A 55,745-nucleotide genomic window follows, 5' to 3' on the forward strand; every position below is an offset into this window, starting at 1 on the left:
ACCACGGGAGCGCCGACGGCCCCCGCGGTCCGGGGGCGCTGTGGGGGCGGGATTTCCCTGGTAGCGGCCCGTACCGGGGCGCTGTAGCGTGGAGACGAAGGGCGTGCGGGTGACAAGCCCCGCCGTCCCCGCAGATCGCGGATCTGCCGGGGACCGTGCGCGCGGGAGGCCGGGCGGCGCCCCGATACCCGATACCCGCTGCCCCGTGGGATCGTCCGACAGCGGTTCTGTCGCGTTCAGTCATTCGGGCAGGTGAAAACCATGGGCAAAGAATCCTTCTCGATCGAAATAGGCGGTGTCCCGGTGGACCTGCCGACGGAGGAGCGGAGCAGATGGACCGTCAGGGAAATCCTCGGCCTCGCGTCGGAGAACCAGGACTTCGTCATGAAATGTCCTGGCCCCAGCTGCTTCATCGCCCTGCCCAAGGGGGCTGGGATCACCATTCCGTCCGACGACCCGCTGGACATCACACTGAGCGCGCCGGCAAAGGACGGGTAGCGCCGGGGAATCCACGGGCTTCAGCCGGATCACCGCCGTGCGGTCGCGTGGCCGCGCGTGACGCGGTGGGCTCCGGGAGCGGACGGGTGGTCCGACGGACGGCCACGGTGCGGTCCGGTCCGGTGCCTGCGCCGAGAGTTTGACGCTTCCGCTGTGAAAGTCGACAGAAGGTGGTGGCCCTGGCTGGTCGGAACGACCGGCGTGGTGGCCTTCTCCGCGCTGGTCGCCGTCCTGGTCCGGGCCGGCGGCGAGACCGCGGTGGCGGCGCTGAGCATCCTGGTCTCGGCGACGGTCGGCGTGCTCGGCTGGTCCCGCCACCGGGCGCGTCCCGCGGCGCCGGCCAGTGAGGCCGAGCTGGACCAGGCCGCCGAGGCGCTCGCCGCCATGGTGCGCCGTCAGTGGACCGAGGAGGCGGCGGCCCGGGGGCTCCTCGACCCCCATCCGCTCGCCGTCCGCTGGCGCAGCGACCAGACGGCGTCGGGCGATCACGTACGTCTGGTGGGACGCATGCTGTCCGGCCGCAGCGACGACGCCCGCGGGTTCGCCGCCGCCTTCCGCGCCCTTCCCCGCCGCCGGCTGGTCGTACTCGGGGAGCCGGGCGCGGGCAAGACCGCCCTGGCCGTCCTGCTGGTGCGGGAACTCGTGCGGGACGCCTCTCCCGGCGAGCCGGTGCCCGTACTCCTGGACCTGGCACCGTGGAACCCGCAGAAGGAGTCCCTGGGCGACTGGATGGGGCGCCGTATCCGCGAGGACTACCCGGCGCTGCGCAACCACGAGATCTACGGCCGGGACGCCGCCCGCAAACTGGTCGCCGCGGGCCGCGTCCTGCCCGTCCTGGACGGCTTCGACGAACTGTCGCCGGAGCTCCGGCCGTACGCCCTGGCAGCCGTCAACCGCGCGATCGCCGTCCACGAGCCGCTGATCCTCGCCTCCCGTACGGCCGAGTACCGGGCGGCGGTCGAGGTGGGCGACGTCGTCACGGCGGCCGCCTCGGTGGTCGCCCTGCCCGCGCGGGCCGACGACGTGGCGGCGTACCTGGGCAGTGTGGTCGCTCCGCAGCGGGCCTCCGTCTGGCGGCCGGTGACCGACGAGATCACCCGGAACCCCGACGGGCCCCTCGCCCGGGCCCTCTCACTGCCCCTGAACGTCTGGCTGGCCCGGACCGTGTACTCCGCGCCGGACTCCGACCCCGCCGAACTGCTCGGCCACGCCGACGCGGAGAGCGTCAGTCACCACCTGCTGGACAGTCTCGTCCCCGCGGTCTTCGCCGACGAGCCCACCACCGTGGACCCGGCGGGCCCCGACGTACGCCGCACCGCGGCCAACCGCTGGCACGCCGGCGACGCGAAGATGTCACTGGGCTTCCTCGCCAGGCACCTCCGTCGGCAGGGCACGGACGACATCGCCTGGTGGGAGCTGCACCGGGCCCTGCCCCCGAAACCGGTCGGCCCCCTGTCCGGCCCGGTCGTGGGCGCGGCCGTCGGGTTGGGCGCGGGCTGCATGGCGGGGGACTACTTCCACTGGGCGCTGCCGCCGCTCAGCCGGTTCCTGTGCTTCCTGGTCGTCACGCTCGCCACGACCGCGGCCGCCACCACGGCGCTCCGACTCGCCTTCGTCGACCGGGACACCGGCCGCGCGGACCGGCGCGGGAGGGGGTCCTCGCCGAGGTGGTCCGCCGCGTCGGGGTCTGGTGCGCCGTGCTCCTCCCGCTCGCTCCGGCGGTCGGGGCCGTGATCGAACACTGGGCCCGGACAGCGGGATCGATCGACTTCCACTACGAGGTCGGCGTGGCCGCCCACACCTGGCTGAGGGCGGCCCTGTGGTGGCTTGCGGCGATGGCGGTGCTGACCGTCGGAATACTCGGCTGCGCGCTGATCCGGCGGCAGGTCCCGCCGCGTCCGGGCCGGCGGGAACGCCCCGTCCGGCCGGGGAAGATCATCGCCTTCACGGTGCTGTTCTGGGTGGGAGCCGAGACGGCCGGCCAGCTGTGCATGCTCTCCACCCGGCAGGAGACCGGCCGGCCGCTGATGGACCTCGCGCTGCTCGACCCGGGGGCGGACCTGAGCTTCGCCAATCAGCGGGCGGTCTTCCGCGCCGCCCTGTTCCTGCTGATCGTCGGGATCATGGCCTTCCTCGGGTTGGGCGGCAGCACCGACCGCCCGAGCCGGCTGAGCTTCCGGGCCCCCCTTTCGAGTCTGCTGCGGCTGCTGCCCGCGTGCGTCGGCGGGGGGCTGGTGAGCGGCGTGGCCCTGGTCGTGTTCCTGGGCCTGGTGGTGGCGCCCTGGGCGCCCTACGTCACGCTGTGGGAGCGCCTCACGGCCTCCGGGCTCCTGGGGGCGTTCTTCGGCGTCCTGTTCGGCCTGGGCTTGGCGGTGCTGCGCTGGGCGCGGCTGCCGACCGACCTCGAACAGGAGACGCCCCGGTCGACTCTGCGCGGCGAGCGCGTGGTGGCCTACGCCGTCCTGGTGTTCGCCGTGGTTCCGCCCCTGGTCAAATGGACGCTCACCGTGTGGTGGGACCTGGCGGACAGCCGGCACGTGGCGCTGCAGGTGTTCGCGGCGTGGCTGGAGACCCTGGAGGCGAACCTGGCCGTGGGGCTCGCCGCCGGGCTGCTGGCCCTGTCGAACAGCGCCTACTTCCGATACCGGGAGGCCGGCCTGAGGCTTTCCAAGGTCAGCCACCTGCCCCGTCGCCCCCTGCCCTTCCTCGAAGACGCCCGACTGCTGCACGTCCTGCGCCAGGTGGGGCCCGTCTTCCAGTTCGTCCACGCCGACCTCAGGAAACGGATCGCCACCGTCGACGGCCGCGGCGACGGCGCGGGGCTCGAGACCACACCGCCCTGATCACGGGAGTCCGCGGACCCGGGCCGGCACCGCGTCACGGCCCGTCGGCCGCCGGGCGGGGCGCCCGCGGTGCCGGTCGCCCGGAGGGCGCCGGCCGGGCGGTGGCCGGGAGGCTCTCCGGCACGCCGGCCCCCCGGGGCCTCGGAGCCGTGCGGTGCCCCCGGGAGACCGGTGTCCGCTGCGACTCCCCGCCGCGTCCCGCAGGGCCGAGGAGCGGGACGGGCCTCCGCCTTCCCCCGGCGGCCGATCCCCGCTACCGCAGGAGCGGTGCCCGGGGGCGGGAAGGCGTGCGGCGGGCGCCCTCCCCGGTGGAGGCGCCGTGTACGCCGACCGGGCGACGGGGGGCGGAAACGCCGTGCGGTGGTGCGCCGGGACTGGGAGCCTCACCGACTGTCCAGCCGCGCCGCGCCACGGCGGCGCGGGCGACCGGAGAGGAGCACCATACGTGACAGGCACCCCCGCGCGGATCGGCGAGCGGCGCGTCGCGGCCGTCCTGGCCATGGGAGGCGGCCTGATGCTCGGGCCTGCGGCGGCTGCGTGCGCCGCCCCCTCCGGCGGGCCCGGGTCTCCGGCCCTCGCGGCGGCGCCGTCGGGCCGCCCCGGCCCGACGGCGGCAGCCGTACCGCGGAGCGGCGGCGCAACCGCCGCCAGGTCTCGGCGGGGCACGGCCCCTGGGGCCGGTCCTTGAGGAAGTTCCGGTAGGGCACCCGGCGCGGCCGCGAAGCGGTCTCCACCCAGTGGCCCTTGCCGGAGACGGTGTCCCACTCCCCGTTGGGCATGAAGACGTAGCCGGGGCGGCCGTCCTTGTTCTGCGAGGTGATCTGCAGGACGTCGGCGTACCCCGGGCGGCGGTTCAGCACGACGCAGTAGTGGCGCGCCTCCTCGTCGCTGTCCCGGAAGGGCACCGTCGCGAGCCACACCTCCCCCGGCAACGGCCTGCCCCGCTCCCACCGGCGCGCCACCCCGCGGAAGGCCAGGGCGGTGACGCCGGCGGCGAGGCCCTGCAGGGTCCCCGTCAAGGTCGGGTCGTCGGTGCCGACCAGGTCGCGGACCCGCAGCGTCACCACCGCGCACAGCGTCAGCAGCAGTACGGTGCCGGCGGCGAGGGCGGGCGCGCGGCCCGGGCGGCGACGCCCGGCCGACCAGGTCACGGCGAGCGCCGTCACCGCGGAGACCGCCACCAGGACGGCCCACTCCCACGGGGCGGGGTACTGCGGCGGAGACTGAGCCGCCATCAGGTCGGAGACGGTCAGCGGCGCCGCCAGCAGGTTCCCGAGGAACCCGACGGCCAGTACGAGGAACAGGCATCCCCCCACGGTCGCTCCCCTTCGAGTCGGTGGTCACGTCGAGCTCCACGGCCCGCCGGACGGCGGCGGGCGTCGACGGTCCCGGTCCCCCGTCGGCGGCGGGAGCGGGGCGGGGAGGAAGGGGGCGCGGAGCCCCGGCGGGCGGCGGCGTCACCCCCCGCCGTCGTGCCCCGGCCGGTGGTGCGGGGGGGCCGCGGCGGGTGCCGTCAGGCGCTCCCGCGCGGTCGCCCGCGTCCGCCGCCGACACGTCATTCCGCCGCCTCCTGCTCCCGAGTCCCGTGGGGGGACTCTGCCAGAGGCGCGGGCACGGGTACAGCGGTGGAACCGTTTGCGCGGGCGGTGGTTCGGGCGTACGGGGGGCGGGGGCCGGCCTCCCGCGCGGGGCGGTGCCCCTCCCCTCGGCGGCGCGGGGAGGGGCACCGCCCGTCACAGGACGCGGTCGCGGCCCGACGGCTGCCGGGGCAGGTGGGCGGTCCCCGCGAAAGGGGTGACCTGCCCGCCGTGGCGGGCGGCCGGCCGGAGGACGCGGCGGCTGTGCGCGGGTCTGCGGGGCGGCCTGGTCAGCGTGACGAGGCGGACCAGCTGGTGGAAGCAGGCCACGGACGCCGCCGTCGGCAGGGCGGCCGCGGCGGCGTCGACGAAGGTGCGGGGCGCCTGGGCCACGCAGAGCAGCATCGCGGTGAGGGAGAACAGCAGGACGACGACCCAGGAGTGGGTGGCGCGGCGCTGGTGCACGGCGGCCCGCAGGATGGACAGGGACGCCACGAGCCACGGCCCGTACACGAGCAGGGGCCACCAGTCGGCGGCGTGGGCGGGGGTGCGGGGCTCGGCGACGTGGCGCAGCGGGCCGTAGGTGATGGCACCGCCGAAGACGCTCACCACGGGCACGAGTACGGCGGTCACCGCGGCGATCGAGCAGCTGGCCGCGGACACCCAGCCGATGGCGATCCGGCGGGTCCTGCGGTGGCCGGGCCCGGCGGCGCGGGGGACGGGCTCCAGGTCGGCGGGGATCTGCGTCAGACGCGCGAGGGGGGCGTGGTCGGGCGGACGGCCCTCGTCCTCCGGGCGCCGGGCCGGCGGGAGGGTGTTCCGTTCGGCCGCGATGGCGTCCTGGAGCAGGGAGGCCAGCTCCTCCGCCGGGTCCCAGGAGGGGTCCAGCAGGTCGCCGTGCCCGGCGTGTCCGCCGTATCCGGGGAGGTCCGCCTGCGGGAAGGGCGGGACCTCGGGCGGATGCGCCCACGCCTGGGTACCGGTCCGGTCGTGGAAGCCGTAAGGGGTGCCGAAGCCCTCCCCCGCCCCGAAATCACGCATGACCGTGCAGCCCCGCCCGTTTCCCGGTGCCCGCGGCCGCACCGTCCGGTGACAGGTCGGCCTTGGTCCAGGAGCGCGAGAAGTCGCGCTCGATGCGGTCCATCGCGGTGACGAACTCCTCCAGGACGGGAGCGGACCAGGTGAGGGAGACGGCTTCGTCCGTGCTCCAGAGCTTCCCGTGGACGCCGCGGGGAAGGGCCGAGGCGGGGATGAAGACGAAGTCGCCCATGACCACGGGCGTGTGCGCCCAGGCGGGGACTCTGGCGCGACCGGATGTGTGACTGTCGGTGAGCGTTGCTGCCATATCCCCCCTAACGCAACCTCCATCCCCTGGATGCGCGGCATCCGGGTGAGGGCGGCACCCCCTTCGTGTGAACCACGGGCGTCTTATCAGCTCTGCACTCCGGGGGCACACGTCCCGACTCGGACAACCCCCGGCAAATCACCTCGACCGGTTGGCGACCGTGCCCTCGCCGGGTCGCCGCCCCGCCGGGCGGACCTCGGGGGGCTCCTCCGGTTCGCCGCCGTCCGGGGACGTGCGGGCCGCCGCCGGTCCGCCCGGCGGCCCCCGGCGGCCCCTCCCCGGCCCCGGCCCGGACGTCCCGGCGGCCCCTTCCCCGCGCCGCCCGCGGGCGCGGCGAGACGGGAAGCCGGGGCGATCTTTGTTTTGTACCGGCGCCCGGTGGTACCCGCGAGCCCGACACACAATCCGGCGGGCCCCGGTTCCACGGGGGTCCGCAGCTGAAGGAGGAGTGGCTTATGACTGATGCCGGTCGGGTTCGGCAATCGGGCGAGGTCGCGAAGGAACAGGCCTCGGTCACGGCCTCTCAGGCCGGTCAGGCGGGCCGTGAGGTGGTCGGGAGCGCCGCCGAGCAGGCGAAGACGGTCGCCGGTGAGGCCCGCCAGCAGGCGGAGAGCGCCGTCCGCGACCTCCGCCGCCGCGTCCGGGACGAGGGCCGGGGCCAGACGGAGCGGCTCGCCGGCACCGTACGCCAGTGGGCGGACGACCTCGAGGGCATGGCGCAGAGCGCGTCGGGCGACTCCCCCGCACGCAGCGCCGTCGTGCAGGTCGCGAACCGCGGCCGCCGTGCCGCGGACTACCTGGAGCAGCACGGTGTGGACGGTCTGATGGGCGACCTCCAGGGCTTCGCGCGCCGGCGGCCGGGCGCCTTCCTCGGCGGGGCGGTGCTGGCGGGCCTGGTGGCCGGCCGCCTCATGAAGGCCGGCAAGGCCGCGCACTCCGGCGAGAGCGAAGCGCGGCAGGTGCCGGACACCGCGGAACCGGCCCCGCCCGTGGGCGAACCGGTACGCACGGAAATGCAGGAATACCCCCGGGTGGTGTGAGATGGCGACGATTTCCCCTCGTGCGCGGAGCGGCGCGCATCCCCTCTCCTCCGAGGAGCTGCGGCCCGCGCAGGACCGCTCGGCCGGTGAGCTGCTGGCCGCGGTGACCGCGGACGTGCAGCACCTGCTCCGGCAGGAGGTCCGGCTGGCGAAGGCCGAGATCCAGGAGGAGGCCGCGAAGGCGGGGAAGGCCGCCGGGATGTTCGGCGGCGCCGGCTTCGCCGGCTACATGGTGGCCCTGTTCCTGTCGCTGGCGGCCGTGTTCGGGCTGGCCAACGTGATGGACGCCGGCTGGGCCGCACTCATCGTCACCGCCGTGTGGGCGGTGATCGCGGCCGTGCTCTTCGCGCTCGGCCGGTCCCGTATGCGGGAGGTGTCGCCGAAGCCGGAGCGAACGATCGAAACGCTGAAGGAGGACGCACAGTGGGCACGTCACCCGACCAAGTGAGGGCCGACATCGAAGCGACCCGGGACAGGCTGTCGCAGAACGTCGACCGGCTGGCCGACCGGACCAGCCCCAAGCGGATGGTCCGCAGGCGCGCGGACCGGGCGCGCTCGGCGGCATCGGGCCTGCGGGCCCGGGTCATGGGCGTCGCCTCGGACACCGGCAGCGCGGCGGCCGACCGGACGCGCCACATGGCGCGTTCCGCCCAGGGCGGCGCCGAGCACATGGGCGAGGCCGTCAAGCAGGCCCCGGAACAGGCCATGCGGCAGGCACAGGGCAACCCGCTGGCAGCCGGGGTGATCGCGTTCGGCGCCGGGATGCTCGTCGGTTCCCTGCTGCCGGAGACCAAGTCCGAGCAGCAGGCGGTGAACCGGATCTCCGACCGGGCCGGCGAGATGATGGAGCCGGTCAAGGCGGCGGCGGCGGAGTCGGCGCAGCGGCTGAAGGACGAGGCCGCGGAGACCGCCCGGCAGGCCGCCGCGCAGGTCAAGGAGACCGCCGCGGAAGCCGCCCGCACCACCGGCGAGCAGGCGCGTGACCAGGCCTCGCACCTCAAGGAGCAGGTGCGCGAGTCCGGGCAGCAGGTCGCCGACGAGGTCCGCGGCACGGGGTCGGGCACGCCCGGCACGCCCGGCACGCCCGGCGCCCCGGGGATGCCCGGCACCCCGGGCACCGCGTAGGGCCCGCCGCCGCGTGCCGGGCGGGTGCCGCCGGGCCGGCCCGGCCTTCGGACCGGCCCGGCGGCACCGCGTCGCGGCGTGCCGCCGGGGCCCGTACCGCCCCGGTTCCCACGGGTCGCACACCCGTGGGAACCGGGGCGGTCGGCCGTCCGCACGGTGTTCCGTCGGCCGTCGTCCCGGGGCCGGTGCGGGGTCGCGGCGCCGGCCTCCCGGCCGGTTGCGCGGAAGGCCGTGCAGCCCATACGACTTGTCGTATGGCACTGAGTTGGAAACTGGTCGTCGACAGCACACACGCCCCCGGCCTCGCGGACTTCTGGGCCGCGGCCCTGGGGTACGAGGTGGAGGACCCCGGTCCCCTCATCGGGCACCTGCTGGCCGCGGGCCGCATCGGCGAGGAGGCGGTCGCCGAGCACCGCGGCCGCAGGATCTTCCGCGGCTACGCCGCGATCCGCCATCCCGAGGACCCGTTCGACGAGACCAGCGGCGTCGGCCGCGGCCGGCGGATCCTCTTCCAGGAGGTGCCCGAGCGCAAGGCGGGCAAGAACCGCCTGCACCTCGACGTCCACAGCGAACCCGGCGGCCTCGACGGCCTGGTGTCCCGGCTGGAGGGGCTGGGGGCGGTCCGGGTCCGGGAGGTGGACGAGGGGCCGGCCGGGCACTGGTGGGTCATGCGGGACCCCGAGGGCAACGAGTTCTGCGTGGCGTAGCATCCCGCCCCGGGGCGGCCCCGGGGCGGGATGCTACGCCCCCGCTCCCCGGCCACCGGTTCGAGACGGCCGGGGGCGGGGGCGGCGCGGGTGCCGGGTCTGCGCAGGGCGCGGCCCCGGCGCGTGTACCACTCGGCCGCGAGTACGGCGGCGAGGGCGAGTTCGACCAGGTCGCCGCCGTAGTACATGAGCTGGGCACCGGTGTGCAGGTCGGAGGCGGCGAAGTCGGTGCCGGGCGGGGGTGCGGCGTAGAGCGTCTTGGCGAGCACGGCGTGGACGGCGCCGGCGGCGAGCAGGGTGGCGCCCCGCACGGCCAGGCCCCACCGGTGGCGTACGGGGTCGACCCGGCAGACCGAGAAGGCGAAGAGCAGCCCCGCGGCCAGCAGGTGGAACTGCACGGCGGCGTCCAGCAGCGGCCGGTGGTGGGCGGCGGCCAGGAGCGGCGAGCGGTGCAGCAGCCACAGGCCGCCCATGTCCAGCGCCGCCGCCACGGGCGGGAAGACCAGCCACGAGGCGGGTCGGCAGTGCGCCACGGCCAGCAGGCCGCGCCGCACGCGTCCGGGCGGCAGGGAGCGCAGGACCAGGGTCAGGGGCCGTCCGAGGACCACGAGGACGGGGGCGGCCATGGCCGTGACGACGTGGTGCGCCATGTGCGCGGTGAAGGGGCCGCCCGGGAGCGGTGCCGTCATCGCGTGGGCGATGGCCGTGCAGCCGACGACGAAGGACGCGTCGCGCCGCTGGGGCCAGGCGTCGCCGCGTCCGCGCAGGCGGAGGGCGGCCAGGAGGTACGCGGCGGCCGCCGCCAGCGCGGCCGCCGCGACGATCTGGCCGAAGCCCCCGGTCGTGTGGCCCGCGGCGTTCGGGAGGACACCGGCGTCCGGGGTCACCCGTCCGCCCGCCGGTCGTCCGTACGGCGGCGGGCCCGCAGGGCCAGGGCGGTTCCCAGGAGGAGCAGCAGGACCCCGGCGGTGTTCCAGGCCCAGTCGTAGGGGGTGAGGTCCACTCCGTAGCGGATCTGGTGCAGGCGCAGCAGCTTGTGGTCGACGACGCCGTCGAAGACCTGGAAGGCCCCGAGACCGAGGAGGAACCCGGCTCCGGCGTGGGCCGGGGACAGGGCGCGCAGCCGGCGCAGGTCCGCGTAGAGGACCGCGCCGACGGCCAGGGCGCAGATCTCGGCGGTGTGCAGGAGCCCGTCGGACAGGAGGCCGACACCGGGTGTGGAGCGGTCGTAGAAGTGGTGCCAGTGGAGGATCTGGTGGAAGACGATCTCGTCGAGCGCGGCCATCAGGGCGGCGCCGATCAGTGCGAAGACCCCCAGGGAGCGCCGTGGCCGGGGGGCGGTGCGGGGCGGGGCGGCTCCGTTCGCCATGGTGTGGTCCTCTTCTCCTCTCTCCGCGGCTGCGTGTCTCTTCGCGCCTCTCCCCCGGTGGTGGCACCGGAGGGGCCGGGGCGCGTCCCGCCTCCGCGACACGCGCCGGCCTCCTTCCCGGTCAGCCGCCCATGGCCGAGCGCACGGCGTCCCTGGTGCGGTCCATCAGCGCGGCGACCGGCCCCAGCAGCACGTTGGCCGTGCCGGACTCGACGCCCGGGTGGGGGCGGGTCGGGGCCATCGCCTCGGCCGCCTTGACGCCGCGGGCCATCATCGCGAGCCTGCCGGCGTCGCCGCTGCGCCGGATGTGGGCGAACTCGTAGCGCTCCTCGGCGCGGGCGTGCTCCTGGACCGCCGTCCGCAGCTCCAGCAGCCTCGCCGCGAAGTCCGGGGAGTCCGGGTCCATGTCCTCCAGGGAGGCCAGGACCTCCTTGGCCCCGCGCTCCTCGGCGAGCCGTTCCTCCACGACCCCGTCGCCGCCGGGCACGTTGCGGCGCGCGAAGGGGTGTACGACCTCCTCCTCCGCCGTCTCGTGCACGGCCAGGAGGCGCACCAGGCGGTGGAAGGCGTCCCGCCGCTCGTCGCCCGTGGCGTTCTCCACCTCGTCGAAGAGGTTGCGGATGTCGCCGTGCTGCCGCATCAGCAGCGACACGACGTCGTCGTTCCCGGCGTTGTCGTCCCCGGCCTGCGGGGTGGGCGCGGTCTTCTCCATCACCGGTCCTCACTTCTCCCGCAGCGCCGGGTCGGGGTGCTCGCCCTCGGTCTCCAGCCGGTACTCCCGGCCGAACATCTCCCGGTGGTCGGCCATGACCCGGTCGCTGGGCGGTTCCTCGCCTCCGTGGAGCCGCGCCTGCATCGCCTCGAACCGCTCGTGGGCCTCGCGCACGTACCCGGCGCCCAGGGTGGTGAGGTCGATCTGCGTGGCCAGCAGGTCGCGCACGTACGCCTTGTTCGGCTCGAAGGTGAGCACGTTCGGCAGCTCGGGGGCCAGCACCTCCGCCGGTTCCCGGCCGTCGTGGCGGCGCATCAGGTCGCAGGCGGCGTGCAGGTGCTCCAGCTCCATGTTGAGGTGGAGCTCCCAGACCGCCTTGACCTTGGGGTCGCTCTCCTGCTCCATGAAGGAGTGGTAGAGGTAGCACTCGTTGTACTCGTGGTTGACGAGCCGCTCCCACCAGGTCTCCCCCGGGTCGACGAGGGACTCGTAGTGGGTGACGTGCTCCTCCTCGACGAGGCCGATCTCCTGGTAGAGCTGCCGGGCGATCGGCTCCATGTAGGTGGGGCCGGTGTTCATGTAGAAGTTCATCGTCTGCTGCTCCGCCGACATGATCGTCAGCGCGTGCAGCTTCGACAGCGGGTTCGTCTCGTTCTTGGCGTACGGGTCGCGGACGTTGTCGACCGGGTCGCGGTGGTGGAACCGGGTGGGGCGGCCGGGCATGACCTCGGTCAGCCCGTCGACGATCGTCTCCGCCTTGCGGTGCTCGATCATCTCGTAGAGGTTCGCGTACCGGTACAGGTGGTCGAAGTCCTCCAGTACGCCGAACTGGTACGCCTGCTTCAGGTACGGGTCCGGTTCCATCCTCGCCACCCAGGCGGTCAGGTCGACCGCGACCTGCTCGTAGGCGATCGTCGTCTCCAGTACCGACGACACGCCCGGGAGGAGCCAGTTGACCGCCTTCTGCTGCTGCGCCTCGACGTAGCGGACCTGTGCGAGCTGCCGCTTGATCTCGGGGTCCACCGTGTTGCGCGCCATCTGGTGGCTGAAGAGGATCGCCTCGACCTCGATGCCGTTCATGGTGATGATCCGGCATCGGGTGTACGGGTCGCAGTGGTCCGGGTCGATCGGAGCCACGTCGAGCTCCCGCCAGCTGCGGACCTGGCGGTCCAGCGGGATGCCGCGCTGCTCCAGGGGGTTGAACGTCATGGGCGCTTCCTTCGCGGGTGCGGGATCACGGCAGGGGCCGGGTACCCGGGATGCGCGACCTGTGAGGGAGAACGGCGCGATCCGCATGGGTATGGCCGATTTCTTTCCATCCCTACCGTGGCGGGTCCCGATCCACCAGCGCGGTGGTCCGGGTGGCCCACCCGGCGCCGCGGCCCCGCCCGCCCGGCGGCCGTCCGCCCCGGTGGGCGGCGGGCCGAGGGTTCGCGCGGGCGCGTGAGGGCACCCGTGCCAGGGCCACTGACGCGCGAGGAGCGGGGAAACGGGATGTCGGAGCTGATCACACGTATCGCCGGGCGGCTGCGCCACGCCTACGCCCGCGAGGAGGACCCCACTTCGGTGGGTGGGCACGCCGCGGCGCTCGCCGCATTCGCCGGCTACACGGCGGCGTGGTCGGCGGCCGTGCGGGCGCGGGGGCTCCCGCTGCCCGCACGGCCGGAGCCGTGGGACCTGGCGCTGACGTCGGTGGCGACCTTCCGGTTGAGCCGGCTGGTGAGCAAGGGCGCGGTGACGCGCCCGCTGCGGGCGCCCTTCACGGACTACCGGGGACCGCAGGCCCCCGCCGAGGTGCACGAGGAGCCCCGCGGCGGCGCCTCGCACACGGTGGGGGAACTGGTGTCGTGCCCCTTCTGCCTGAGCGTCTGGACCGTCACCACCCTGACCGCCGCCGGGCTGCTGTGGCCGCGGGCCACGCGTACGGTCACGGGCGCGCTCACCGCCCTCGCCGGGGCGGACGTCCTCCAGCTGGCCTACAGCGCGCTGACCGAGAAGGTCACCGGCGGTGAGTGAGAGGGGCGGGTCGCGGCCCCACGGGCTGCGGCTTCCGGCATGAGCCGTCGCCCCCGGCGCTCGCCGCCCCGGCCGCGGCCCACGGGCTTCGCCCGGCGGTGGGGGCCGGCCCGGCGGGCCCCCGGTTCTGCGTCCCCGCCCGGTCCTGGCGCGGCGCCCCGGCCCCGTCCCGGCGCCGGGACACTGCCCGGGCGGTGTCCCGGCGCCGGAAGGCCGCGCCGGGACGCCGCCGGACCCGTCCGGGGGGCCGCCTCACCCCCTGCGGTGCCGTCCGCTCCCGGCGCCGTCCCGCGCGGCGGCCCGGTACAGCAGGAGCGAGACGATCGACAGGAGGATCAGGACGCTCCCCGCGGCCACGTCGAACACATGGGCGCCGTCGGCGAAGACCACGGTGTTGCGCAGCCCCAGCAGCCACGGCGAGGCGACCAGCCAGGCGCCGGCGACCAGCACCGTCAGATCCGCCCACCTGCCCAGGTGCCACTTGAAGCGGGCCATCGCCACGAGCAGCACGACCAGGCCGACGGCCAGCTCGTTGCGGTGGGCGTCCTTGGCGGTGTCGGGCTCCCCGGTGATCCAGGGGGCGACGAACAGCGCGACGGCCGTGAGCACCAGCAACAGGCTGAGGATCTGGTCCCGCAGCCCTTCCCTCAGTACCCGTCGTTCCTCGGGCGCCATGGACCCGTTCGTTCCCGGCATCGTTCTGGCGGCCATGTCCTCCGCTCCTCTCCTCGCTTCGGCGCGCGGCCTCACGCCGCTTCGCCGGTGTCGTCGCCGGCCCCGGCGAGGTGCCGGAGGCGTACCTCCAGGCGCTCGCCGACGACGCGGCTGTCGAAGGACGGCTGGGGCGCCGTCGCGGGCCCGCGCACGTTCCAGCCGTCGGCCAGCCGGAACACGCTGCCGTGCCAGGGGCAGCGCACGCACCCGTCCGCGATCTCCCCCTCCGACAGCGGCCCGGCCATGTGGCTGCACCGGTCGGCCAGCACGTGGAAGGCGCCGCCCTCCTCGCGGACCACCATGACCGCCACCTCGCCGACGCGGCGCCGCACCGCGTGCCCCACCGGGAACTCCCCGACGTCCCCCACCGCGTGCCAGCCCGGCTCGACCAGGTGCGGGACGTGCTCGGCGTGGTTGGCGCCGGACGCCTGGCGGTAGGCGAGGTGGCCGCCGAGCGCACCGCCGGCGAAGACCGCGGTCAGCCCCGCGAACCCCAGCGCCTTGCCCCGCCGGACGCACCCGCGGCGCCTGGCGGTGTACGAGGCCGTGTACAGGGCGACGGCGGTGACGTTGGCCGCCGCGTGCACCAGTCCCACCCGCTGCTGCTCCCTCGGCAGCTCGGCCCAGTCGACCCAGCCGGCCAGCGCCGCCGGCCCCGCCGCGGCCAGTCCCGTGGCGACGAGGGTCCGCGCTCCGCGGCGCCGGCCGGGCAGCACGTCGAGCAGTGCCGCCGACAGCCACGTGCCGATGGGCACCTGCACCAGCAGCGGGTGCACGGGGTGCCCGAGCCAGCGCCCGTGCAGCGCGTCCCTGCCGGCTCCCAGGGGGAGCGCCCGGACCGCCGCCCGGACCCCGCCGATCAGCCGGTCCGCCCCGGACCACCGCTCCAGCCGGTCCACGCCCCGCAGGACGCGGCCGGGTCCCTCGGTCGACGGGAGAAGCCGCCGCGCGGCCCGTGCCGCGCGATAACGCATCAGTGATCGCTCCATGCCGCAGCGAGTAGCCCACCGCGGGGCGGGGAAACGCCGGGCGCGCGGCTCATCGGCCGCGCGCCCGGGAGGCCTCGCGGGGGAGCGGGCCGACGTCGGAGTGGCGCCCGGGGCGGAGGGCGGCGTGGCGCTGTCCGGGGCCGGGGCCGTCGGCGGACGCCAGCACGTCGGCGACGATCCCCGTCGCGAAGGCGTAGACGGCCTTGTGCACCAGGTCGACCACCAGCTCCTTGCGGGGCCAGGTCTGCGGCGGGGCGCCGACGCCGGTGGCGTTCTCCAGGATCTGGTCGTTGGTGAGGCGGACCACGGCGAACTTCGCCGAGGACACCGGGCCGCGCAGGCCCGCCTGGGCCATCACCGAGCGCAGGACGCCCAGCGCCGCGGCCTGGCCGAAGTGCATGGCCCAGTTCACGGGCAGCGGCTGCTTGCCGGGCCGCTCGGCCATGCCGGTGAGGCGTTCCAGTACGCGGGCGGGGACGTGGGAGTCGGGCCGGCCCGTGAGGCCCTGCTCGATCTTCTCGCCCAGCGTCATCACGACGCCGCCCACCGCCCCGGCCACCAGCCCTTGCCATAGAGCGCGTTTCATCATGGGGCGCCGGGTACCCGGCGCGGCGCGGTTCACCCGCCCGCGCCGTCCGGCCGCTCCGGGGCCGGACGCCGGGGCGCGTGGCCGCGCCGGGTGCCGCCCGCGCTCGCCCCGGCGTGCCGGGGGCACCGCTGCGGCGTTGCGCCCGGGGCCGGGTGAGGGTGTCTCAGACGGCGGTCCGGGGGCGCGCCGGGTCGAGGTGGTGCACGGCGGTGTCCTCCGCGTGCGGGGCGAGCAGGCGCCTCAGCTCGTCCGCGGCGGTGTCGAGGAGACGGCCGTCGCGGGCGGCGTGCAGGGTTTCGAGGAGGAAGACGACGCGGGTGGAGTCCTCGGTGACGCGGGTGCGGTGGGCGTCGCGGTGGTTCCAGTGGCGGGTCAGGACGCCGGCGCCGTCCGCGTAGACGATCTCGCCGGGCCCGGGCCTCTCGACGGTGCCGGGTTCGCCGAGCGGGGTGAAGGGCTCGGTGCCGTCCGCGTGGCGGATGGCGACGTCGCCCTCGACCCGGTCCAGGTCGAAGGCGCCGGCGGACAGGCCGTGGCGGACGGAGACGGCGTTGTAGGAGTCGACGGCCGGGTTGACGCGCGGCAGCGCCCCCTTCTTCGCGAGGCGGCGGCCGAGAGCGTCGACGCTGGGGCGGACGCGGCGGGGGTTGGTGCCGAAGGAGCGGTAGGCGGTGTGCCACGCCTCGATGCGGGGGTCGGCCTCGTCGGCGGGGTGCCAGGTGCCGTCGGCGAGCCGCCGCTCCAGCTCCTCCACGGCGGCGGTGGTGCGGGGCCAGGCTTCGCGGCCGCGCAGACCGGTGGCGGTGACCAGGGCGACGAGGGTGCCGGGAAAGGCGTCCGCGACGGTGGGGGCGAGGAGGAATTCGGTCATGTGCGGGGGCTTCCGTTTCCTGCGGGAGTGCGTCCGGGCGGGGCGGGGTCAGGGCTTCCAGGGGCCGACGCGGTCCAGGCGGCGGCGCTGCCGGAGCGCGGCGGGGGCGTCGAGGCCCCGGCCCCGGGCGGTGAGGCGGTCGGCGACGGCGGCGCGGTGCTCGACGGGCTTGTGGTCGTCGTACGTGAACTTGGCCCGCACCTCGGCGACCTCCAGGCGCAGGCCGCGGATGCCGGGCAGCATCCGGCCGTAGGGGGCCGGTCGGCGACCGTGGGGGCGTGGTCGCCGTCGGGCTGAAAGTGGGCGAGCTGGCGGCGCAGCGGCTCGGCCTTGGCCTCGGGGTCGTCGACGATGTGCGCGCGGCAGGTGAACTGGACGGCCGCGTAGTAGCTCGTGGGGACGCCGTCGGCCGGCGGGGTGCCGGGCGCCGCGCGCCAGGGGCCGGGGACGAAGGCGTAATCGCCGAGGACCGTGAAGAGGACGTTCGGGTCGTTCTCGAGCGCCTCCCAGACCGGGTTGGGGCGGGCGAGGTGGACCAGGAGCCGGTCGCCGTCGGGGGTGAAGTGCGTGGGGACGGCGACGGGCGGGCGGCCGGGCAGGCCGTTGGCGCTGAGGGTCCCGAAGTCGTGGCCCTCGGCGATCCAGGTCCGCCACTCGGCTTCGTCCAGGCCGGCGTCCCAGGGCTGGATGAACATGCGGTTCTCCTTGCGGAAGGTGTGCGGTGGGGCGGTGGGGCCGCTCAGGCCAGGGCGAGGAGGCCGACGGCGACGGCGGCGGCGCCCAGGCCGGCGAGCTGGCCGCGGTGGATCCGTTCGGCGAGCAGGACCCGGGCGAGCAGGACGGTGCCGGCCGGGTAGAGGGCGGTGATCACGGCGACGACGGCGAGGTCGCCGCCGCGGGCGGCGAGCAGGAACAGCAGGTTCGCCACCGAGTCCAGCGCCCCCGCGGCGGCGGACATCGCGTACGCGGGCCGCTCGGGACCCAGCCTGCGGTACATCGTCCCCGCCGCGGCGAGGGTGACGGCCGAGGAGACCGCCCGGCCCACGATCAGCGGGGCCACCCCGCTGTCGGACGGCGCCTGGTGGAGGAAGACCAGCTGGAGGGCGATGGCGGTGCCCGCACCGAAGGCCAGCAGCAGCGCCGTACGCGACGGACGCGCCGCCCCGGCCCCGTGCCCGGCGCTGACCAGCACCACCGCGGCCAGCGCGAGCGGCAGCCCCGCCAGTGCGGCCGCGGTCAGGCGCTCGCCCTGCAGCAGGCCCGCCCCCGCCGGCAACATGGCGGACACCAGCGCGGTCACCGGCGACAGCACGTTCATCGGGCCGATCGCCAGGGTGCGGTAGAGCAGGGCGAACGCGGCGGCCGAGGCGACTCCGGAGGCGGCGCCCCAGACGAGGGCGCCGGTGCCGAAGGAGGCGCCGAGGAGCGGCCACAGCACCAGCTCGACCACGAGGGAGGCCGGGGCCGCGATCATCACGGTGCGCAGCACATGGGCCCTGCGGGCGCCCAGGCCCCCCAGGAAGTCGGCGCACCCGTAGGCGAGCGAGCTGCCCAGGGCCAGCAGCAGAGCGATCACGGCACATCCCTTAGCATTCAGTGGAACGACCGAACCGTACAACAAAACGACCGGACGCCGTCAACCGCACGACCCGGCGGTGCATCCGGGCGGTCCTGCCGTGAGGATGGTGATCAGGTGGCCGAGACAGCCGCAGCCCTGCGGACGGTCGCGCACAACGTCCGGGCGGCCCGCGTCCGCGCGGGCCTCTCCCTGGAGGAGCTCAGCCGTCGCGCCCAGGTCAGCAAGGGCGCCCTGGTGGGGCTGGAGAAGGCCCAGGGCAACCCCAACCTGGCCACCCTGGTCCGGCTGGCCGACACCCTCGGCGTCCCGGTGTCCGCCCTGATGCAGGGGCCGCCCGAGGGCCGCGTGCGCGTCGTGGCCGCCGACGCCGTGGCGCCCCTGTGGTCCGGGGAGCGGGGCGGCGAGGCCCGGCTCGTGCTGACGACCTCGGGACCGGCTCCCGTCGAGGTCTGGCGCTGGCGGCTGGAGCCGGGCGAGGAGTACCCCAGCCACCCCCACCAGGCCGGGGTGGTGGAGACCGTCAGCGTCGTCTCCGGCCGGATGGTCCTGGTCGTCGACGGCGCCGAGCACCCCGTCGAAGCCGGCCAGACCGCCACCTTCGACGGCGACGCCCCCCACACCTACCGCGGCGCGGGCGACGGGACCTGCCGTCTGATCATGACGGTCCACCTGCCGCCGGGCCCCGCCTCCGCGGGCTGACCGGCGCCGCGCACGCGGGGTGCGGTGCCGGTCAGCCCGCCGGAACGCCGTGGGGCCGGCCGCACCGGCGGACCGGGCACCGCCGCCGGTCCGCGCCCCGCCCCGCGAGCTGTTCCCGCCGGCCCGCGGAGGCCACGGCGCTCCGCGCGACGGCCCGTGCGGGGTCACCGGAGAGGGCCGGCGGGCGGCCCGGCGGACCATCCGCGCGGCACCGCCCCGGAGGGGCAGGGGAATAGCGACGGCCCCGGGCTCCGTTGTGCGGGGCACCGACGGACCCCGGAGAGGCGGACGGCATGAGCACGATCGAACTGACCAAGGAGAACTTCGACCAGGTGGTGTCGGACAACGACTTCGTCCTGATCGACTTCTGGGCGTCGTGGTGCGGTCCCTGCCTCCGGTTCGCCCCCGTCTACGAGAAGGCGTCGGAGCGCCATCCCGACCTGGTGTTCGCCAAGGTCGACACGGAGGCGGAGCAGGAGCTCGCCGCCGCCTTCGACATCCAGTCGATCCCGACCCTGATGGTGGTCCGGGAGAACGTCGCCGTGTTCGCCCAGCCCGGCGCGCTGCCCGAGGCCGTCCTGGAGGACGTCATCGGGCAGGCGCGCGGACTGGACATGGACGCCGTGCGGAAGGCGATCGACGAGGCCGGGGCGGACGGCGACGGGACGGGCGCCGGCGGGCGCTGACCCCGGCGGCGCCCCGGCGGGGCGGGTGCGGCGGGGCCCGCCGCACTCACCGCTCCAGGACCACCGCGATGCCCTGCCCCACCCCGATGCACAGCGCCGCCACACCCGTGCCCGAACCCGCCGCCGCCAGCTGGTGGGCGACCGAGCCCGCCAGGCGGGCGCCGGACGCGCCGAGCGGGTGGCCGACGGCGATGGCGCCGCCGCGCGGGTTGACGATCTGCGGATCCAGTTCCGGCCACTCGGCCAGGCAGCCGAGCACCTGCGCCGCGAACGCCTCGTTCAGCTCCATGAGGGCCAGGTCCGCGAAGGTGCGGCCCGCCCGGCCCAGGGCCCGCTGGACCGCCTCCACCGGGCCGAGTCCGAACAGCTGCGGCTCGATGCCCGTCACCGCCGAGGCGCGGATCCGCGCGAGCGGCTCGCGGCCGCAGGCGCGCAGCCCCTCCTCGTCGACGAGGAGGAGGGCCGCCGCGCCGTCGTTGAGCGGCGAGGAGTTGCCGGCGGTCACCCTTCCGTCCTTGCGGAACGACGGCTTCAGCTTGGCCAGGGCCTCCATGGAGGTCGTGTCCCGGATGCACTCGTCGCGGACCGGGTCCACGCCCTCGTAGGGGGCGATCTCACCGTCGAAGAGGCCGTCGGCCCACGCCCGGGCGGCCTTGCGGTGGCTGGCGAGCGCGTAGGCGTCCTGCTGCTCGCGGCTGATGGCGTGCTTGTCGGCGATCTGCTCGGCGCTCTCGCCCAGCGGCACGGTCCACTCGTCCGGCAGCCTCGGGTTGACCATGCGCCAGCCGAGCGTCGTCGAGTACAGCTGCTGGTGCCCGGCGGGGAACGCCCGCTCGGGCTTCGGAAGCACCCAGGGCGCGCGCGACATCGACTCGACGCCGCCCGCCAGGACGACCGAGGCGTCGCCCAGGGCGATGGCGCGGGCCGCCTGCACGACCGCTTCGAGGCCGGAGCCGCACAGGCGGTTGACGGTCACGCCGGGGACCGTGACGGGCAGGCCGGCCAGCAGGACCGCCATGCGGGCCACGTCGCGGTTGTCCTCGCCCGCGCCGTTCGCGTCGCCGAAGTAGACGTCGTCGATCCGCGCCGGGTCGAGGTCCGGCGTCCGGTCGACCAGCGCCCGCACGACGTGCGCGGCGAGGTCGTCGGGGCGTACGGAGGAGAGGGCACCGCCGGCCTTGCCGATCGGTGTGCGGACGGCGTCGACGATGTAGACGTCGCGGATGCTCATCGGGGCTCTCCCACAGCCTGGTGCGCGCGTGCGGCTCCGCACGCGCGCATATGTACGGTGAACATGTATTCACCATCGATGGGCCGAGTCTCCGGCGCCGGGACGACCGGTGTCAACGGCCGCCCGCCGGCCCGGGGCCGCCCTCAGTCCCCGCGCGGCTCGGCGACCCGTGCCGACAGGCCGTAGTCCAGCTCCGCCCCGTCCACCAGGAGCGCCTCGACGGTACGGGTCTCCGGGTCGATGTCCGCGATCACGCCTCCGCCGGCGTACCGGGGGTAGCCGGAGGCGCCCGTCTCGCCGGTGGCGTCCACCACGGCCGAGCGGACGGCCACCTCCGCCAGGTGCGCGGCGTCGCGCCCCTCCGCGTGCTCGGGCACGATCAGGACCTCCAGGCGCCGCGGGTGTCGCCGGTGTGTGTTCATGGTCGTGACGTTAGGGGACACGCGGCGCCCCGCGCACCTCGGAGGGGTGCCGCGCGCCGGCCGGAATGCCGGCGGCCCGGGCCGGGTACGGCGGGCCGCGGACGGCCCCGGGACGGCCCCGCAGGCCCTACGCCGCCGCGAACGCCGCACGGAACGCGGCCGTCGTCCGCCCCTCCCGCGTCCGGTCCAGCACCCCGAAGACGACCTCGTCGAAGTGGCCGGCGAACCGGCCCTCCCCGGTGAGCAGCGCCCGGAAGGCGCCCGCCACGTCGGCCGGGTCGTTGCGGAAGACGCCGCAGCCCCAGGCGCCCAGCACCAGGCGCCGGTAGCCGTGGGCGACGGCCGTCTCCAGGACGCGCTCGGCACGCGACGCCAGGACGGCCGGTACGCGGACGGCCCGCTCGGGCGTACGGGCGCGGATGACGCCCGCGTTGGGGGCGGGCGAGGTCAGGAAGCCCACCGCGTACGGGCGGTCCAGGAGCCCGCCGCGGTCGTCGCGGAAGACCGGCACGCCCGGCGAGTGGATGACCCGGTCCGTGTAGAACGGGTCGCGGTCGGCGCGGTGGTGCTCGTAGTACCCGGGGGCGCGCAGCAGGGTGGCGTGGAGGGCGGAGGCGCGGCACAGCGCCTCCTCCTGGGCCTGGGCGCCGTTCAGGTAGCCGCCGCCGGGATTGCGGGCGGAGGCGAAGTTGAGGACGGCGACCGGCTCGCCGGGGACGCCGTCGGTGAGGCGCCGGGCGGCCTGCGTGCTGGACTCCCCGGTGACCTCGATCCGGGTGGCCCGGCCGGTGCCCGGGGTGGCGGGGACGGGATCGGGGCCGTGCAGGGTGGTGCCGGCGAGGGCCCGGGCGACCGCTTCGGCGATGCGGACCTCGCCGCCGGGGGCTCGGTACCGGCCCGCCGAGACGATCTCCTCGGTCTGCCGCGCGATCTCGCGTAGACGTGCGCTCACGTCCGCCATCGTCGTGATCACGCCGGGGCGCCGCAACGGGTTTGCCCGGCGCGCGCCGTCCGCGGAGGCGCCTCGTACGGGTTCGCGGCGACGGCTCGAGCGGGCCGGCGGCTCGGTGGACGGCGGGGCGGCGGGACGGCGGCCCCGGGCGGGACGGGGCGCCGTCCGCGGCCTCCTCCGGCGGGCGAGCGAGGTGGATGCGGTCCGTCCGAGGCCGATCCCGCGGACCGTTCCCACCAGCGGGAGCGAACCGACCTGCGGAACGCCCTGACGGCCGTCCGTCCCGACGCGGACACGCGGGTGCGGCCCCTTCGAGATCAGGTTCCGGCAGGACTCCGTCCGTCCCGACGCGGACACGCGGGTGCGGCACGATCCCCTTCATTCGTCTGAGGGGCGCGGCGTCCCCGACGGCGGTCAGGGCCCCGGGCAGGTCCCGTCGTCCCGGGCCGGACCCGCTTCGCGCCGCCCGGTCGGTCACCGGCCGGTCGGCTGCGTGGAAGCGCGGGGTCGGGGGCGTCCGGAGGCCGGGCGGGGCCGGTCACCGGAATTGCCGGCGGTAGGTCGAGGGGCTGACGCCCATGACGCCCCGGAAATGGTGGCGGAATCCCGCGGTGGTCAGACCCACGCGGCCGGCCACCTCCTCGACGGAGCAGTCCGCCGTTTCCAGCAGCTCGGCGCCGGCGCGCACCCGCTGTCGGATGAGCCAGCGCCCCGGCGGCGATCCGACCGCGTCGGCGAAGCGGCGCTCGAACTGCCGCACCGACAGGTGCGCGACACCGGCCAGCTCGTCGACGGGGAGCCGCCGGTGCAGGTTGTCCAGCGCGTACCGCATCGCGCCGCTGATCGGATCGTCGGACGGCGCTCTGCCCACCGGGTGCTCCGCGAACTGGGCCTGGCCGCCCTCGCGGTGTGCGGCCACGACCATGCGGCGGGCCACGCGCGCGGCGACGTCGGCGCCGTGGTCGTTGCGGATGAGGTGCAGGCAGACGTCGATGCCCGCAGCGGTGCCGGCGCCGGTGACGACGGTTCCGCTGTCGACGTAGAGCACCGACGCGTCGACCTTCACGTGCGGGTACCGTTCCTGCAGCGGACGGGCGTACCGCCAGTGCGTGGTCGCCTCCCTGCCGTCCAGCAGCCCGGCCGCGGCCAGCACGAACGCGCCGGTGCAGACGGACACCACACGCGCTCCTCTCCCGTGTGCCCCCCGTAGCGCGTCCAGGACCGCCGGGGAGGCCCGGCGGCGCACGTCCGCGACCGCCGGGACGATGACGGTGTCGGCGTACCGGAGCCGGTCCAGGCCGTGGTGGACCACGATGTCGAAGCCGCCCACGATCCGGTGGGGTCCGGGTGTCTCGGCGCACAGCTCGAACCGGTACCACCACTCCACGTCCAGCTCCGGCCGGGGGATCGCGAACGCCTCCGCGACCGTGGCCAGCTCGAACACGGGCATCCCGTCGAACGCGAGGCAGGCGACTCGATGGTGGCGCACGGCGGGATCCTAGCGACGCATGTCGTTTCCGGCGCTTTCGGGCGGGGTCGGCGCAGCGGGATCCTCGCCGTATGCGCGTAACCACCACCGCCCCGTCCCCGCTGACGTTCGGGATGCTCGTCTTCGACGAGGTCGAGGTCCTCGACATGGCGGGCCCCTTCGAGGTCTTCAGCACCGCGGGCCGGCTGGCCCGGACCGCCGACGACGAGCCCCTGCTGAAGGGGCTGACGATCGCGGCGACCGACCGCCCGGTCCGCTGCCGCGGGGGACTCAGGGTCGTGGCGGACCACACCCTCGACGAGGACCCGCCCTTCGACGTGCTGGTGATCCCCGGCGGCGTCACCGCGGCGGTCGAGACGGACAGGGGCGTCATCGACTGGCTGGCCCGCCGCCAACGAACCTCCAGGCTGACCCTCACCGTCTGCACCGGGGTCTTCCTGCTGGCCTCCACCGGGGCCCTGGACGGCCGCCCGGCCACCACCCACTGGGAGGACCGGGAGGAGCTGGCCCGCCGCTGGCCGGACGTCCGGGTGCGCACCGGCGCCCGATGGGTCGACGACGGCGACATCGTCACCTCGGCCGGGATCAGCGCGGGCATCGACGCCAGCCTGCACATCGTGAGCCGGCTCTTCGACGACCGGCTCGCCCACCACACCGCCGCCCAGATGGAATACGCCTGGACGAGGACGCCGCGCTGAACGGCCGGCCACCCGCCGGCCGCGTCCCGGCCCCAGGGCAACGCACCCGGCGGCACGACGAGGCGGTGCCGGTCGCGCCCGTCGGCCGTGTCGGGAGCCGGCCGCGCAGGGGCCGCCGCGCCGACGGGCGGGGTTCCCGGAGCCGGGCCCGGCGGTGCCCTTCGCGGCGGGCGGAGGCGGGCGGAGGCGGCGGCGGAGTTCCGTCAGGGGGGCGTCGAGGCGGAGCCGGCGGCCGCCGGGACGGAGCCGTCGCGGCGGTGGAGGGGCGGACGGAGGCGGTTCGCGCCGTCGGCCGGGCGCGGAACCTCCGTCCCGGCGACCGCCGCCCGGGCGGCGCGGGCGAGGGCCCGGCGGTCGGGGTGGGCGCCGTGCCGGACCTGCGGGAGGAGCCGGATCTCGGCGGTGAGCCGCCCGGCCTTGGCCACCCTCCACAGCGACGCGCCCAGCGGGTCGTCGCCGACGAACGCGGCGGGTCCCAGGGGCCGGTAGGCGATCCGCACGGGCTGGACGGGGGCACCGGCGTCGAGGGCGGCCTGGAAGGCCGCCGGGCGGAACGCGCCGTGGGCCCGGCCGCACCAGGTGGAGCCCTCGGGGAAGACCACCACGCGGTGCCCGGCGGCGAGGGTGCGGGCGAGGGAGCGGACCGCGCCCGGCAGGGCGCGCAGGCGGTCGCGGTCGAGGAAGAGGGTGCCGCCGAGGGTGGCGAGCGGGCCGAGCAGCGGCCAGTGGCGCACCTCCCGCTTGGCGACCATCCGGCCGGGCAGGACGGCCGCGACGAGGGGGACGTCGAGCCAGGACACGTGGTTGGCGACGACGAGGAGCGGACCGGACGGGGGCGGGTGGCCGGTGACGCGGACCCGGACGCCGAAGGCGCGCAGGACGGCCCGGCACCACAGGCGGGTCAGCAGGTGGCGGGCGGCCGGGGCGAGCGGCGCGGTGAGCGGGGCGAGGGCCACCCCGGCGAGGACCGCGGCGACCCCGGCGGCGAGGCGCAGGGCCGCGCGGAAGGGGCCGGCCGCCGGACGGGCGGGGGTGGCGCACCGCTCGGGGGTGCAGGGGGCGGACGGCAGCCAGACGCTCATCACTCCGCGCCGAGGGAGAGGAAGTGGCGCAGGTAGCGGGGGTTGGTGCGGCGCAGCGACAGCAGGACGTACAGGTCGGCGACGCCGAAGTCCGGGTCGTGGGCGGGTGCGCCGCACACCCAGGCGCCGAGGCGGAGGTAGCCGCGCAGCAGCGGCGGGAGCTCGGTGCGGGTGGCGGGCCTGGTGATGCCGTCGGGGGACCACAGGCGGCGCGGGGTGACCCAGTACTCCTCCGGGGCGAGGTGCTTGGCCTTGACGGCGTCCCAGGTGGCGGCGGCGAGGGTGCCGCCGTCGGCGAGCGGCAGGGAGCAGCAGCCGGCGAGCCAGTTGTGGCCGGTGCGGGCCATGTACCGGGCGATGCCGGCCCAGATGAGGGAGATGACGGCGCCGTTGCGGTGCGCGGGGTGCACGCAGGAGCGGCCGACTTCGACGAGGTCGCCGCGGAGGGGGGCGAGGCGGGTGAGGTCGAACTCGCCGTCCGAGTAGAGACGCCCGGCCACGCCCGCCCGATCGGGCGGGAGGAGGCGGTAGGTGCCGACGACCTCGCCGGTGGCCTCCTCCCGCACCAGGAGGTGGTCGCAGTAGGCGTCGAAGGCGTCGCTGTCGAGGCCGGGTTCCGGACCGTCGAGGCGCGCGCCCAGTTCGCCGGCGAAGACGAGGTGCCGCAGGCGCTGCGCGGCCCGTACGTCCTCCTGCTCGCGGGCGAGGGAGACCCGGTACGGGAGGGCGGGTGCCGGGGCGGGAGGGGCGGTGGTGACCGGGGCCGGGGTCGTGAGGGACATGGTGGCTCCTTGGCCGGGCGGCGAGGGCGGCCGCGGGGGGTGCGGTGGCCCGTACCCCTACTTGTGCCGTCGTCGCCTGGCCTCGGTGTGACCGTTCGGCGGAGCGGGGATGTGCGGCGGTTGAATGCCCGGTTCGCCGCCCGCCGCGCCCCGGGCGCTCGGGTCGGGGCGGCCGGGGCGGGAGGGGCGGCCGGGACACGGCGGAAGGGGCGGGCGCGAGGGGGCGGGCGCGAGGGGGCGGGCGCGAGGGGGCGGGCGCGAGGGGGCGGGCGCTCCCTCCCGCGGACCCGCCCCTTCCCGCCTTCGGTGCGGAGGGGCGGGTCCGCACGCGGCCGGGGGGCCGCTCCGGTGCGTGTCGGGGCGTGCCGTGCCCGGTGCGCTCCGCCTCGCGGTCCCGGGCGGCCTGGGGCACCGTGGAGAGGACGCGTCAGCGGGCGCGTGCGCACCACCGGCGACGAGGAGACCGCCATGTCACACCACACGTATCGCGTCACGGAGATCGTGGGCACCTCGCACACGGGGGTGGACGAGGCGATCCGCAACGGGATCGCCCGGGCCGCGCAGACGCTCCACAACCTGGACTGGTTCGAGGTGACGCAGGTCCGGGGGCATCTGGAGGAGGGGGAAGTGGCGCACTACCAGGTGGGACTGAAGGTGGGCTTCCGGCTCGACGGACCGGACGTCGGCGACGGGACCTGAACCGGTCCCGGCACCGTGCGGTACGGGGGCCGGGCGCGCCGGGGCGTCCGCGGCCGGGACGGGTTCCCGGCGGGGCCGGACAACCGTGGGGGGCCGGATACCGGTGGCGGGGCGCCGAGTGTCCCCCGACGGGGCCCGCCGTCCTCGGGAGGCCGGGCGCCGGCGGCCGGACCCGGGCACCCCGGCGGGGACCCGCCGCCCGCACGGGGCCGAGGTGCCGGCGGCCGGGACCGGGCACCTCCGGCAGGGCTGCCGCCTGCGGGAAGCCGGGGGCGCGCGACGGGGCCGGGCACCGTCAGGTGCGGCCCTCCGTCTCCTGTGCCCGGCGCAGCGCCCGGGACCCGAGTGCCCAGTCGGCGCGCACGACGTGGAAGCCCGCTTCCGCGGCGGCCTCGCACACCAGCTCGTCGTCGTCGACGAGCATGCGCACCTCCCGGTCCCGGGCAATACGGCGCAGCACCTCCAGTTTGGTCAGCCGGGCGGGCCGCCGGTCGTCGTCGCGGCGCATGTGGAGGCGTCCGGCGGGCAGGCCGTGTGCCGCGAGCCAGTCGAGGCTGTCCCGCCGGCAGCGCTCGGGACGCCCGGTCAGGTAGCGGATCTCGCACTGTCGCGCCGCCTCCAGGCACAGGGCGACCCCGGGCGGGAGGGGCGGGTCCTGCGGGGCGGCGCCGAAGAAGGCCTCCCAGTCGCGCGGCCTGCGCTCCAGGAAGTGCTGTCGGTGCCGTGCGTCGGAGAGGGTGTTGTCCAGGTCGAACACGGCCAGGGGTCTGCTGTCGCTCGTCACGTCGCCAGCGTAGGGAATCCCCCCGGTCCGCGGGCGGTCCGCTCCCGGTCCCCTCCCGCTCCGCGGCGGCGGCGCACCCGGTCCGGTGCGCGCGGTCCGCCGCGGGCGGGCCCTCACGCCGTCCGGCGCCGCGCGGCCCGCAGCCACTCGCGGTTCATGGCCGAGATGGACGGCAGCGGGATGCCCTTCGGGCACGCCGTGGCGCACTCCCCGGCCAGCGTGCAGCCGCCGAAGCCCTCGGCGTCCATCTGCGCGACCATGTCCAGCACCCGGCTCTCCCGCTCGGGCGCGCCCTGCGGCAGGACGTTCAGGTGGTTGACCTTCGCCGAGGTGAAGAGCATCGCCGAGCCGTTGGGGCAGGCCGCGACGCAGGCGCCGCAGCCGATGCACTCGGCGTGCTCGAAGGCGTAGTCCGCGTCCGCCTTGGGGACGGGCGTGGCGTGCGCCTCGGGGGCGGAGCCGGTCGGGGCGCTGACGTACCCGCCGGCCTGGATGATCCGGTCGAGCGCCGACCGGTCGACGACGAGGTCCTTGACGACGGGGAAGGCGGCGGCCCGCCAGGGCTCGACGTCGATCGTGTCCCCGTCCCGGAAGGAGCGCATGTGGAGCTGGCAGGCGGTGGTGCGCTCCGGTCCGTGGGCGTCGCCGTTGATGACGAGGCTGCACGCCCCGCAGATGCCCTCGCGGCAGTCGTGGTCGAAGGCGACGGGTTCCCCGCCGCGCAGGATCAGCTCCTCGTTGAGGGTGTCGAGCATCTCCAGGAACGACATGTCCGGGGAGACGCCGTCGACTTCGTACGTGGCCATGGTGCCGGGGGCGTCGGCGTTCTTCTGGCGCCAGACGCGCAGGGTGAGCCTCATGCGTAGCTCCGCTGGGTGGGGTGGACGTACTCGAAGACGAGGTCTTCCTTGTGGAGGACGGGCGCCCGGCCCGCCCCGGTGAACTCCCAGGCCGCGACGTACGAGAAGGCGTCGTCCTTCCGGGCCGCCTCGCCGTCCGGGGTCTGGGACTCCTCGCGGAAGTGGCCGCCGCACGACTCGGTGCGGTGCAGGGCGTCGAGGCACATCAGCTCGGCGAGTTCGAGATAGTCGACGATCCGGTTGGCCTTCTCCAAGGACTGGTTCAGCTCGCCGCCGCCGGGGACCCTGACGCGCCGCCAGAACTCCTCCCGGATCCGCGGGATCCGGTCGAGCGCCTCGCGCAGGCCCCGGTCGGAGCGGGCCATGCCGCAGTGGTCCCACATCAGCTCGCCGAGCTCCCGGTGGAAGGAGTCCGGGGTGCGGTCGCCGTCCGCGGCGAGCAGCCGGCGCAGCCGGTCCCCCGTCTCCCGTACGGCGGCGACGGCGGCCGGGTGGGCGTCGTCGACGTCGTCGACGTGCGGATTGCGGGCCAGGTAGTCGTTGAGGGTGGACGGCAGGACGAAGTAGCCGTCCGCGAGGCCCTGCATCAGCGCGGAGGCGCCGAGCCGGTTGGCGCCGTGGTCGGAGAAGTTCGCCTCGCCGATCGCGAACAGGCCGGGGACGGTGGTCTGCAGGTCGTAGTCGACCCACAGGCCGCCCATCGTGTAGTGCACGGCGGGGTAGATCCGCATGGGGACCTCGTACGGATCCTCCGCGGTGATCCGCTCGTACATGTCGAAGAGGTTGCCGTACTTCTCCTCGACCTTCCCCCGGCCCATGCGCCGGACGGCGTCGGCGAAGTCCAGGTACACCCCCTGGCCGCCGGGGCCCACTCCCCTGCCCTCGTCGCAGACGTTCTTCGCGGCGCGGGAGGCGATGTCGCGCGGGACGAGGTTGCCGAACGAGGGGTAGATCCGCTCCAGGTAGTAGTCGCGCTCCTCCTCGGGGATCTCGTTCGGCGGCCGGGTGTCGCCCCGGGCCCCGGGGACCCAGATGCGGCCGTCGTTGCGGAGCGACTCGCTCATCAGCGTCAGCTTCGACTGGTGGTCGCCGGTGCGCGGGATGCAGGTGGGGTGGATCTGGGTGAAGCAGGGGTTGGCGAAGTACGCGCCGCGGCGGTGGGCCCGCCAGATCGCGGTCGCGTTGGAGTTCACGGCGTTGGTCGACAGGTGGAAGACGTTGCCGTAGCCGCCGGTCGCCAGGACCACCGCGTCCGCGAAGTGGGTGGTGATCTCGCCGGTGACCAGGTTCCGGGCGACGATGCCGCGGGCCCGCCCGTCGACCACGACGAGGTCGAGCATCTCGGTGCGCGGGTGCATCTCGACGTTGCCGGCGGCGATCTGCCGCGACAGCGCCTGGTACGCGCCGAGGAGCAGCTGCTGGCCCGTCTGGCCGCGGGCGTAGAAGGTGCGGGAGACCTGGACGCCGCCGAAGGAGCGGGTGTCGAGGAGGCCGCCGTACTCGCGGGCGAAGGGGACTCCCTGGGCGACGCACTGGTCGATGATCTGGACGGAGATCTCCGCCAGGCGGTGGACGTTGGACTCGCGCGCCCGGAAGTCGCCGCCCTTGACCGTGTCGTAGAAGAGGCGGCGGACGGAGTCGCCGTCGTTGCGGTAGTTCTTGGCGGCGTTGATGCCGCCCTGCGCGGCGATGGAGTGGGCGCGGCGCGGGGAGTCCTGGTAACAGAACTGGACGACGCGGTAGCCCTGTTCGGCGAGGGTCGCGCCGGCGGAGCCGCCGGCGAGGCCGGTGCCGACGACGATGACGGTGTGCTTGCGGCGGTTGGCCGGGTTGACCAGCCTCGCCTCGAAGCGGCGGGTGTCCCAGCGCTCGGCGACGGGCCCGCCGGGGGCCCTGGTGTCGGCGACGGGCCCGCCGGTCGTGTAGGAGGTGTAGGCGTTCATGTCAGCTCACGACTCCGGTCATGACGGCGACGGGTACGGCGGCGAAGCCCGCCGTGAGGGCCAGGGCGAGCGTGTTGGCGACGGCCTTCAGCGCGCGGTCGCGGCGGGCGCTGCCGACGCCGAGGGTCTGGGCTGCGCTCCAGAAGCCGTGCCGGACGTGCAGGCCGACCGCGAGCACGGCGACGAGGTAGACGGCGTTGCCGTACCAGGTGGAGAAGGTCGCGACGACGTTCTCGTACGGGTGTCCCGGCTGGGCGTTCCCGTTGACGGTGAGGGTCGTCAGGTCGAGCAGGTGCCAGACGACGAACAGGGCGATGATCACACCGCCCCACCGCATGGTGCGGGTCGCGTAGCCCGCTCGCCGGCGCTTGTGGACGTAGGGGACGGGGCGGGCCCCGCGGTCGAGCCGGCTGAGCCGGTACGCCGACACGCCGTGGGCGGTCACGGCGGCGAGGAGGCCCACCCGCACGATCCACAGGCCCCAGCCGTGGTGGAGGACCGGGGCGCCCATAGTGCGCAGCCAGTGGGCGTAGGCGTTGAACTCGTCGGGACCGAGGAAGACCTTGAGGTTGCCGACGACGTGGGCGACGAGGTAGGCGAGGAGGACCAGGCCGCTGACGGCCATGACCGCCTTCATCCCGACGGTCGATCCGAGGAAGGTGCGCCGGGGAGGGCGGCGGGGGGAGGGTCGCCGGCCCGTCCCCGAAGGATGCGTCCGCGATGCCAGAGCCATGGGCCCGACGCTACGAGCGGACGCCGTCAGAGGTCCAAGACATGGTCCGGCTGATCTCGATAGGCACGCCCTATCGTCCTCCCCTATGCTGGTCCCGTGCAGTTCCAGCAGCTCGTGTACTTCGTGGCGGTCGCGGAGACGCGGCACTTCACCCGGGCCGCCGAGCGGGTCCACGTGTCCCAGCCGTCGCTGTCGCAGCAGATCCGGGCGCTGGAGAAGGAGCTGGGCGCCGAGCTGTTCAGCCGGGCGCGCGGCAACGTCGCGCTGACGGACGCCGGCGAGGCGCTGCTGCCGCTGGCCCGGCGGATCCTGGCCGACGCGGACACGGCGCGGTGCGAGGTGCAGGAGCTGGCCCGGCTGCGGCGGGGGCGGGTGCGGCTGGGGGCGACGCCGAGCCTGTGCACCGGGCTGCTGCCCGAGGTGCTGCGGTCCTTCCACGACCTGTACCCGGGGATCAGGCTGTTCGTCGAGGAGGGCGGTTCCCGCGACCTCGTGCGGGAACTGGCGCGCGAGGCGCTCGACCTCGCCCTGGTGGTGCTGCCGCTGCCGTCGCCGTCGCCCGCGCTGACGACGGTGGAACTGCTCCGGGAGGACCTGGTGGTGGTGTCCGCCGCGACGGACCCGGCGCCGCGGCGGCCGGTGCGGATCGCCGACCTGGAGGGACGTCCCATGGTGATGTTCCGGCACGGGTACGACCTGCGTGAGCTGACGGTCGCGGCGTGCCGGGCGGAGGGGTTCGAGCCCTCCTTCGCGGTCGAGGGCGGCGAGATGGACGCGGTCCTCGGGTTCGTGCGGGCCGGGCTGGGCGTGGCGGTCGTGCCGAGCATGGTGGCGGCGCGGGCGGGGCGGGACCTGCGGGTCACGGCGCTCGCGCCGCCGGGGCTGCGGCGGACCGTCGCGCTGGCGCACCGGAGCGACGTCGCGCCGCCGCGCGCGGCCCGCGAACTGCAGCGGGTGCTGCTGCGGACGGCCGCCGGGGGCTGAGCGGCCGGGTCCGCTACACCGCGTCGGCGAGGAGCAGCGCGTGGATGCGGTCCGGGGCGCCGGGGCGGGCGTAGTACCAGCCCTGGGCGGTGTCGCAGCCCAGGGCGCGCAGCTGCTCGGCCTGGACCGCGGTCTCCACCCCTCGACGGTGACGGCGAGGTCCAGGCCGTGGGCCAGGGAGACGATGCCCTCCACGATCTTCGTGTCGACCGGGTCGGCCGGGTGCTGCTGCATCCCGCGGGTGAAGGAGCGGTCGAGCTTCAGGACGCTCACCGGGAGGCGGCGCAGGTTGGCGAGGTTCGAGTAGCCCGTCCCGAAGTCGTCGAGCGCGATGTCGACCCCCATCTCGGCGACCTGCCGCAGCGGCTTGAGGAGGTCGTCGTCGGCGCCGATCAGGGCCGATTCGGTCACCTCCAGGCACAGGGCGCCCGGGGGGAGGCCGGAGCGCTCCAGGACGTCGGTGATGTCGCCGACCAGGCCCGGGTGGTGCAGCTGGGTGGGCGACAGGTTGACGTTGATGCGCAGCGGGCCGCCGTCGGCGTGGCGGTGCTCCCAGAACCCGGCCTGCCGGACCGCCTCCTCCAGCACCCAGCGGCCGAGCGGCACGATGAGGCCGGTGTGCTCGGCGAGCGGGATGAACCGGTCGGGGCCGAGCACCCCGTGCTGCGGGTGGCACCAGCGCACCAGGGCCTCCGCGCCGTGCACGGTGCCGTCCCCGAGGTGGACGAGCGGCTGGTACTCGATGAAGAACTCGCCGCGGTCCAGGGCGGCGGGCAGCGCGGTCGTCAGCCCGTGCCGGGTGATGACGCGGGCGTCGGCCTCCGGGTCGGCCCGCTCGTACCGGTTGCCGCCCGCGGACTTGGCCCGGTACATGGTGATGTCGGCGCTGCGCAGCACGTCCGCCGGCCCGTGCTCGCCGGCGCGGCCCTCGACGATGCCGACGCTGCCGCGGACGGTGATCTGGCGCCCGTCCAGGCTGATCGGGACGGAGAGGGCGCCCAGGATGCGGCCGGCGAGCTCCTCGGCGTCCCGCGCGGTGACGTCGGGGCCGGTGGTGAGGGCGACGAACTCGTCGCCGCCGAGCCGCGCGACCATCTCGCCGGGCGCGGTCGCGCAGGACTCCAGGCGGTCGGCGACCTCCGCCAGGAGTCGGTCGCCCGCGGCGTGGCCCAGGCTGTCGTTGATGGCCTTGAAGCCGTCGAGGTCGAGGTAGCAGAGGCCGAAGCGGGTGTCCCCGCCGGCCGAGAGGGCCTTCTCCAGGCGTTCGGAGAACAGGCTGCGGTTGGGCAGCCCGGTCAGCGCGTCGTGGGTGGCCTCGTAGCGCAGGCGCAGGTTCAGCAGCCGCCGCTCGGTGGTGTCCTCCAGAAGGGCGAGCTGGTACTGGGGGCGGCCCTCGGGGTCGCGGAGGAGGGAGACCGTCAGGTTGGTCCACAGGACGGTGCCGTCGGAGCGGTAGAACGGCTTCTCCACGCGGAAGTGGTCGCGTTCGCCGCGCACCAGTTCCCCGTACAGGTTCCAGACGTGCGGGGCGTCCTCGGGGTGGACCCACTCGGTGACCCTGCGGCCGCGGACGACCTGCTCCAGGCCGCCGAACATCCGGGTGAGGGCGCCGTTGACCTCCAGGACGTTGCCGTCGAGGTCGGCGATGCCTATGCCGATGGCCGCGTCCTCGAAGACGGCCCGGAAGCGGACCTCCGTGGCGTGCAGGGCCTGTTCGGCGAAGGCCCGGGCGGCGAGCGCGGACCGGGCGATGGCCTCCTGCTCGCTGAGGGTCCGCTCGCGCAGCGCCCGGGCGAACCCGGCGGCCAGGGCGTGCTGGAGGCGGGCGCAGCGGGCCCGCAGGTCGTCGACCGGCGTGTCGGCGCCGGTCCCGCAGTACAGCACCAGGTAGGAGTCGACGACGCCGAGGGTGCGGCTCAGGGCGTCCGGGTCCGTGCAGTGCGCGGCGACCAGGGCGGCGCCCACCGACTGGGCGGGGGCCACGTCGAAGGGCCTGGCGCGCAGGGCGGCGCTGAGCCGCCGCGCGAGCGGCAGCAGGTACTGCTCGAACTCGGTGCGGGTCATCGACGTGGCCGTGACCGGGAAGATGGCCCGGCTCCATATCGTCGCGAACCGCTGGAGTCTGTCCTCCAGGTCGTCGGGGTCCGCCGCGGAGCCCGACGCCTGCGCCAGCGTGCTCACCCCTTGCGCCCCACCCCGGCGAAGCCCGAGAAGGCGTAGGGGTCCTCCTGCTCGGGTGGGGTGTCGGGCCGCCAGTACGGCATCGCCACGAGGCCGGGGTCGAGCATCTCGCAGCCGTCGAAGAACCGGGCGACCTCGTCGCGGGAGCGCATCACCAGCGGGTTGCGGATGTCGCGGTAGACGCCGACGGCGCCGTCGGCCTGCTCCGGGGAGGCGGGGACGCCCTCGAGCGAGGCGTAGGTGAGGATGACGAGACTGCCCGGCGCCAGGGCGTCGCGGAGTTCGGCGACCGCCTCGTGGGGGCGGTCGGAGTCCTCCAGGAAGTGCAGGACGGAGACGAGCAGCAGCGCCACGGGCCGGTCCAGGTCGAGGAGCCGGGCCACCTCGGGGCTGTGGAGGATGTCCTGCGGCTTGCGGAGGTCGGCGGCGACGACCGCGGCGCGCTCGTTCCCCTCGAGCACGGCCTTGCTGTGGGCGACGGCGACCGGGTCGTGGTCGACGTACACGACCCGCGCCGAGGGGTCGGCCTGCTGGGCGATCTCGTGGACGTTGCCGAACGTCGGGATGCCGGAGCCCACGTCGAGGAACTGCGTGACGCCCTCGCCGACGGCGTGGCGTACGGCGCGGCGCATGAACGCCCGGTTGGCCTGCATGATCTTGGGCAGGCCCGGGAGGAACTCCATGGCCCTGCGGGCGGCTTCGCGGTCGACCTCGAAGTTGTGGGAACCGCCCAGGTAATAGTCGTATATACGGGACACGCTCGGCACCGACAGGTCGATGCCCGGCGGAGCCCAGGCGGGACGGTCCATCAAATCTCCAACAGTCGCCGTGGTGTTCGGTCTTGGTGGTGGCCGGTGTTCGAGCCGAGGCTACTGATCGCCCGCCGGGAGAGCGAGAGCAAACGGAAAAATGCGGTCCGTTCTTGGTCACAGACCGTCGACACTCGCGCGTCACCGACGACGGCCCGTCGATTCTCCGGCGAGAGGAAGAGGAGGGTCGTTTTCGAGCCGAAAACGATTTCGGCACCACCGATTTGAGTGTTCCAGCCGGTTCTCCACCGGAATGCGTGGTGCGCGGGCCGCCGTCGGCGTCCCGGCCCCCTCACCTCGCCGGCGACCGCTCCCGGCGGGGCGAGGAGGGCGCCTTCCGGAAGCGTGCGCCACCTCGGGGGCGCCTCCGGGGCAGGGCGCGCCCCCGGCCGCTTCCCCGGCGCCCCCGGCCCCCGGCAACCCTGCGGAGCGGGCGGAGTCCCTGGCGGACGGGTGGAGCCGGTCCGCCGCGACGGCGGCGCCCCGTCGGGTGCGGGGCCCGCGGACGGGCCGGAGGCGCGTTCCGGGGGCCCTCTCCCTCGCCTGTGGGGACCCGCCCCCCGCGTCCGACGGGGAGCCGGAGGGGGCAAGCGCGCCGGAATGGCTCATTCTCGCCCTTGCGGCGACCGTCGCGGATGCAGTCTCACCGTCTGGACGCCGTACACGGGGACGCGCGCGGGGCGTGTGCGGGGGTGCACGCGGGGAGGGCGGCCCGCCTGGTCGCGCACCGCCCCGGCGGCGCGCGGCCGGGGCGAAGGGGGGGTGGCGTCCCTGCACCGCTTTCCGCGCCGCGGCGACCGGGCGGGACACGGATGCGGGCCGTCCGGGTGAGTGGATGCCCCATTCGCCCGCCCGGGGTCGCGGGTGTGGTAGTGCGCTCCTAGCGTTCCGGTCGTAGAGGGTCATGTCACACCTTCGCGGAAGCCCGTTCCGCACTGCCCCTCGGACCGGAGGAGTCATTCCATGCGTGCGACAGGTGCCGCTTTCGCCGCTCTGCTCGGAGCGGCGGCTCTCGCCCTCACCGCCCCTCCCGCGGGCGCGGTGGATCCGTTCGTCGTCTCCCCCACGACCGTCAACCCGGGCGGCCGCGTCGCGCTGTCCGCCCCCGGCTGCTCGGGCACCGCCATGGCCTCGTCGGACGTCTTCGACACCGTGACCGTCCCGGCGGGCGGCTCGGCCACGGCCACCGTCGACTGGGACGCCCGGCGGGGCGCGGTCTACACGGTGTCCTTCACCTGCGCCGGCGGTTCCCCCGGGTCGGTGCGGCTGACCATCGCACCCGCGAGGACCGGCTCGACCGCGGTACCGACCGTGACCCGGACGGCCACCGTCACGACCGCGCCCTCGGGCGTCCGGGGCGGCCTGGGCGGCAGCGTCGGCACGTGGAACGCCGGCGAGCTGGCCGCGGGCGGGGCGCTGGTCGCCGCGGCGACCGCGGGCGCGGTCCACCTGGTGCGTCGCAGGGCCGCGAACCACCGCCACTGAACCCCCGGCGCCACCGGACCCCCGGCGCCGCGGCCACGCCCGTCGCCCCGGGTCCCCGCGGGGACCCGGGGCGACGGGCGTACTCGGCCGACCGGGAGGTTCGGCCGGTCAGGCCTTTCCGCTCCCCGGGCGGCGACGGCGGCTGACGAAGACGGCACCGCCCAGGGCCGCGGTGCCGACCAGCGACGCCCCGACGGCCATCTCGGTGGAGCTGGGCGCGAGGGAGCCGCCCAGGCCCCCCTCCGTGCCGCGGCCGCGGATGACGGTGAAGGACGCGGTGGCGACCCGCGGGCTGTCGCTGCACTTGACCGCGAGGTTGTAGGTGCCGGGCGTGGCGTGGTCGTAGATCCGCGGCGTGGCGGCGGAGTGGCCCGACGCGTTGACCGTGAGGGCCGTCTTGGGGAAGGCGTTGGACGAGACGGTGCCGCCGTGGCCGCACCCCATGGCGCTGACCGCCAGGCTGCCGCCCTGGTGCACCCGGGTCGGGGAGACCGTGACGTTCGTCGGACCTTTGGTGGCGTGGGCGAGCGGGGCCGTGAACCCGATCGCCGCACAGGCGGTGGCGGCCACCGCGAGGGCGCGTGAAGCACGCATCGTTGAACCTCCAGCGGAAGACGCCCCAAAGCGGTGCTCCGGGAGATCGACGGATGCGCCTTCCACGACGTACCCTCACCCGGCAACCGGAACCCTGCACTCCGGTCGTGCGCCACCCCGGTGAGGCGGCACGCCCGGACGGCCGACCGGCCCTCTGACGGATCCGCAGGTCACGGCCGGTCAGGCGGCCGTCGTCGATGACCCGGACGGGCCATCACCCGTGTGCCGCGCCGCCACCCGTTCGCCTCTCCCCGATCGCCGGGTCCGCGGACCGCGCCTACCGTGCGCGAGGAGGCCACGAAGGGAGAGGCATGGGCCTGGAGCGCAGAGGCATCGGGGACCGCAGTGCCTGGGACGTGATCAGGGGACGCCAGCCGTGGGGGGCGCTGGCGCTCGTCATGCTCACCGGTCTCGCCATGATGCGGAACGGGGCCGACGCGTCGTCCGGACCGCCCCAGCCGGTCGGCGCGGTGTCGGCGGAGCGGGGGCGCACCGCGGCCGCGCCGACGCCGTCCGCGGGGCTGCGCCCGCTGGCGTACGCGCCCGCGTCCCGGGTGCGGATCGAGGCGCTGAAGGTGGACGCGCCGGTCATCGACGTGGGCCTGGACGGGGAGGGCTGGATCAGCGCGCCCCCGCCGCAGGACCCCAACCTCGCCGGCTGGTACCAGAACGGCATCTCGCCGGGGCAGTCCGGGACCTCGGTCATCGTCGGGCACGTCGACAACGAGTCGGGGCCCGCGGTCTTCTACTCGCTGGGCACCCTCAAGCCGGGCGACCGGGTGGAGGTGACCCGGTACGACGGCCGCGTGGCCGTCTTCCAGGTGTACGGCGTCGAGGTGTACGCGAAGGAGGACTTCCCCGGCGTACGCGTCTACGGGGACACCGGCCACCCCGAGCTGCGGGTCATCACCTGCGGCGGCGAGTACTCGCGGGCCGGCGGCTACGACGGCAACGTGGTGGTCTTCGCCCGGCTGGTCGCCACCCGCTGAGCGCCTCCCCGCCCCGCCCCCGCCACGTCGTGGCGGGGGCGGGGCGGGCGGCGCCCGCGGCACGCGTCACCGGCGCGGCACGGTGAGGTGGTACCCCTGGTCGAGCAGCCTCGGCAGGTAGGTCCGCAGGGCGCGCACGGTCTGCGAGCGGTCGCCGCCCGCGTCGTGGGAGAGCACGACGACGCCGGGCGCGGCGCCGTCCAGGACGCGCCGCACGATGGTCGCCTCGCCGGGCTCCTGCCAGTCGAGGGTGTCGACGGTCCAGGCGAGCGGCTCCATGCCGAGTTCGGCGCCGATCTCGAAGGAGAGGCGGTTCCAGGCGCCGTACGGGGCGCGGTACCACAGGGGGCGGAGCCGACCGACCGCTCGATCACCTCGCTGGTCGTGCCGAGCTCGTCGCGGATGCGGGAGGGCGGCAGCCTCGGGATCAGCGGGTGCGACCAGGAGTGGTTGCCCACGACGTGCCCGTCGTCGGCCATCTCCCGCAGCAGGTCGGGGTGGAGGGCGGCCATCTCGCCGCAGACGAAGAACACGGCCCGCACCCCGTAGTGGCGCAGGGTGCCCAGGACGGCCGGGGTGTAGCGGGGGTCGGGCCCGTCGTCGAAGGTGAGGACCATCGTGTGGCCCGCGCCGGACACCCGCAGGAACGGCCGCTGCCGCACCGGCGGCAGGGCGCGGCGGAAGCGGGGCGGGGCGTGGCGGGTCATGGGCTGGAGCCGGTACGAGGCGGGGGCCCCGGGCAGGTACGGGGTGAGGGGCCCGCCGGGGGCGGGGGCCGGGGGGCGCGGCACGCGCGGCGGGGACGGGCGCGCGGGCGGCGCGGCGGGGCCGGGCGGCCCCGTCCGCTCCAGGCCGAAGAGACCGACGGCGGTGGTGGCCCCGAGCGCGGCGGCGATGCGCAGCACCATCCGCCGACCGGAAGGCATCTGGTCGTTTTTCATGACCAATGCTCCGCATGGGCGATCCGCGGATGGGGGTGCGACACCGGGCGCGCGGGACGAAAGCACCCGTTGGGAGGAGTGGCCGGGCGGCCGGTCAAGGGGCCCGTACGAGGCCCTGGGCGGCCGCGCCGCGGCTGAGGACGACATCGGTGATGCGGTCCCGCACGGGGGCGAGCGCGGTGTCGCCGGACGCGACGGCGGCGTTCAGGTCGACGACGCGGTTGGCGGCGGTGTCGAACCACTGCGGGACGAACTCGGCGCGGGTGACCTCCCAGCGGCCGCCGGGGACGCGCGGCGGGCCGAAGGTGAAGCGGGCGATGGTCCCCTCGTTGCCGCGCGGGTCGTGGGCGCCGGAGTGGTCGACCATGGGCCCGGCGACCTGGTCGCCCATGCCGTAGACGATCCAGGTGCCGTTGACCTTCTCGTACGCCTGGGGCACGTGGGCGTGGGTGCCGAGGAGGAGGTCGACGTCGGGGCGGCCGTCGGTGGCGGAGGCGGTGAGGGAGCGGCCGAGGCCGATCTGCTGCCGGTCGGGCTCGGTCTGCCACTCGGTGCCCCAGTGGAGGCTGACCACGACCACGTCGGCGCCGGCCTCGCGGGCGGCCCGGGCGTCGCTGAGGATGCGGCTCTCGTCGATGAGGTTGACCGACCAGGGCCGGTCGGCGGGGACGGGGATGCCGTTCGTCCCGTAGGTGTAGGCGAGGTGGGCGACCCGGGCGCCGCCGGCCTCCAGCAGGGTGGGGGTGGTGGCCTCCTCGGCGGTGCGGGCGGATCCGGCGTGCTCGACACCGGCCCGGTCGAGGTGGTCGAGGGTGCGGCGGATGCCCTCGGGGCCGGCGTCGAGGGTGTGGTTGGAGGCGGTGGAGCAGGAGTCGTAGCCGGTGGCGCGCAGGGCGTCGGCGACCTGGGGCGGGGACTGGAAGGACGGGTAGCCGGTGAAGGGTCCGCCGTCCTCGCCGTACACCGTCTCCATGTGGCAGATGGCCAGGTCGGCGGCGGAGACCACGGGGGCGACCCCGGCGAACATGGGCCGGAAGTCGTGTCCGGCGCCGTTCGCGTCGGCGCGGGCGGCCCGGATGACCGAGGCGTGCGGGAGGACGTCGCCGGTGGCGACGAGGGTGAAGGGCCTGACCGCGGAGGCCGCGCGGCCGCCGGCGGACGGGGCGGGGGGCGCGGGGGCCGAGCGGGAGGAGGCGGTGCAGGCGGCCGCGGTGGCGCCGAGCAGGGCGGTGACGGCGAGGGCCGCCCGGCGGGTCGCGCGTCGCGTCGTCCGGTGGGGCATGGGGGGCTCCCTGGTCCGGGGCGGGTGGGGACTCTCCGAATCCACCACCCCGGACGCCTTGCGGCCGGTACGCGAACGGCTCGGACACGGCGGATTCGCCGGTTCGGCCCCCTGTCCGCGCGCCGGCCGCCCGGCACTCCCCGCCGCCCGCCGCGCGACGGGCGGCCCGCCGCCCGGGCGCGCCCGCCCCCGGGGCCCACCGGGCACGTTCCTCTCCGGCAGACGGCGGCGCGGAGGGGACGTGTGCGGAACCGCACCGTCGGGTTGCGCGGAGGGCGGCCTTCCGCCGCGCCTCCGGTGGGGGTTCGTCGTCTAGGGTGCGTGGCCGAGTCACACACGGGGAGAAACGTCCGGGAGAGGGTGGGAGCGTTGCGGCCCGACAGCACGAACGGCACCGGCGGGGGCGGCCTGGCCGTCCCGATGGACTGGCTGTGCGCCGAGTACCTGGCCGATGAGCTGCTGCGCGGGGGGCGGGCTGGTCGGGACCGGCTCCCCGGAGTACGTGGCGGGCCGCCGGACGCTCGCGTTGACGATCTACCTCGGCGACGGCGCGGGGCCGCAGGAGCGCTGGGAGGAGTGGCTGCACCGCACCTCGTACGGCCACCCCTGGCCGGAGTGGGTGCGGGAGCGGCTGGCCTCGCGACGCGAGGGCGGGGACGGGCCCGGGGTGGCCCTCGCCCGGGAGACCTGGCGGCTCCTGGAGGAGACCCGGGTGCTCGCGGCGGACCTGGGCGCGCTGTCGGCGCCCCCGGCGGCCGGGACCGCGGTGGACGAGTCGGCGCGGGTGTGGCTGCCCTCGTGGCGGCTGGGCCTGCCCCTCGGCCACCTGTCGCTCCACCTGCGCTGAGCCGGAGGAGCCCGGCGGGCCGCGGGACGGGCCGCCGGAGCGACGGGGCGGGCCGCCGGAAGGACCGGAACGCGCCGTTGCCGACGGCGACCGCGCCGGTCATCCTGTGAGGGGCCGCCGGCTGCCCGCCGGCGCCGCGCCGGGCACGTGTCCGTACGGCTGGGGCGGGAGTGGTGGTCCTGATGGTCGCGGTACCCGTGGCTCGCGAGGTGACTCTCGGCGTCGAGGAGGAATTCCTCCTGCTCGACGCGGTCGACGGCAGCCCGGTGGGGGGTGGCGGCGACGTCCTGCACGCCGACCGGGAGCACCGCCGGCCGGACGGCGGGGCGGGGCCGGGGTTCCAGCGCGAGTTGCTGTCGACGATGGTGGAGACGGCGACCGGCGTGTGCACCGACCTGGCGGGGCTGCGCGCGGAACTGACCGCGGCCCGGGCCCGGCTGGGCCGGGCGGCCCGCGAGGCCGGGCTCCGCCCGCTCGCCAGCGGTACGGCGCCGATGGCCGCGCCGGTCCGCGCCGTCACCCCGACGCGGCACTACCGGCAGATGGCCCGGCTGTACGGGCGGCTCACCGACGAGACCGAGACCTGCGGCTGCCACGTCCACGTCGGCGTGCCCGACCGGGAGTCCGCCGTGGCCGCCGTCAACCACCTGCGGCCCTGGCTGCCGGTCCTGCTCGCGCTGTCCGCCAACTCCCCGTACCACCAGGGGGCGGACACCGGTCACGCGAGCTGGCGCGCGCTCGTCCTGTCCCGGTGGCCGACCCACCAGATCCCGCCCCGCTTCGCGTCCGCCGCGCAGTACGACCGGACGGTCGCCGCCCTGCGCCGTACGGGTGTGCTGCCGTCCCGCGCGGCCAACGCGTACTGGTTCGCGCGCCCTTCGCACCACCTGCCGACCGTCGAGGTGCGGATCGCGGACGTCACGCCCAGCGTGGACGAGGCGGTGCTCCAGGCCGGTCTCACCCGCGCCCTGGTGACCACCGCGCTCGGGGCCGCCGCACGGGGCCGTCCCGCGCCGCGGCTGCCCGACCACGCGGCGGCCGCCGCCCTGTGGACCGCGGCCCGGTACGGGGTGCGCGGCCCCGCCCTGCACCCGGTGACCGGCGACCGCGTCCCGGCGGCCGAGGCCGTGCGGGCCCTGCTCGACCGGGTGCGCCCGGCGCTGGAGGCGAGCGGCGACGAGGCGGAGGTGCGGGAACTGGCCGAGCGGGTGCTGGCCCACGGCACGGGCGCCGACCGGCAGCGCCGCCGCACGGCCCCGAGCGCGCCGCGGACGGTGCCGTAGGGTGCCCGCCGGGTCGGACCGCGGCGGTGGCCGGGGACCGGGAGGCGCCCCCCCCGCGCCCGCATCGGCTCCGTCCGCCCCGCCGTGCCGGCCGGCGCCGGCCGGCACGGCGCTCCCGTCACACCGGCGGGGTCCTTCGCGCCCGTCCCTCGGGGCGGGGCGCGGCCGCCGTCGGCGGCCGACGCGCGGCGCGCGCCGCGTACGGCGGCCGTTCCGTCCGCCTGTCCGGGGGCGCCGGCCGGTGAGGTCCGCGCGCCCGGCCGGGGCCGGACCGCAGGGCCGGACCGGTGCCCGGAGCGGCCGGCCCCGCGGTCCGGCGGGTCCGGCGGTCCGCCCCGGCCGGGCCGGGGAGGGCGAACTCGCACCACACGCACTTCCCGCTGCCGCGCGACTCGACGCCCCAGGCGTCGGCCAGCCGGTCCACGAGCAGCAGTCCGCGCCCCGACAGGTCGGCCGTCCCCGCGTCGCGGCGGCGCGGCAGGGCGCTGGAGCGGTCCTCCACCTCGACGCGGAGCCTCCTCCGGTGCGCGGTGGGCATCCGCAGGGTGACGACGGCCCCGCCGTCGGTGTGGAGCAGGGCGTTGGTGATCAGCTCGCCGGCGACCAGTTCGATCTCGTCGGACCGCTCCCGGCCGCCCCAGGCCCGGACGGTCCCGCGGATCGCGTGGCGGGCGGAGCACAGCGCCTCGGGGTCGTTCTGCGCGACGTGCTGCCGGAACCCGCCGCCCGCCTGCGGGGCGGGGCCGCCCCGCAGGCGCAGCAGCAGGATCGCCACGTCGTCGTCGCCGCCCCGCCCGTCCACCGCCTCGCACAGCCGGTCGGCGAGCAGCCGCGGGTCGGCGGGCCCGTCGCGGACGGCCCCGGTGAGCCACCGCATGCCCTCGTCGAGGTCGGCGCCTGGCCGCTCGACGAGGCCGTCGGTGTACAGGACCAGGGTTTGCCCGGGCCCGAGTTCGAGGACGTCGACCGGGTAGTCCAGGGCGCCGAACTCGGCGGACAGCCCGAGGGGCAGCGCACCGCGTACGGGCAGCCGGCGGCAGCCCCCGTCCGCGTCGCGCAGCAGCGGGTCGACGTGGCCGGCCCGTACGGCCTGGACGACGCCGGTGGCCGGGTCCACCTCCATGTAGGTGCAGGTGGCGAAGCGGTCGGTGTCCAGTTCGCTGAGGAAGACCGAGGCGCGCGCCATGACGGTGGCGGGGTCGTGCCCTTCGGCGGCGTACGCGCGCAGGACGATGCGGAGCTGGCCCATGACGGCGGCGGCGTGGGTGTCGTGGCCCTGGACGTCGCCGATGACGGCGCCGAGGCGGCCGCCGGGGAGCGGGATCACGTCGTACCAGTCGCCGCCGATGTCCCTGCCCCGCCGGGCGGCCCGGTACCGGACGGCGACCTGCGCGCCGGGGACGTCGGGGATGCGGCGCGGGAGCATGGCCTGCTGGAGCCCCTCGGCGAGGTCGTGCTCCTGCTCGAACAGCACGGCGCGCTGGAGGCTCTGGGCGATGCTGCTGCCGAGGGCGACGAGGACGTTGCGCTCGTCGGGCGTGAAGCCGCCCTTGTCGCGGTAGAGCAGCCCCACGGCGCCGATGGGCCGGGCGTGCGCGATGAGGGGCAGGTACGCGGCGGCGGTGACCCCGAGGTGGGTGATGTGCGGCCAGAGGACCGGATAGGAGGCGGCGAACTCCTCGGGGGACTCGATGAAGCGGGGGACGAGGGTCCGCACGACTTCGCTCATGGGGTAGTCCTCGTCCACGCGCGTGTGGCGGGTGCCGGGGACGAAGGAGCCCTGGGGGCCGTCGGCGACGAGGTGGATGCGGCCAGCCTCCAGGAGGCCCACCACGACGCTGGCCGCGCCGAGGTTCTCCAGGCCGTCCGGGTCCTTCAGCACCTCGATGACGTCCCGGACGGTGCGGGCGTGGGCGAGGGCGGCGGTGGTGGACTCCACGACGCTGGTCCGGCGGCGGCGCTCGGTGTCGACCTCCCGGTGGCCGGCGGACTCGGCCAGCTCGTCGGTGGCGTCGCGGACGATGCCGATGATCCGGCGGGGGCGTCCGCTCCCGTCGCGGCGGATGAAGCCCTGGGTGTGGGTCCAGCGGAGCCCGCCGTCGCGGGTGCGGACGCGGAAGTACGCGCCGTAGCGGGTGCTGCCGTCCTTGAGGGCCTGCGCCACCACGGCGTCGAGGCGCACGGCCTCGCCGGCCGGAACCCTTCGCTCCAGGTTCTCGGGTCGCCCGTCGTACTCGTCCGGGTCCGTCTCGAAGACGGCGAGGGCGCCCCCGTCCATGTGCATCAGCCCGGTGTCGAGGTCCCAGTCGAAGCTGCCCATGCGGTTGAGGGCCAGGCTCAGATCCGGATGGGCGGGCCACTCCCCGGGAAGCGACGGAGCATCCGCTGCCGGATCAATCATGGGGCCACTCTGTCATCATTTGCCGGGTTTATCGAATGGCGGGGCACCGCCCGGAGGGGCGGGGCACCCTCCGTCTCACTCCTCGGCTTCCACCGAGTCCGGGAGCGGTCCGTACAGGGCGCCGTCCCCGGGCGGCCCGTCGGGGACGGACCCGTCGGACAGCGGTCCGTCGAGGGCGGGGTCGCCGGACCACGGCCCCTCGGGCAGGGGCTCCCCCGGCTCGGGCTCCCCGGACGGCGGTCCGTCGGGTACGGCCTCCTCCGGGGGCCCGTCGGGCACGGGTTCCCCGGGCGCGAGCCCGTCTTCGGGCGGGGGAGTCGGGGTCGGCGCCGTCCGGGGGCGCGGACGGCGGATCCGCCGGCGCCGGCGGCGGCCCGGGGATCCGGCGGGCGGCGGGCTCCCGGGGGACGGCGGGCGCGGCGGGATGCGCGCCGGCCGCCGTCCGGGCGCCGTCCGGTACGGGTCCGTCCGCCACGTGCCGGTCGTCCGGGTCGTACGCCGGGGGGACGGCGGGTTCGCGGTCCTCCCCGCCCCGGGTGCCGATCGCGCGCTCGAGCCAGGCGCCGTTGAGGACGTTCACCAGCAGGAGGCTGTCCAGGACCTGCTGCGTGGGGCTGACCAGGACGACCCGGTCGGGCCGGAATCCGGGCCAGGGTTCGCCCCGGTACCCGGTGGGCGGCCCCGCGTCGGCCGGGGCGCGCAGGGGGTTGCCGGCGGCGCAGCGGACGCGGGGCGCGCCGTACCGGTCGACGAGGACCGCGGTGCCCGCCTGGAGCACCGCCGGGTGGGGGACGGCCGCTCCGTCGCGGTACCCGTGCCCGGTGACGCGGGTGTCGGCGCGCAGCGTCACGGGGGTGAGACCGCTCAGCCAGGCACCGAGCCCGCTCGGGGTGACCCCGGCGGCCTGGGCGAAGGCGCGCGCCCTGGCCCCGTCCGCGGAGAGGAGGCGCGCCTGCTGGTCCACGTCGCAGCTGGGGAGCGAGTGCGTACCGCCGTACAGGCCGGGGGTGGCGCCGTCGACCGTGCGCGGCGCGCCTCCGGCGGGGGCCGCGGACGGGCCGCCGGACGCGGCCGGGGACGGCGGGCGGCGTGCGGCGGAGTGGTCGGCGGTGAGGGCGGTGGAGGGGCTGAAGGGGTCCGGTCCGGGTTCGGCGGCCGGCTGGAGGAGGGGCCGGGGGTCGGCGGCGGAGGGGCGGGCGGCGGGGCGCTCCCCGTCACCGCCGCAGCCGGCGGCGAACAACCCGGCGAGGACCGCCAGGGAGGCGGCCACGGGGCGGCGGGAGGGCGCCGTGGGGTGGCGTGTGGGTGGACGCACGCGGATCTCCCGCCTTTCCGCCGGTCTGACCTGACGAGTGCTTCCATGTCTGCCGGACCCGGGGGCGGGCCGCAACCGGAAGACCGCCCCCGAGACCCCCGCAGACGGCTTGAACGTGTTCAGTTCGTGGCGCTACGCTTCACGTGCCATTCTTGTTGAACGCGTTCAAGAAATGAGGAGGCGCGTCGCCGTGGCGGTCCTGGTCGACCTGGTCGTGACACTCGGCATGCTCGTGGTCGTCCCCGTCGGGCTGCGCCTGGCGGACGTGCCCCGGGCGGCCGCCGCCGTCCGGCTCTGGCCGCTGTTCGCCGTACCGGGCGCGGTGTCGCTGTGGCTGCCGCGCGGCGCCCCCGCCACCGCCCTCGCCTGCTGCTACGCGGCGGGCACCCTCCTGCCGGCGTTCGCCGCGCCGCGCCGCCTGGCCGCCGTGCGGTCCCTCGCGCCCGCCGAGGTGGCACTGTGCACCGCCCTGGTGAGTCCGGCCGTCGCCGCGACCGCGCTGGTCGCCGAGCGGTGGGGGCATCGGCTGTTCGGGTTCGACCTGGAGATCCTGGACCTGACCGTGCCGCACTTCCACTTCGCCGGGTTCGCCGCCGCGCTCGTCGCCGGGCTGGTGCACCGCGCCGCTCCCGGTCGCCCGCTGGGCGCGTTCGCCGCGCTGAGCGTCCCGCTCGGCACCCTGCTGGTGCTCCTGGGGTACTTCGTCGACGACTGGGCCGAGTTGGCCGGGGCCGTCGTGCTGACCGCCGGGATGTGGGCCGTCGCCCTGCTCACCTGGCGGGACGTGCGGGCCGGCGCCGGCGACCGGCTCACCCGGGCGCTGCTGGCCGTCTCCGCCGGCGTGCTGGTGGCGACCATGCTGCCGGCCCTGAGCTGGGCCGTCGGCGAGGCGACCGGGCTGCCCCACCCGAACCTGGCGTGGATGGCCGCCACCCACGGCCTCGCCAACGCCCTGGGCTTCGCGCTCTGCTCGCTCCTGGCCTGGCGCCGCCTGTCGACCCGCCGGACCGGCACCACCGCCCCGGACCACGAGGAGGTACCCGCATGACCCGGCCCGCCCGCGGCCCCCGCCGCACCGCCGCGGCACCGCTCCGCCTCACCTACCCGGAGGTCGGCGCCACCCGCTCCCCCGCCGCCCTCCCGGAGGGCTACCACCACCTGCGCCACCGCACCCCGGTCGGCCGCGGCCGGGGCGCCTTCGAGGCGGCGGGCGCCGCCGTCACCACCTGGCGGATGCACCGCGCGGCCAGTGCCCGCCTGCGGACCGACGCGGCCCGGGCGGAGCCCGGCGCACGCGTCCGGGTGTCGGTGGGCGCCGGGCCGCTGGAGTACGGCGCGCCGTGCGAGGTGGTGTGGGCGGTGTACGAGGAAAACCGCACCGGCTTCGCGTACGGCACCCTCACCGGGCACCCCGAGAGCGGCGAGGAGTCCTTCGTCGTCGAACTGCTGCCCGACGGTTCGGTCTGGTTCGCGGTCACCGCGTTCAGCCGCCCCGCCCGCTGGTACACGCGGGCGGCCGGGCCCTCGTCCCCGTCGCCCAGCGGTGGTACGCCCGCCGCCTCGGCCGGGCGGTGCGCCGGATCGCGGGCGGCTGATACTGGAGGGGATGGAGTCCTTCGCCTGGTTCGCCTCGTCCGACCACTGGCTGGGCCGTCTGGCCTTCCAGCGGGGCCTCGCCGGTGTCTACCTCGTCGCGTTCCTGAGCGCCGCGCTCCAGTTCCGGGCGCTGATCGGCGAGCGCGGCATGACCCCCGTGCCGGAGTACCTGCGACGGGTGCCCGCGCGCCGGGCGCCGAGCCTGTTCCGCCTGCACTACTCCGACCGCTTCTTCGCGTCCTGCGCGTGGACGGGCGCGGCCCTCGCCCTGGCGCTGGCCGCCGGTGCGGGGGACGCCGTGCCGCTGGCCGCGTCGATGCCGATGTGGGCGGCGCTGTGGGGGCTGTACCTGTCGATCGTGAACGTCGGCCAGACGTGGTACGCCTTCGGGTGGGAGTCGCTGCTGCTGGAGGCCGGCTTCCTCGCGGTCTTCCTCGGCAACGACGAGACCGCCCCGCCCGTACCGGTGATGTGGCTGCTGTGCTGGCTGCTGTTCCGCGTCGAGTTCGGCGCGGGTCTGATCAAACTGCGCGGGGACCGGTGCTGGCGCGACCTGACCTGCCTGTACTACCACCACGAGACCCAGCCGATGCCGGGCCCGCTGAGCTGGTTCTTCCACCACCTGCCCCGGCCGCTGCACAAGGTGGAGACGGCCGCCAACCACGTGACGCAACTGGTCGTCCCCGTCCTGCTGTTCGCCCCTCAGCCGGTGGCGACCGCCGCGGCCGGGGCGATCGTGCTGACCCAGCTGTGGCTGGTGCTGTCGGGCAACTTCGCCTGGCTGAACTGGATCACCGTCGTCCTCGCCCTGTCCGCCGTCGACGGCACCCTCGTCGCCGCCCCGCCGGAGCTGCCGGGGCCACCGCCGTGGTACGCCGTCCTCGTCGTCGCCGTGACCGTCCTGGTCCTGGCGCTGAGCGTGCGCCCCGTGCGCAACCTGCTCTCCCGCCGGCAGGCGATGAACCGGTCCTTCGACCCGCTGCACCTGGTCAACACGTACGGCGCCTTCGGCACGGTCGGCCGGGTCCGGTACGAGATCGTCGTCGAGGGCACCGACGAGCCGGTGGCCCGCGAGGGGACCGTGTGGCGCGCCTACGAGTTCAAGGGCAAGCCCGGCGACGTGCGGCGGCTCCCTCGCCAGTTCGCCCCGTACCACCTGCGGCTCGACTGGCTGATGTGGTTCGCGGCGCTGTCCCCGGCCTACGCGGCCGGGTGGTTCGGGGCGTTCGCGGAGCGGCTTCTGAGGGGGGACCGGGACACCCTGCGGCTCCTGCGCCACAACCCGTTCCCGGGCGCACCCCCGGCGCTGGTCAGGGCCCGGCTGTACCGGTACCGCTTCACGACCTGGCGGGAGCTGCGGGCCACGGGCGCGTGGTGGCACCGGACGCCGGTGCGCGACTTCCTGCCGCCGACGCGGCTGGAGGGCGCGTCCCGCCGGGTCCGGCGGAGCACCGGGCGGGAACGGGACACCGGGTGAGGCGCTGGTCAGAGCTGGTGGGCGGAGGCTCTCTCCGCTATCTTCCGGCGGAAGTGAACCGGGTGGAGCGGACGCCGATGACGTTCGGCCCGGTGCTCCGCCCCGCCGCGGCGGCCCCGTCCGGTGCGTTCTCCCGTGTCGGCGCCGGACGGACGGCCCGTGCCCCCGCCGCCGCGGCGGGGGCACGGCACACCCTGCCGGGCCGCTCAGTCGACACCGGGCAGGATGTGCGGCTCCGCGAGGTCGTCCTCGTACCCGGCGAGGCGGATGGGGGCCGAGCGGGCCCACACCTCCAGGCTGCCGAGCTCGTCCGAACGGGTGGGCCGGGCGGGGAATTCCGCCGGCTGCTCCTGCGTGGTCGCTTCTGGTGTCACCGCGCACTCCTTCATGTCGCGAACCTGGGGACGTGTGCTGCCGTTCGGTCGCGGTGGCGCCGGTCTCCGGACGGGACCACGGCCTTTCGGTGGCAGGCCGGTCCGCGGCCGGCGCCAGGGAGTTCGTGAATCCCGGTCGACCGGCCGTTCACCCCAGGTTAACCAAATGAGCGCGGCGCCGCTCGATGGAACGCATCACACCGTCGACTACCGGACACAGTGGCTCGCAGTGCCCCGTCCGGGGCACTGCGAGCCACCCCTCCGGGCCGGGGGCGGAGGCCCTACCACTTGCCGGGCGCGTAGTCCTTCAGGAAGCAGCCGTACAGGTCCTCGCCGGCCTCGCCGCGCACGATCGGGTCGTAGACCCGCGCCGCGCCGTCGACCAGGTCGAGCGGGGCGTGGAAGCCGGCGTCCGCGAGCCGCATCTTGTCCGGGTGCGGGCGCTCGTCGGTGATCCAGCCCGTGTCGATGGCGGTCATGAGGATGCCGTCCGCCTCGAACATCTCCTGGGCGCTGGTGCGCGTCAGCATGTTGAGCGCGGCCTTCGCCATGTTGGTGTGCGGATGCCCGGCGCCCTTGTAACCGCGGCCGAAGACGCCCTCCATGGCGGAGACGTTCACCACGTACTTGCGCCGGGCCGTGGAGGCGGCCATCGCCGGGCGGAGCCGGCTGATCAGGATGAACGGCGCCGTCGAGTTGCAGAGCTGGACCTCCAGCAGTTCCACCGGGTCGACCTGCTCGACGGTCTGGATCCAGCTGTTCACCGGTGCCAGGTCGGGCACCAGGCCGCCCGCGTCGATGGCCGTGCCGGCGGCGATCCGCGCCGGGGTCGCCGAGCCGCCCACCAGCGCGAGGTCCGTGACGTCCTGCGCGGTCAGTCCGTCGCCGCTCCGCGGGGAGGGCAGGGCGGCCACGCTCTCCACCGCGCCGCTGCCGAACGTGCCGATGACCTCCGCCGCGGGCAGCTCGCCGGTGGGCAGGGGGGCCGACTCGGCGGCGACCAGCTCGCTGTACGCCCGGCGGGAGCGGCGCACGGTCTGCGCGGCGTTGTTGATCAGGATGTCCAGCGGGCCGGCCGCCGCGACGGAGTCCGCGAGGGCGACGACCTGCGCCGGATCGCGCAGGTCGATCCCGACGACCTTCAGCCGGTGGATCCACTCGTCGCTGTCCGGCTGCGCCTTGAAGCGGCGGATCGCGTCGTTGGGGAAGCGCGTCGTCACCGTGGTGTGCGCACCGTCGCGCAGCAGCCGCAGCGCGATGTACATGCCGATCTTCGCCCGGCCCCCGGTGAGCAGCGCGCGCCGGCCCGTGAGGTCGGTGCGGGCGTCGCGGCGGGCCCGGTTCTCCGCCGCGCACGACGGGCACAGCTGGTGGTAGAACGCGTCGACCTGCACGTACCGGCCCTTGCAGACGTAGCAGGACCGGGGGCGCTGCAGGATGCCCGCGATCTCGCCGGCGGCGGAGGAGCTGGGCAGCAGGCCCTGCGTCTCGTCGTCGATGCGCTCGGCGGAGCCCGTCGCGGTGGCCTCGGTGACCGCCCGGTCGTGCGCCGTCTTCGCCGCCCGCCGCTCCTGGCGGCGGCGCTGCTTGACGGACCGGTAGATGCCGGCCGTCGCGCGGCGGACGGCGATCGCGTCCGGATGGTCGATCTCCAGCTTGTCGAGCTCCTCGAGCACGCTCAGGCAGACGGCCAGACGCTCGGGGTCGATGCCCGGCCCGTACGCCTGGCCCTCTTCTGTCACCGTCATGGCCGCTGCCGTTCCTCGATCACTCGTTTGCCGCATTCCGAAAAGGGGACTTTACGGAGCCGACCCGCCGCCCGCCAAACGCGGACCGGCGGCGGCGCTTCCCGGCGGGGCGTCGAAGACGCAGTCGCCGCACAGTCCGCCGCCCGGGCAGCGGTAGTACAGGCAGCAGGTCCGGCGCCGCAGCGTGGGCCCCCGGAGCGTTCCGGCCAGGTCCGGGTGGTCGAGCAGCTCGGCGGCGAGCACGGCGGCCCGCTCCGCCGCGTCGGCGCGGCCCTGGCGGTGCGCCCAGCGGGTGAACTCGCGCACGGCGCCGCCGAGCGCGGAGCCCGCGTTGCCCCGCAGCAGCCGCGGCGACACGGGGCCGGCGGCCCGCAGGGCGTCGCCGAGCGGACCGAGGTGGCCGTACTGGACGGCCTCCCGCAGCTCCCGCGCGGTACCGGGCCGGGTGGCGGTGCCCGACCACCACAGCTCGTCGGGCGTGGAGCGCGTCGGGTCCCAGTGCAGCGTCCCGGGCGACACGTCCGGGAAGACGCCGTGCAGCGCGGCCGAGCCGAGCGTCACCGACCACAGGCGCGCGGCGAGCCCGAGCTGCACCAGGGACGCCGCGACCCGGTACTCGCGGGTGCGCAGCCCCTCCGCGACCCGGGCGACCCGTACGGCGAGAGGCGAGTCCGGGTCCGGGTGCGGGTCCGTCCCCGGCTTCGGGTCCGGATTCGGAGCCGGGTGCGGGTTCAGGGCCGGATCCGGGCCCGGGGAACACGCCGTCGGCCGGAGGGCGTACGCCCGGGTGAGCGGGGCGTACCGGCCGGGGGCCGGCGGCGCGGCGAGGAGCGTGAAGAAACCGCCGGCCTCGCCCACGGCCCGCAGTTCGGCGGCGGTCAGCCGCCGTGCCTCCGTTCCCATCCCGTCCGCCCTCCCCCGCACACGCGTCCGGCCGGGCACCACCGTAGCGGTGCCCGGCCGGGTGGCCTCAAGCGCGGTGGTCAGATGCCGACGCCGCCCCTCCTGAGGTAGGCGAGAGGGTCGATGTCGGAGCCGTAACCGGGTCCGGTGCGCACCTCGAAGTGCAGGTGCGGGCCGCTGCTGTTGCCGGTCGAACCGGACCGGGCGATGCGCTGGCCGCTGCTGACGCCCTGCCCCTCGCGGACGGAGAGGGCGGACAGGTGCGCGTACTGGCTGTACTTGCCGTCGTGGTGCCGGATGACGATCTGGTAGCCGTACGCCCCGGCCCACCCGGCGGAGACCACGCGGCCGGAGGCGACCGCCCTCACCGAGGTGCCGGTGGGCACCGGGAAGTCGACGCCCGTGTGGTAGCCGGAGGACCAGGAGGAGCCGGCCTTGCCGTACGCGGTACCGGGCGAGGAGTCGACGGGCGCGCTGAGGCCGCCGGTGCGGTTGCCGGAGGCGGTTCTGGCGGGTGCGGGCTTGGCGACGGGCTGCGTCCGCGGCCTGGGCTTGGACGCGGTTCGCGGCTTGGAGGAGGTCTGCGGCTTGGACGCGGTCTGCGGCTTGGAGGAGGTCTGCGGCTTCGGCCTGGGCTTGGCGACGGGCTGCGTCCTGGGCTTGGGGGCCGCCTGTGTCGCGGACCCGGCGGGCCGCGTGGCGGGGCTCGGCTTGGCCCGGGGGTCGTGGGCCGCGGTGCGGACCGCGGCTTCTGCCGGGCCCCGGACTCCGACCGGGCCCGGTCCCCGGACGCGGAAGCGGCCCCGTCCGGAGCGGTGGTGCGGGATTCGGCACGGGATCCGGTGCGGGTCTCGGCCCGGGATCCGGTGCGGGTCTCGGCCCGGGTGCCGGGCTTCGCGGGCGCCGTCATGCGGAGCGTCAGCCTCTGGCCCGGGAAGATGAGGTCCGGGTTCTCCCCGATGACCGTGCGGTTCCGCTCGTACAACCGCTTCCAGCCGCCGGGGACGCTCTCGTCGGAGGCGATCCGCGACAGCGTGTCGCCGTGGGCGACGGTGTAGCTCTCACGGCGCTGGTTCGGGATGGTGGTCGGCGTGGTGGGCCGCTCGGAGCGGTCGGTGCGGGGCTCCGGGCGGTCGGTGCGGGGCTCCGGGCGGACGTCGGGCGTCTCGCCGCCGCGGGTGAGCCCCGCCCGCTCGGAACAGACGGGCCAGGCGCGCGGGCCCTGGCCCTTGAGCACCTTCTCGGCCACGGCGATCTGCTGGTCCCTGGTGGCCAGGTCGGCGCGGGGCGCGTAGCGCGTGCCGCCGTACGCCTCCCAGGTGGACTGGCTGAACTGGAGGCCGCCGTAGTGGCCGTTGCCCGTGTTGGTCTGCCAGCGGCCGGTGGACTCGCAGGCGGCGACCTTCTCCCAGACGTCCGCGGACGCCGCGTGGGCCGTCCCGGCACCGATCAGCGGCAGGGCGCTGCCGATCGTGACGGTCAGCGACGCGCGGTTGAGACGGCTCGGCTGCTGCCGGCGGTGTCGTCCCCGTACGGCCATGGCGGTTCCCCCCTGTGCACAGGTCAGCAGCCGCCCAAGCTAGAGGCGGGCGCCGAGGCGTGGCAAGGGGGTACGAGGACACAGGGGGGCGCGCAGCACCCCTCGTTTGGCCGGAAACAGCGGTATCGGTGCGGCACGCGGCCGGGAGGGCCCGTGCCTCCGCGTCGAGCGCCGGTGCGATGTCACCTCGCGCGGGGCTCACCGGGGTGAACCGGACGGCCGCGACCGGGCCGACGGGCGTCCCCTCGCGGACGGAAGCCCGCCCTCGGTGAGGCCGGGCCGGCCGGGGCCGCCACCCGCGGGCCCCCGCCCGGGGCCCGCCACCGGACGGGAGGCCGGCCCGCCGACGGCCGCGTCCCCGCGGGCGGGGCCCGCCGGTCCCGGCGCCGCGGCCGTCAGGCTCGGCTGACGGGGCCCGGAGCCGGGTCCGGGTCGGGCACCGGGTCCGGGCCGGGCGGCCTCGGGACGGGGTCCGGGGTGGGCACCGGTCCGGGCGCCGGATGCGGCGGTACCGGCGTCGGCGTCGGCACGGGCCCGGGGCCCGGAGGCGGCGGCTCCGGAGCGGGAGCCGGGTCGGGCATGGGGGGCACCGGGTCGGGTCGGGGCTGGGTCATGGCCTCTCCCTGAGGTCTCGTCACTCCCTGTCGAGGATCTCCTGCCGCGCCTTCCCCCGCACGCCGGAACCATGCCCGCCGTCCCCGTCAGGGCGCCGGAACCGGCACGGGGCGGACGCCCGGCCGCGGTGTCCGAGGGGTCCCGGCCTCAGTGGCCGGCCGGGGCGGGACCACCCGACCACGAGACCGGGCACCGCGAGGGGACGGACCGCGAGGGGACGGACCGCTGATTCGTGACGGGACGGTTCCCCGCCGGGACAGGCCCGCGGTCCCGGGCGGGAAGCCCCCCGCCGCGGCAGGGGGCGTGACGGAGCAGGCCTCCGGGTCCGGGCGGGACGGGCTCCGTCTCCGGACAGGTCCGTGGTGGGGCGGGGCGGCGGGATCGCAGGGCCGGGAGCCGTGACGGGCCGGGCCCGCGGACTCGGACCGGACGGCGGACGGCCGTGCCCACGTCCGTCCCGCGCCCGTCCCGCAGCCGGCCGCCGGCCGGCCCCGGCCCCGGTTTCGCCGCCGTCCGGGTCAGCGGGCGGCCGGCACGGCGTGGGGGCTGCGCGCGGTGCCGCTGCCCGGCACCGGGGCGGAGGCGTCGGAGCCGAGTTCCACGATGCGGTTGGCCGCGTCGACGTGGACGACGCGCGGCACGAGCGCCCTGGCCTCGGCGTCGTCCACCTGGGCGTAGCTGATGAGGATGACCAGGTCGCCCGGGTGGACCAGGTGCGCGGCGGCGCCGTTGATCCCGATGACCCCGGAGCCGCGCTCGCCCTCGATGACGTACGTCTCCAGGCGGGCGCCGTTGTCGATGTCGACGATGTGGACGAGCTCGCCGGGAAGGAGGTCGGCGGCGTCCATCAGATCGGCGTCGATGGTGACGGACCCCACATAGTGGAGGTCGGCCTGGGTCACCGTGGCCCGGTGGATCTTGGACTTGAACAGAGTACGCAGCACTTTGGACTCCTGTAAGACGGCTCCCTGCCCGCTTTCTGCAGGTCAAGGGCAGCCTCGACCTTACACCGACACCCCCGTTCGATGTTTGTGGGGAACATCGCTCCGGTCAGGCCAGACGGCTTCCCGCCGGGGCTTTCGCGCCGTCATCGGCCCCTATGCGGGAAGACCCGGCGACCCACGCCGACCGGATGCCGACTCGCCTGATGAGCCGTCACCAGGCGGGAGGCCCCTCCGTACACGGACGGCGTGCGTCCACGCACCACTGACCTGTCGGGCACCGACATCGCTCTGGTTCGTGGAACACGGTTCCCTTCGGCCATCGGCCGGTCGACGCTCGACCGCCCCGGAAGCCGGATCGCCGCCTGCCGCCCGCCGGAGGCCCCTCGGCAGCGTGGAACTCGCG

The 55,745-nt window shown here is 75.9% G+C and carries 49 protein-coding genes and 6 pseudogenes; 20 read left to right on the forward strand and 35 right to left on the reverse strand.

Annotation, left to right across the window (positions count from 1 at the left end; genetic code table 11):
• The first annotated feature begins 261 nt into the window (after nt 1-261).
• From LUW75_RS01285 to LUW75_RS01295, 3 genes are all read left to right on the forward strand, one after another.
• Nucleotides 262-498, forward strand: coding sequence for a hypothetical protein (locus LUW75_RS01285; RefSeq protein ID WP_250333968.1), 237 nt, complete (start codon nt 262-264; stop codon nt 496-498).
• Between the two features lie 153 nt (nt 499-651).
• The gene (locus LUW75_RS01290) at nt 652-2,232 is read left to right on the forward strand and encodes an NACHT domain-containing protein (protein ID WP_250333969.1); all 1,581 of its coding nucleotides are present in this window, start codon (nt 652-654) and stop codon (nt 2,230-2,232) included.
• Nucleotides 2,229-3,341, forward strand: a complete 1,113-nt coding sequence (locus LUW75_RS01295) for a hypothetical protein (protein ID WP_250333970.1) — start codon at nt 2,229-2,231, stop codon at nt 3,339-3,341. Before LUW75_RS01290 ends, LUW75_RS01295 begins: the two co-directional genes overlap by 4 nt.
• Before the next feature lie 383 nt (nt 3,342-3,724).
• On the opposite strand, the gene LUW75_RS01300 is transcribed toward LUW75_RS01295, so the two are convergent.
• The 3 genes from LUW75_RS01300 to LUW75_RS01310 form a co-directional block, all read right to left on the reverse strand.
• Nucleotides 3,725-4,657, reverse strand: coding sequence for a hypothetical protein (locus LUW75_RS01300; RefSeq protein WP_250333971.1), 933 nt, complete (start codon nt 4,655-4,657; stop codon nt 3,725-3,727).
• 417 nt (nt 4,658-5,074) lie between these two features.
• Complete coding sequence (locus LUW75_RS01305; RefSeq protein ID WP_250333972.1) at nt 5,075-5,959, reverse strand: DUF2637 domain-containing protein; 885 nt, start codon at nt 5,957-5,959, stop codon at nt 5,075-5,077.
• Nucleotides 5,952-6,188 carry a hypothetical protein gene (locus tag LUW75_RS01310; protein WP_250333973.1) on the reverse strand — a complete coding sequence of 79 codons (237 nt, stop codon included), beginning with the start codon at nt 6,186-6,188 and terminating at the stop codon, nt 5,952-5,954. The genes LUW75_RS01305 and LUW75_RS01310 overlap by 8 nt, the downstream gene beginning before the upstream one ends.
• A 623-nt stretch (nt 6,189-6,811) precedes the next feature.
• On the opposite strand from LUW75_RS01310, the gene LUW75_RS01315 reads away from it, so the two are divergent.
• The 4 genes from LUW75_RS01315 (at nt 6,812) to LUW75_RS01335 (ending at nt 9,135) form a co-directional block, all read left to right on the forward strand.
• Entirely contained in the window at nt 6,812-7,303 is a 492-nt protein-coding gene (locus LUW75_RS01315) for a hypothetical protein (RefSeq protein WP_250333974.1), read from the forward strand.
• Between the two features lies 1 nt (nt 7,304).
• Nucleotides 7,305-7,751 carry a phage holin family protein gene (locus LUW75_RS01320; RefSeq protein ID WP_250333975.1) on the forward strand — a complete coding sequence of 149 codons (447 nt, stop codon included), beginning with the start codon at nt 7,305-7,307 and terminating at the stop codon, nt 7,749-7,751.
• On the forward strand, nt 7,727-8,428 hold the full coding sequence (locus tag LUW75_RS01325) for a DUF3618 domain-containing protein (protein WP_250333976.1): 702 nt from the start codon (nt 7,727-7,729) through the stop codon (nt 8,426-8,428). Before LUW75_RS01320 ends, LUW75_RS01325 begins: the two co-directional genes overlap by 25 nt.
• A gap of 254 nt (nt 8,429-8,682) precedes the next feature.
• Nucleotides 8,683-9,135, forward strand: a complete 453-nt coding sequence (locus LUW75_RS01335; protein ID WP_250333977.1) for a VOC family protein — start codon at nt 8,683-8,685, stop codon at nt 9,133-9,135.
• Nucleotides 9,136-9,269: 134 nt separating this feature from the next.
• Here LUW75_RS01335 and LUW75_RS01340 read toward each other — a convergent pair.
• The 4 genes and pseudogenes from LUW75_RS01340 to LUW75_RS01355 all read right to left on the reverse strand — a co-directional run.
• A pseudogene (locus LUW75_RS01340) lies at nt 9,270-10,022 on the reverse strand (cytochrome c oxidase assembly protein); the annotation flags it as partial.
• Complete coding sequence (locus tag LUW75_RS01345; protein WP_250333978.1) at nt 10,019-10,504, reverse strand: DUF2243 domain-containing protein; 486 nt, start codon at nt 10,502-10,504, stop codon at nt 10,019-10,021. The gene LUW75_RS01345 and the pseudogene LUW75_RS01340, both read right to left, overlap by 4 nt.
• Nucleotides 10,505-10,625: 121 nt before the next feature.
• Nucleotides 10,626-11,216 (reverse strand): hemerythrin domain-containing protein, encoded by a 591-nt coding sequence (locus LUW75_RS01350; protein WP_250333979.1) that lies wholly within the window; start codon nt 11,214-11,216, stop codon nt 10,626-10,628.
• A 9-nt stretch (nt 11,217-11,225) separates the two neighbouring features.
• The gene (locus LUW75_RS01355) at nt 11,226-12,425 is read right to left on the reverse strand and encodes a hypothetical protein (RefSeq protein ID WP_250333980.1); all 1,200 of its coding nucleotides are present in this window, start codon (nt 12,423-12,425) and stop codon (nt 11,226-11,228) included.
• Nucleotides 12,426-12,710: 285 nt separating this feature from the next.
• Between LUW75_RS01355 and LUW75_RS01360 the strand changes: the two genes are divergently transcribed.
• A complete protein-coding gene (locus LUW75_RS01360; RefSeq protein WP_250333981.1) occupies nt 12,711-13,232 on the forward strand; it encodes a DUF1360 domain-containing protein in 522 nt (173 codons plus the stop codon).
• Between the two features lie 252 nt (nt 13,233-13,484).
• Here LUW75_RS01360 and LUW75_RS01365 read toward each other — a convergent pair whose 3' ends face one another.
• From LUW75_RS01365 to LUW75_RS01390, 6 genes and pseudogenes are all read right to left on the reverse strand, one after another.
• A complete protein-coding gene (locus tag LUW75_RS01365) occupies nt 13,485-13,943 on the reverse strand; it encodes an SPW repeat domain-containing protein (RefSeq protein WP_250333982.1) in 459 nt (152 codons plus the stop codon).
• A 35-nt stretch (nt 13,944-13,978) separates the two neighbouring features.
• On the reverse strand, nt 13,979-14,920 hold the full coding sequence (locus tag LUW75_RS01370; RefSeq protein ID WP_250337508.1) for a Rieske (2Fe-2S) protein: 942 nt from the start codon (nt 14,918-14,920) through the stop codon (nt 13,979-13,981).
• A gap of 64 nt (nt 14,921-14,984) precedes the next feature.
• Nucleotides 14,985-15,524 carry a hypothetical protein gene (locus tag LUW75_RS01375; RefSeq protein WP_250333983.1) on the reverse strand — a complete coding sequence of 180 codons (540 nt, stop codon included), beginning with the start codon at nt 15,522-15,524 and terminating at the stop codon, nt 14,985-14,987.
• A 163-nt stretch (nt 15,525-15,687) separates the two neighbouring features.
• Entirely contained in the window at nt 15,688-16,395 is a 708-nt protein-coding gene (locus LUW75_RS01380) for a B3/B4 domain-containing protein (protein WP_250333984.1), read from the reverse strand.
• A gap of 48 nt (nt 16,396-16,443) precedes the next feature.
• Nucleotides 16,444-17,090 (reverse strand): annotated as a pseudogene (locus tag LUW75_RS01385) (FMN-binding negative transcriptional regulator).
• Between the two features lie 44 nt (nt 17,091-17,134).
• Nucleotides 17,135-17,971: an EamA family transporter gene (locus tag LUW75_RS01390; RefSeq protein ID WP_250333985.1), complete on the reverse strand. Its 837-nt coding sequence runs from the start codon at nt 17,969-17,971 to the stop codon at nt 17,135-17,137.
• A gap of 117 nt (nt 17,972-18,088) precedes the next feature.
• On the opposite strand from LUW75_RS01390, the gene LUW75_RS01395 reads away from it, so the two are divergent.
• Together LUW75_RS01395 and trxA are read left to right on the forward strand one after the other, a co-directional pair.
• On the forward strand, nt 18,089-18,673 hold the full coding sequence (locus LUW75_RS01395; RefSeq protein ID WP_250333986.1) for a helix-turn-helix domain-containing protein: 585 nt from the start codon (nt 18,089-18,091) through the stop codon (nt 18,671-18,673).
• Nucleotides 18,674-18,966: 293 nt separating this feature from the next.
• Nucleotides 18,967-19,359, forward strand: a complete 393-nt coding sequence (trxA, locus tag LUW75_RS01400; protein WP_250333987.1) for a thioredoxin — start codon at nt 18,967-18,969, stop codon at nt 19,357-19,359.
• Between the two features lie 46 nt (nt 19,360-19,405).
• On the opposite strand, the gene LUW75_RS01405 is transcribed toward trxA, so the two are convergent.
• The 4 genes from LUW75_RS01405 to LUW75_RS01420 form a co-directional block, all read right to left on the reverse strand.
• Nucleotides 19,406-20,590, reverse strand: a complete 1,185-nt coding sequence (locus LUW75_RS01405; protein WP_250333988.1) for a thiolase family protein — start codon at nt 20,588-20,590, stop codon at nt 19,406-19,408.
• Nucleotides 20,591-20,733: 143 nt separating this feature from the next.
• A complete protein-coding gene (locus LUW75_RS01410; RefSeq protein WP_250333989.1) occupies nt 20,734-21,012 on the reverse strand; it encodes a hypothetical protein in 279 nt (92 codons plus the stop codon).
• A 127-nt stretch (nt 21,013-21,139) separates the two neighbouring features.
• Nucleotides 21,140-21,964 carry a TIGR02452 family protein gene (locus LUW75_RS01415; protein ID WP_250333990.1) on the reverse strand — a complete coding sequence of 275 codons (825 nt, stop codon included), beginning with the start codon at nt 21,962-21,964 and terminating at the stop codon, nt 21,140-21,142.
• A gap of 538 nt (nt 21,965-22,502) precedes the next feature.
• On the reverse strand, nt 22,503-23,453 hold the full coding sequence (locus LUW75_RS01420; protein WP_250333991.1) for a helix-turn-helix domain-containing protein: 951 nt from the start codon (nt 23,451-23,453) through the stop codon (nt 22,503-22,505).
• Between the two features lie 71 nt (nt 23,454-23,524).
• Here LUW75_RS01420 and LUW75_RS01425 point away from each other — a divergent pair, with 71 nt between their 5' ends.
• Nucleotides 23,525-24,151 (forward strand): DJ-1/PfpI family protein, encoded by a 627-nt coding sequence (locus LUW75_RS01425; RefSeq protein ID WP_250333992.1) that lies wholly within the window; start codon nt 23,525-23,527, stop codon nt 24,149-24,151.
• A gap of 203 nt (nt 24,152-24,354) precedes the next feature.
• Here the strand turns inward: LUW75_RS01425 and LUW75_RS01430 are convergent, their stop codons facing one another.
• Complete coding sequence (locus LUW75_RS01430) at nt 24,355-25,233, reverse strand: lysophospholipid acyltransferase family protein (protein WP_250333993.1); 879 nt, start codon at nt 25,231-25,233, stop codon at nt 24,355-24,357.
• Nucleotides 25,233-26,015, reverse strand: a complete 783-nt coding sequence (locus LUW75_RS01435; protein ID WP_250333994.1) for a GNAT family N-acetyltransferase — start codon at nt 26,013-26,015, stop codon at nt 25,233-25,235. The genes LUW75_RS01430 and LUW75_RS01435 overlap by 1 nt, the downstream gene beginning before the upstream one ends.
• A 468-nt stretch (nt 26,016-26,483) precedes the next feature.
• Between LUW75_RS01435 and LUW75_RS01440 the strand changes: the two genes are divergently transcribed.
• A complete protein-coding gene (locus LUW75_RS01440) occupies nt 26,484-26,714 on the forward strand; it encodes a dodecin (protein ID WP_250333995.1) in 231 nt (76 codons plus the stop codon).
• A gap of 295 nt (nt 26,715-27,009) precedes the next feature.
• On the opposite strand, the gene LUW75_RS01445 is transcribed toward LUW75_RS01440, so the two are convergent.
• The 4 genes from LUW75_RS01445 to LUW75_RS01460 form a co-directional block, all read right to left on the reverse strand.
• Nucleotides 27,010-27,498, reverse strand: coding sequence for a phosphatase domain-containing protein (locus LUW75_RS01445; protein WP_250333996.1), 489 nt, complete (start codon nt 27,496-27,498; stop codon nt 27,010-27,012).
• Nucleotides 27,499-27,611: 113 nt separating this feature from the next.
• Nucleotides 27,612-28,358, reverse strand: a complete 747-nt coding sequence (locus tag LUW75_RS01450; RefSeq protein ID WP_250333997.1) for a succinate dehydrogenase/fumarate reductase iron-sulfur subunit — start codon at nt 28,356-28,358, stop codon at nt 27,612-27,614.
• Nucleotides 28,355-30,301 (reverse strand): fumarate reductase/succinate dehydrogenase flavoprotein subunit, encoded by a 1,947-nt coding sequence (locus LUW75_RS01455; protein ID WP_250333998.1) that lies wholly within the window; start codon nt 30,299-30,301, stop codon nt 28,355-28,357. Before LUW75_RS01455 ends, LUW75_RS01450 begins: the two co-directional genes overlap by 4 nt.
• A gap of 1 nt (nt 30,302) precedes the next feature.
• Nucleotides 30,303-31,034, reverse strand: a complete 732-nt coding sequence (locus tag LUW75_RS01460) for a succinate dehydrogenase cytochrome b subunit (protein ID WP_349816384.1) — start codon at nt 31,032-31,034, stop codon at nt 30,303-30,305.
• Nucleotides 31,035-31,130: 96 nt separating this feature from the next.
• Here LUW75_RS01460 and LUW75_RS01465 point away from each other — a divergent pair, with 96 nt between their 5' ends.
• Entirely contained in the window at nt 31,131-32,018 is an 888-nt protein-coding gene (locus LUW75_RS01465) for a LysR family transcriptional regulator (protein WP_250334000.1), read from the forward strand.
• Nucleotides 32,019-32,031: 13 nt separating this feature from the next.
• Here LUW75_RS01465 and LUW75_RS01470 read toward each other — a convergent pair.
• Both LUW75_RS01470 and LUW75_RS01475 read right to left on the reverse strand, forming a co-directional pair.
• Nucleotides 32,032-34,199: pseudogene (locus LUW75_RS01470) on the reverse strand (putative bifunctional diguanylate cyclase/phosphodiesterase).
• Nucleotides 34,196-35,008 (reverse strand): SAM-dependent methyltransferase, encoded by an 813-nt coding sequence (locus LUW75_RS01475; RefSeq protein ID WP_250334001.1) that lies wholly within the window; start codon nt 35,006-35,008, stop codon nt 34,196-34,198. Before LUW75_RS01475 ends, LUW75_RS01470 begins: the two are co-directional and overlap by 4 nt.
• 963 nt (nt 35,009-35,971) lie before the next feature.
• Between LUW75_RS01475 and LUW75_RS01480 the strand changes: the two genes are divergently transcribed.
• Nucleotides 35,972-36,493, forward strand: coding sequence for a hypothetical protein (locus LUW75_RS01480; protein ID WP_250334002.1), 522 nt, complete (start codon nt 35,972-35,974; stop codon nt 36,491-36,493).
• A gap of 108 nt (nt 36,494-36,601) precedes the next feature.
• Here LUW75_RS01480 and LUW75_RS01485 read toward each other — a convergent pair whose 3' ends face one another.
• A complete protein-coding gene (locus tag LUW75_RS01485) occupies nt 36,602-37,087 on the reverse strand; it encodes a hypothetical protein (protein ID WP_250334003.1) in 486 nt (161 codons plus the stop codon).
• A 311-nt stretch (nt 37,088-37,398) separates the two neighbouring features.
• Here LUW75_RS01485 and LUW75_RS01490 point away from each other — a divergent pair, with 311 nt between their 5' ends.
• Nucleotides 37,399-38,076 (forward strand): class F sortase, encoded by a 678-nt coding sequence (locus LUW75_RS01490; protein ID WP_250334004.1) that lies wholly within the window; start codon nt 37,399-37,401, stop codon nt 38,074-38,076.
• A 66-nt stretch (nt 38,077-38,142) separates the two neighbouring features.
• On the opposite strand, the pseudogene LUW75_RS01495 reads toward LUW75_RS01490, so the two are convergent.
• Nucleotides 38,143-39,017, reverse strand: a pseudogene (locus LUW75_RS01495) (polysaccharide deacetylase family protein).
• Between the two features lie 94 nt (nt 39,018-39,111).
• The gene (locus LUW75_RS01500; RefSeq protein ID WP_250334005.1) at nt 39,112-40,299 is read right to left on the reverse strand and encodes a CapA family protein; all 1,188 of its coding nucleotides are present in this window, start codon (nt 40,297-40,299) and stop codon (nt 39,112-39,114) included.
• Nucleotides 40,300-40,750: 451 nt separating this feature from the next.
• On the opposite strand from LUW75_RS01500, the gene LUW75_RS01505 reads away from it, so the two are divergent.
• Nucleotides 40,751-41,146 (forward strand): hypothetical protein, encoded by a 396-nt coding sequence (locus LUW75_RS01505; RefSeq protein ID WP_349816385.1) that lies wholly within the window; start codon nt 40,751-40,753, stop codon nt 41,144-41,146.
• 182 nt (nt 41,147-41,328) lie between these two features.
• A complete protein-coding gene (locus LUW75_RS01510; RefSeq protein WP_250334006.1) occupies nt 41,329-42,429 on the forward strand; it encodes a carboxylate-amine ligase in 1,101 nt (366 codons plus the stop codon).
• A 118-nt stretch (nt 42,430-42,547) separates the two neighbouring features.
• On the opposite strand, the gene LUW75_RS01515 is transcribed toward LUW75_RS01510, so the two are convergent.
• On the reverse strand, nt 42,548-44,830 hold the full coding sequence (locus LUW75_RS01515; RefSeq protein WP_250334007.1) for a SpoIIE family protein phosphatase: 2,283 nt from the start codon (nt 44,828-44,830) through the stop codon (nt 42,548-42,550).
• Between the two features lie 28 nt (nt 44,831-44,858).
• Entirely contained in the window at nt 44,859-46,145 is a 1,287-nt protein-coding gene (locus tag LUW75_RS01520) for a DUF6777 domain-containing protein (RefSeq protein ID WP_250334008.1), read from the reverse strand.
• A 190-nt stretch (nt 46,146-46,335) separates the two neighbouring features.
• On the opposite strand from LUW75_RS01520, the gene LUW75_RS01525 reads away from it, so the two are divergent.
• The 3 genes and pseudogenes from LUW75_RS01525 (at nt 46,336) to LUW75_RS01535 (ending at nt 49,218) form a co-directional block, all read left to right on the forward strand.
• Nucleotides 46,336-47,193: a YndJ family protein gene (locus LUW75_RS01525; RefSeq protein WP_250334009.1), complete on the forward strand. Its 858-nt coding sequence runs from the start codon at nt 46,336-46,338 to the stop codon at nt 47,191-47,193.
• Nucleotides 47,190-47,740, forward strand: a pseudogene (locus LUW75_RS01530) (DUF1990 family protein). The gene LUW75_RS01525 and the pseudogene LUW75_RS01530 overlap by 4 nt, the downstream one beginning before the upstream one ends.
• Nucleotides 47,741-47,751: 11 nt before the next feature.
• The gene (locus LUW75_RS01535) at nt 47,752-49,218 is read left to right on the forward strand and encodes a lipase maturation factor family protein (RefSeq protein ID WP_250334010.1); all 1,467 of its coding nucleotides are present in this window, start codon (nt 47,752-47,754) and stop codon (nt 49,216-49,218) included.
• 206 nt (nt 49,219-49,424) lie between these two features.
• Here LUW75_RS01535 and LUW75_RS01540 read toward each other — a convergent pair whose 3' ends face one another.
• The 5 genes and pseudogenes from LUW75_RS01540 to panD form a co-directional block, all read right to left on the reverse strand.
• Nucleotides 49,425-49,592: a hypothetical protein gene (locus LUW75_RS01540; protein ID WP_250334011.1), complete on the reverse strand. Its 168-nt coding sequence runs from the start codon at nt 49,590-49,592 to the stop codon at nt 49,425-49,427.
• 281 nt (nt 49,593-49,873) lie between these two features.
• Nucleotides 49,874-51,340, reverse strand: a complete 1,467-nt coding sequence (locus LUW75_RS01545) for an SDR family NAD(P)-dependent oxidoreductase (RefSeq protein WP_250334012.1) — start codon at nt 51,338-51,340, stop codon at nt 49,874-49,876.
• Between the two features lie 51 nt (nt 51,341-51,391).
• Nucleotides 51,392-52,243, reverse strand: coding sequence for a (2Fe-2S)-binding protein (locus LUW75_RS01550; protein WP_250334013.1), 852 nt, complete (start codon nt 52,241-52,243; stop codon nt 51,392-51,394).
• 80 nt (nt 52,244-52,323) lie between these two features.
• Nucleotides 52,324-53,783, reverse strand: a pseudogene (locus LUW75_RS24225) (transglycosylase family protein).
• A gap of 1,133 nt (nt 53,784-54,916) precedes the next feature.
• The gene (panD, locus tag LUW75_RS01565) at nt 54,917-55,342 is read right to left on the reverse strand and encodes an aspartate 1-decarboxylase (RefSeq protein WP_250334015.1); all 426 of its coding nucleotides are present in this window, start codon (nt 55,340-55,342) and stop codon (nt 54,917-54,919) included.
• Nucleotides 55,343-55,745 lie beyond the last annotated feature (403 nt).

The organism is Streptomyces sp. MRC013, from assembly GCF_023614235.1.
Classification (GTDB): Bacteria; Actinomycetota; Actinomycetes; order Streptomycetales; family Streptomycetaceae; genus Streptomyces.

Coding starts and splice junctions, on each gene's coding strand:
- LUW75_RS01285 (WP_250333968.1), top strand. CDS start 262: ATGGGCAAAGAATCCTTCTCGATCGAAATAGGCGGTGTCCCGGTGGAC.
- LUW75_RS01305 (WP_250333972.1), bottom strand. CDS start 5,959: ATGCGTGATTTCGGGGCGGGGGAGGGCTTCGGCACCCCTTACGGCTTC.
- LUW75_RS01310 (WP_250333973.1), bottom strand. CDS start 6,188: ATGGGCGACTTCGTCTTCATCCCCGCCTCGGCCCTTCCCCGCGGCGTC.
- LUW75_RS01320 (WP_250333975.1), top strand. CDS start 7,305: ATGGCGACGATTTCCCCTCGTGCGCGGAGCGGCGCGCATCCCCTCTCC.
- LUW75_RS01335 (WP_250333977.1), top strand. CDS start 8,683: ATGGCACTGAGTTGGAAACTGGTCGTCGACAGCACACACGCCCCCGGC.
- LUW75_RS01345 (WP_250333978.1), bottom strand. CDS start 10,504: ATGGCGAACGGAGCCGCCCCGCCCCGCACCGCCCCCCGGCCACGGCGC.
- LUW75_RS01350 (WP_250333979.1), bottom strand. CDS start 11,216: ATGGAGAAGACCGCGCCCACCCCGCAGGCCGGGGACGACAACGCCGGG.
- LUW75_RS01355 (WP_250333980.1), bottom strand. CDS start 12,425: ATGACGTTCAACCCCCTGGAGCAGCGCGGCATCCCGCTGGACCGCCAG.
- LUW75_RS01360 (WP_250333981.1), top strand. CDS start 12,711: ATGTCGGAGCTGATCACACGTATCGCCGGGCGGCTGCGCCACGCCTAC.
- LUW75_RS01365 (WP_250333982.1), bottom strand. CDS start 13,943: ATGGCCGCCAGAACGATGCCGGGAACGAACGGGTCCATGGCGCCCGAG.
- LUW75_RS01370 (WP_250337508.1), bottom strand. CDS start 14,920: ATGCGTTATCGCGCGGCACGGGCCGCGCGGCGGCTTCTCCCGTCGACC.
- LUW75_RS01375 (WP_250333983.1), bottom strand. CDS start 15,524: ATGATGAAACGCGCTCTATGGCAAGGGCTGGTGGCCGGGGCGGTGGGC.
- LUW75_RS01380 (WP_250333984.1), bottom strand. CDS start 16,395: ATGACCGAATTCCTCCTCGCCCCCACCGTCGCGGACGCCTTTCCCGGC.
- trxA (WP_250333987.1), top strand. CDS start 18,967: ATGAGCACGATCGAACTGACCAAGGAGAACTTCGACCAGGTGGTGTCG.
- LUW75_RS01405 (WP_250333988.1), bottom strand. CDS start 20,590: ATGAGCATCCGCGACGTCTACATCGTCGACGCCGTCCGCACACCGATC.
- LUW75_RS01410 (WP_250333989.1), bottom strand. CDS start 21,012: ATGAACACACACCGGCGACACCCGCGGCGCCTGGAGGTCCTGATCGTG.
- LUW75_RS01425 (WP_250333992.1), top strand. CDS start 23,525: ATGCGCGTAACCACCACCGCCCCGTCCCCGCTGACGTTCGGGATGCTC.
- LUW75_RS01430 (WP_250333993.1), bottom strand. CDS start 25,233: ATGAGCGTCTGGCTGCCGTCCGCCCCCTGCACCCCCGAGCGGTGCGCC.
- LUW75_RS01435 (WP_250333994.1), bottom strand. CDS start 26,015: ATGTCCCTCACGACCCCGGCCCCGGTCACCACCGCCCCTCCCGCCCCG.
- LUW75_RS01440 (WP_250333995.1), top strand. CDS start 26,484: ATGTCACACCACACGTATCGCGTCACGGAGATCGTGGGCACCTCGCAC.
- LUW75_RS01450 (WP_250333997.1), bottom strand. CDS start 28,358: ATGAGGCTCACCCTGCGCGTCTGGCGCCAGAAGAACGCCGACGCCCCC.
- LUW75_RS01455 (WP_250333998.1), bottom strand. CDS start 30,301: ATGAACGCCTACACCTCCTACACGACCGGCGGGCCCGTCGCCGACACC.
- LUW75_RS01460 (WP_349816384.1), bottom strand. CDS start 31,034: ATGGCTCTGGCATCGCGGACGCATCCTTCGGGGACGGGCCGGCGACCC.
- LUW75_RS01475 (WP_250334001.1), bottom strand. CDS start 35,008: ATGGACCGTCCCGCCTGGGCTCCGCCGGGCATCGACCTGTCGGTGCCG.
- LUW75_RS01480 (WP_250334002.1), top strand. CDS start 35,972: ATGCGTGCGACAGGTGCCGCTTTCGCCGCTCTGCTCGGAGCGGCGGCT.
- LUW75_RS01485 (WP_250334003.1), bottom strand. CDS start 37,087: ATGCGTGCTTCACGCGCCCTCGCGGTGGCCGCCACCGCCTGTGCGGCG.
- LUW75_RS01490 (WP_250334004.1), top strand. CDS start 37,399: ATGGGCCTGGAGCGCAGAGGCATCGGGGACCGCAGTGCCTGGGACGTG.
- LUW75_RS01500 (WP_250334005.1), bottom strand. CDS start 40,299: ATGCCCCACCGGACGACGCGACGCGCGACCCGCCGGGCGGCCCTCGCC.
- LUW75_RS01505 (WP_349816385.1), top strand. CDS start 40,751: ATGAGCTGCTGCGCGGGGGGCGGGCTGGTCGGGACCGGCTCCCCGGAG.
- LUW75_RS01510 (WP_250334006.1), top strand. CDS start 41,329: ATGGTCGCGGTACCCGTGGCTCGCGAGGTGACTCTCGGCGTCGAGGAG.
- LUW75_RS01515 (WP_250334007.1), bottom strand. CDS start 44,830: ATGATTGATCCGGCAGCGGATGCTCCGTCGCTTCCCGGGGAGTGGCCC.
- LUW75_RS01535 (WP_250334010.1), top strand. CDS start 47,752: ATGGAGTCCTTCGCCTGGTTCGCCTCGTCCGACCACTGGCTGGGCCGT.
- LUW75_RS01545 (WP_250334012.1), bottom strand. CDS start 51,340: ATGACGGTGACAGAAGAGGGCCAGGCGTACGGGCCGGGCATCGACCCC.
- LUW75_RS01550 (WP_250334013.1), bottom strand. CDS start 52,243: ATGGGAACGGAGGCACGGCGGCTGACCGCCGCCGAACTGCGGGCCGTG.